Source organism: Mesorhizobium sp. WSM4904 (genome assembly GCF_029674545.1).
Taxonomy (GTDB): domain Bacteria; phylum Pseudomonadota; class Alphaproteobacteria; order Rhizobiales; family Rhizobiaceae; genus Mesorhizobium.
On record NZ_CP121354.1, the window covers coordinates 3,008,386 to 3,063,060 of the forward strand.

The following is a 54,675-nucleotide window of genomic DNA, read 5'->3' on the forward strand; positions in this document are numbered from 1 at the left end:
CAACGCCGCCACATCCATTTTAGTAGGTCCTAGTCACTTCTGGCGCCGGCCAAACGTTTAATCTGAAATCATGCCGCTCTGGGCGAGCCGTCAGTAGCGCTTCTGAGTATTGCGTTCGGGCAACTGAATAGCCGGCGGCGTCAATCCATTCGATGCCGTCGTCGCGGACTACAGGGCGCACATCATAGGACCCGCGCCGACCGTCCGTTGCCGTGAGCCGGGCTGCGCTTCCCCGTACGGCCTCTGCAGCATCTCCTTGCCTCACGAGCGTCCTTTGCCATTCAAGGAACCGTTGCGGATCGATCAGCGTCTCAGCGCCACGATCGTAGCCTTCTTGTGCGAGCCATGCTTCGAATGCCAAACGTCTCGCCGCCGCCTCCTCGCGGGTCTGCGCTATCCCTTGTGCGAGAGCGAATGCGACGAAGGGATCGAGCGTGCCCCAGCGCAGAAGTTCGCGGAACCAAAAACCTACCCACGGCAAGCGGGTCGTCGCTCGCCATGTATCGAGAGTGGGCGTTTCTAGACCGGCCGCATTCTCGCCCCAGGCTCGTGCCACCGCTGCACCAACTGCAACTCCCAGCTTAAACTCGATGTTGTCAGCGACAAAGCGTTGCCAGGAGCGTAAGCGCTCGGCCTCCGGGGCTTGAGAGCTGGGTAGCTGCATCCACCAGCCCATGATGCCGCGCCAATTCGCAAGCGAAGCTTGATCGTTGACGGTGTCTCGCACGCGGAAGCCAATCCCGGGCTCCGCCCGGACGCGCTCTCCGAGACGGATGAAAAGTGCGAATTTTTGTTCTGTTGGCCACGCGCCATACTCGACTGCTCCTTGCAGCTCGGCGATCAGCTGAGGTGCCACAAGTTCGAAGCGCCGTCCGATATAAGGCGTGAAGCCGTACTGGTACAGCCGTTGACGCTGCTCCGTGTTTGGGTAGAGCCGCTCAACAAAGGCCCGTCCCCGCCTCACGAAGCTTCGTTCCAACCAAGCCTCTTCGGCAGCGGCAACGCGGGCGAATGTTCGTTGCCACAGGTCCTGCAACAGCGCCTCGGTTCGCGCCCCATCCAAAACCTGCTGGTCCGCCCGAGCGAGTTCTTCGATCGCGCTGAGCAGGAACCCGTCCAGCTCGTCAAGACTGTCGCCGAGCTGATCCGCCGGAATGCGCGATGCGACGCCGAGATTGGCGCCGGCGCCTTCAGGCAGTGTCGCTTCCAGCCAGGAGAGAAACTGTTCTTCCGTTCGAAGTCCGGATTGCGCCGCAGCCTTTTGCCAGATGGAGCGCAGGAGTACGACAAGCGGACTGTGCACAGGACCGGCCGCTTGCTCCGCCTGAAGTCGGCCGAGCAGATTGTTATAGTCGGCCTCTGCTCGCCGGATTTGACGCGATTGCTCTCTGCGCTGGCCGCGCGCGGTGGTCGAGACAGCTTCCGGGAGCGCCACCAGCGTCATGCCCTCGATCGACTCCGCTGCGCCCGGCCGACCCGCACGGCCCGCCAAGTTGCGGAACTCAGCAGTCGACATTGGCACTACGATCGGCTGACGAGCTTGGGCGTCGTAGCTGCGACGCTCCAGGCTGGTCAGGAATATGATGTCGAATGGCAGATTTACTCCTTCCGTCAGCGTTGCCGTGGCGATCGTGACCGGACAGATCCTGCGATCGATAAGGTCGGTCATCAGCCGCCGCAGGCGCTGTGGCATCTGACCATGACTCGTCGCGATGCCGCGATCGAGCAGGCGGAGTTCGAACGACTGCTGGCCACAATAATCGATGCAAGCTGCACGGGCTTCCTCAAAGCGCGCCTGCCCCTCGGCGTCGATCGGCGGGACGAAGGGCGGGACAGTTTGCCATCCGGGAAGGTCAAACGCCTCGACATAGCGTTTCATCAAGCGCTCCGGCGATTGAGCGACCGAAATCAAAACGCGCCGGTTTCCCTCAAGCAGGTGCAGCGCCGTCCACAAAACATACAACTCGTTGTAGTGCGGCAAGCTGTTCCGAATACCGGCTGCAGGAAGCGGCATGGCTGGGAGGCGTAGCGGAAGGTAGACTGGCGCGTCTCGTCCTCGGACATAGAGCGGCTGACCATTCACGATATCGAGGACGGCTTCAGGCGCGCGTCGTGGATTTACCCGCAGGCCGCCAATCAGCTGCCGGCTGCTGCGATAACCCAAGCCAACCGGCATGGCGTCTGCACGCCCCTCTATCCATCGAGCAACGGGACCCGCCGCGCCGCCAGCGACCGCGGTCAAGGCTATTCGCGCCATTCCCGGCTTCACCGAGAATAGTCGCGATACCATTGCCTCCAGTCGCATCGCTCGGCTGGTGTGGGCGGCGAGCGCCTCCTGCGCGTTGGCGTCATTCTCGCTGACGACCTGATGTGCCTCGTCAAGGATGAGCAGTCGCAGCCGCTGGACCAGCAGGTGACCCACATAGCGCATCAACGCCTCGGCCTTCTCGACCGTGGCGATCAGTACCACTGGACGGTCAGCGGTGAGCCAGTAGTCGGTGATCCCCCAGTCGGCACCGCCGTAGAGCCCTGTCACAATCAGGTCGCTACCCAACTCTGCCGTCAGCTTTGCTTCCACCTCGCTCGCCAGCGCACGTGAGGGAACTAGGTAAAGCGCAAGTGGTGCGGCCCCTGGTTGTGTGTCAACCAAAAGGAGTTCCTTCACGAGGGCCAGATTGGCAACCAGAGTCTTGCCTGAACCGGTCGGAGTGCAGAGTGCAAAGCTGTTGCTCGTGATGAGGCGTTCGAGACCTTGAATCTGCGACGTCCACAACACACCTCGACCGCGAGCATACTGCTCACGCGCGAACCTCCACATCCGCGCTTGCAGTCCCGGTACGTTTGCCGTCAGTCGCGAGACGCGGCCATGAAGGCTGTTGTCGGAATACCGCTTTGCGGTCGCCTCGATCAGATTGATCAGTATCCATAATTCGTCGCTGGCGAGGCGTGTCGCCAATGCGCTCAGGCCCGACAGTTTGTTCGCCGCATGCTCGATCCGGGAACTATTGCCTCTGCGGAGACTGTCGCCAATCAGACCGACAGCGCGCACCAATTCGACCACGACATACCAGCCAATCTTGCTCGCGGGGGGCGCGGGTGCGCCCGCGTCCCGATCGTCTGGCGCGCGAGCAACCTCGACGCCGTCCTCGGCCGGTTCGTCGCTCTCAATGTCCGCCTCGTCCTCCGCTACAAGGAGCGGGCCCGAGCCGTCCCGCCCCGTAAGCGCGGGGTTGTCTCTCCAGAATGCGGCAGAACGCTCGAGCAGACGGTCAAAGTCGGTACTCAAAAACGCAGCGAAGATTTCTGCAACACCCCGACCGTACCCCCCCTGACGCAGCAGACTTGTCGCCATCGCGGGCAGGCCAGCCAACTGATAGGCGCCGGCAGCAAGCAACCCGACGGGCACGTCGCGGGTGACTGAGTCAGACGATCGTGCCAGCCATTCGAGTAACTCGGCGGCACGTCGGTAGCATCCGAGCGCGTCCACTGAGCCTTGTCCCTCTATCTCCCGGAAGATCCCTGCGGCATGTAGCAGCCGACGAGCATCGTCGAACTGCTCATGTGACTCGCTCTGGGCCCACCCGATAGTTGGCACGTGCCAAGAGTTCTGCAGACTTCGAACGAACAGACGCGCCTGTGCCGGCGTCAGCTCGTTTTCGGCGGCCCGGCCAAGGCGGATATTCATCGCCAGTTCGCGACGCTGTTCGTCGAGCCGAGCCATCATCGATTATTCCATAGAGACCGATAGATTTGCTCGATGAGCTCGACGCCGCCCTCAAGCACCAGCTCGACGACCTGCAGTGGCCGCCCAGCGGTATATTCCGGCGGCGGCGCCGCCACCGGAAGATAGGCTTGGCCCGCGCCTCTCCGCGCTGCCCGATTGCCGGCGACGAAGACCAGATCGGTTCGAGGAAGAGGTGCTGCCCCGATCAGCAGGGCCCGATCGAGAGACACGATCGCTTCTGCATACTCATCGCGCGCCTTTTCGCAAAGTAGTCGGTGCATTTGCTCAAGGCCTTGTGGCGCCGGGAGGCCACGGTTCATTTCATTCCAAACGCCGTCGTTGCTTCGCACTCTCGCCCCTGCCGGGCCAGTCCAGCTGCCAAGCATCATGTCGTTCATGGCACTCGGCGTGAGCGCAGCGCGCCACTTCGCCTCCCCGGCAATGAACCGTACGACCTCACCACTGACCGGATCAATTCCAAGCGCAATGAAGTCATTCCCATGACGTCCGGAAACCTCGCGAACGCGAGCCGGGTCGCGAGCCAGATCAAATATGTAGGCCTCCACTTCGGCATGGTACCGGAACAGGAAGATAGGAATCGTCCATTGGTGGCCGCCGATGAACCGATAAGCTTGGGTCATCAGACCGGCCATTACCTCACCGAACAGTCCTTTTTTCGCGGTCGCTGGGAGGCAGCTCGGATACTGTGCATCCGCGCCTGGGCCATCCGCGTCTGGATGGAGGTCGATTCTGGCGGCACGATGAAAGACTTCCCGGGCGTCGAGGTGAGCGGACTCGAAATACGGGCGCAACTCCTCGACGACAGTGTTGTCATTTGCGACCGCCTGTTCGAACAGCAGGTGTCCATAGTTTCCGTTCATCTGCGCGGCCCCTCGGAGCCAGCGATTAAGAAGAGGCATTGGCGGCGGGTAATTATGCAGCATCGGATATTCGTCCGCCCAGCCCGATCGTCGTAATCTCGATCCGCCCCAAATCAAGCACGTCACTGACGGTCACGGCTGCACCTGATACCGGCCATCTCGTATGCGCTCGCATCCCTAAGATCATTCCCTCCAGTCAGGCGCAGGATCTCGGCGACATAGTCTTTTGTCAGCAGGGTTTCCACGCCGGCCTTGACGGCATCATCGAGGTAAGAGATGCCGTCGGTCCCATCGCTCAGCCCTCTGGCGCTGGCTACGGCCATCTCGGCAAGGCTCGTCGCTGTCGGATGGAGAATGGTCGCGCCGATTCGGGTATAGATTACCGTCGCGATGCCTTCGAAATTCGTTAGGCTCTCGATGATGATACTGTTGGGCGTCGGCTGCTTTGGTGGCGCATAGCTTTTGGTCGATCCAACTTCGTGTAGTTCCCTTCGGTAAAGGCGGTCGGCCGCCTCTTTGGCATCGAGCTCGACCACGAGTATCTCGGCTTTTACCGGGCAGCCGAGTTCGCTAGGGACCAGCGTTGGCGCCCCTTTTCTTGTTCGACTCTGCCGCGCGAACTCCACGGGAAATGGCGTTTGACTGGCAATGCGCGAGGTGATGAAAGGCTCGATTTCGTCACCAGGATCGCCGATCAGCGATCCATACGCCAATATGCCGACCGTCCCGAGCATGCTTTCGGTACCTCCTGACCGCCCGCCGTCCTTGATCAACGGCAATCTGCCGTCTATATTTATGGCAAGTTGCCATTTGCAGCAAGGAGGCTGTCATGTCGATCGCTATCGTCGAGGAAGTCGCACGAAAGCTCGGCGGCCAGAGCGTGCTTGGCCGGGTCGTGCGTTCGCAAGCCGACCTGGCCTTGGCCGTGCGCAATAGGCTACCGCTCTCTGCCCTTCGGGGGCTTAGCCAGGCCGGAATGTCCGAGCAGGAAATTGAGACATTTGTGATCCCGCAGCGCACCCGCCGTCACCGCGCGGACAAGCAGCAGCCATTGACCGTGGATGAGTCGGATCGCGCTGTCCGGCTCTTGCGAGTCCAATCTCTGGCCGAGCAGACCTTCGCTGATCAGGAGAAAGCGAACCGCTGGCTTCGTCGGCCGCTCCTCGAACTCGGCGGTGAGACGCCGCTCGTGGTGGCGCAAACCGAAGCCGGCGCGCGTGTCATCGAGACCATCCTCGGCAAGATCGCTTGGGGCGCCGCTGCCTGATGTTCCTCTGGCGTTTGTCGGGCAAACAGTATGCTCAGGCACTCGACGGCGGCTATGGTCTTCACTTTGACGGACGCTGGAACACTGTCGGCCATGCGGTCACTTACTGCGCGACGTCTCCTGCACTCTGCGTTCTCGAGAAGCTCGTTCATGTCGAGGACCCGGCGCTCCTGCCGGAACTTGTCATGGTCACGTATGAGCTGCCAGATTCGGTAGCGATAAAGGACATTAGACTCCCGGATTTGCCGCCGAACTGGCGTCGTCACGAGGCCTGGAGTCAAGACAGGGGAGACGAATGGCATGGGGGACGCTCCACCCTGTTGTTACGCGTACCTTCGGCCATTGTGCCGGTAGCTAATTCACCGGACGTAAATGTGTTAATAAATCACAGCCATCCGGCTGCGGCCGACGTCCGAATCGTTGGCCAGGAACCCTTCTCACTCGATCCCCGACTGTTTTGAAGGCGTTGACGCACAAGACACGACTTGATCCTCCCATTTGCGAGCCTTCGTCGTGATAGTGATGGAAATCGGCGGGCACTTCTTGTTTTTCTCCCTCATCTGAGGCAGAAAAAGCGGAACTTTGGGCGATTCGAGGATTCGATGACGACACCTTCCCCGCTAGTTCTGTCGCAGCCCGATCAGGTGATTGGGCGTCTTCAGGGGCTCGGCCTGACGGAAGAAAACCTACTGCACGCTGCGCGCCGCTGGCATGTAGCCTGGAGTGGATTCACGGCGAACCACCCGCCGTTCGGAATCGGCATCGCAGCTTGGATGGAGGCGGTGGCGGCATTGCGCGAGACGACTATGCCCTTGGGCTGGGTGCGATCAGATGAGCGCAACTATGCACTTGTGATCAGCCCCGACGGCGCGATGGCAATCAGTGTTGCCACCGGCGACGCCGGAACCGGCCGGCCTGATACCAGCCCGAGCAACAAGGCCCCCAAAGGCGTCAGCACAGCTGATGCGATCTCGGTCAATCAAATCCAGTTGGAACTCGATTTGCCGGTGCCGGAACTTCCGTCATCAGATGACGATGGACCGCTGACCTGGTTCTTACTCCTCCACCGTGCACACGACGAAATTCGCTGCGAATTGTCCTTGCCTCTCGAGATGTCGCCCGATGGCAGGATCAGTCGCTGGAAAGAGCGGTTGATCCTGTCTTCGATCCCGCTCGATGGAGATATTATCGAGGTTATCGCACCGGAGGGGCCCGATCTGGATATCGACGTGAAGCGAAAGGCATGAGCACCATCGAGATTTTTAACTCGTCTCGATTGACATGGGCGCGGCGCCGCCGTGGCTTAACGAAAACGAAGCTCGCCGTCTCACTGGGCGTCGATCTGCGGTCAGTCTCCGCGTATGAGACCGGGGAATTCGCTCCGGAAGCGGACAAGCTGACCCGAATCGCGCGCGTGCTTAAGTTTCCCGAGAACTTCTTTTTCGGCGACGATCTCGAGGAGCCCGCATTCGATACCGCCAGCTTCCGATCGATGTCGAAGATGACCGCCTCACAGCGGGACACAGCGCTCGGGAGCGGCGCGATTGCGTTGCTACTCAACGAATGGATCGAAGGGCGTTTCGATCTTCCTCACGCCGATGTTCCCGATCTTGGGCGTGACGGCAGTCCTGAGGGCGCCGCAGAAGCTGTGCGGCGAGCTTGGGGCCTCGGCGAACTGCCGATCAAGAACATGGTTCACCTTTTGGAAGCGAAGGGCGTGCGGGTCTACTCGCTCGCCATCGACGCCGTTGAGGTCGATGCATTTTCTATGTGGCGGCAGGATCGTCCGTTCGTGTTCCTCAACACTTTGAAGTCCGCTGAGCATGGGCGTTTCGACGCGGCGCATGAGCTTGGACATCTCGTACTGCACCGCCATGCTGCGCCGAATGGTCAAGAGGCGGAGCAGGACGCCAATTCCTTCGCCTCGGCATTCCTAATGCCGGCAGCGAGCGTTCGTGCACACGCGCCTCGTTTCCCGACCATCGACAATCTTATCCGACTGAAGAAAATCTGGGGCGTTTCGCTCGCTGCCATCACATATCGTCTGCACAAGCTTGGTTTGCTGACAGATTGGCATTACCGCAAACTCTACATTGAGATCGCCTCGCGCGGATATCGCAAGACCGAGCCTGCCGAAGGGCCGCGGGAGGTCTCGCAAATCCTTCAAAAGGTCTTCGCAGCGTTGCGGGAAGACGGAATCGGGAAGCACGATATTGCTTGCGCCCTGAATGTGCATGCCGAGGACGTCGATGAGCTCGTCTTCGGTCTCGCCCTTACCGGTCTCAACGGATCCGGCCGTCCTCCCACGCCGAAACGTCGGCCGGAGTTAACGGTCGTATCTTCGCGGGAGTAAGTCGATGCTGGGCTTTCCTGAGGCGCAGGCCATCGAAGATCTTGCAGACCTCCTCTATGACTTCTTGCCGGGAAGCGGAAACAATCGCACGGCGTTTCCACTGGCAGCCGCGCAGGCCGGCGTCGGCGACTTGTGGGTTCCCGGCAGCAAGCGTCCGGCGATCGTTCAACTCCTCACCGCTACTCTAGAGCGACGCCGTCACCTGTTCACGAAGCTGATCATGTCGATTGTGCGCCAAGCGATGACCTATCGCCGTGGCAAAGGCAATCCGTTGACCCGTGCCGAGATCGAACGGCTGAATAGCGTGCTCCCGGGCGTCTCGTTCAAAATTCCCGAACTGCTGGATCGCGCGTTCCTTGAGAGTCTGAGCGGCACATCAGAGGTACGGCGCGAGCCGCAATCGGGCCCCCTCAGCGTAGAGCGGAGCAAGGTGCTCGCTTCACTCCTAATCGAAATCGGTCGTCTAAATCCCCAAGAGCGCGGCCTGCGTTTCGAGGGCTTCCTTAGTGAACTCTTCGGCGCCTTCGAGTTGGCGCCGCGCGGCTCGTTCCGGCTCGTTGGCGAGCAAATTGACGGGAGTTTTCGACTGGATGGGCAAACCTACCTTGTCGAGGCAAAGTGGCACGGACCGCAGATCGGCTTCGCCGACCTGATGACATTCTCTGGCAAGGTTGGAGGAAAAGCATCCTGGTCGCGCGGCCTGTTTGTGAGCAATTCCGGCTTTACCGCGGAGGGGCTTGAAGCGTTTGCGCGCGGCCGCCAGACCAATCTGATCTGCGTTGATGGCCTCGATCTTTATGAAGTGCTGGATGGCCGCGTGAGCCTAACCGAGGTATTGCGCCACAAGGACCGGCGTGCAGCAGAAACCAACCGGGCCTTCGTGCCGGTGCGCGACCTGAACCTAAGGCGAGCCTAGATGAGAAGGGCGAAAGGCTCCGCTCGTCACATGTTCCCTTCATCGAGACCTCATCATCATTGGCATTTTTCCGGGTGGATGCCCTATATTGAGGGGTAGTTGGCGTGGTCGGACGGTCAGCCGGCCACCGAACAAGAATACCTGCACCGAGGATATTCGGAGCAGCCCAGAAATTCGCCGAACCTGCCCCTCTTTCTAACGAGGTGGCCGCCACAGTTTTCTGTCGGGCATGAGGGCTTTGGCGCCTTGCTGCGATATTTCTGTTTCTTGAATTCCCAAGGATGGATGTTGTCCTTGAAGGCCCATATGCCTCGCTTTGCGCGTCTGGCCTCTTCGAGGGCATCGAGGTAACGCTGATCGGGTCCGTATCGCTCCAGAACCCAAGCCCAGCCATTGACGACCATCTCTAGCTCGATGTTTCTCGTCACGCGGAAGGGCGCCCCAAACGTTGTTATGACATGAGGGCGTGACGACGGTGTTCTGAACTCGCCGGCGGCGTAATCCAGCGTCAGATAGGGAACGCAGACGACACGGCCGTACGTGTCTACTGGCCGCCCGGTATTCATCTTCATCAAGATAGCAAGTTCGACCCACTTGCCGCCGATCAGGTCGGTGAGGAAATCCTTGGCTTCGCGGCCGCCGGGCTGTTCCATCTCCGGAGCATCGATGAATCCGAATCTTGCGGTTACCTCGATCTCGGCTTGATCCTTAGGGTTTCCTGTCACCTCGGAAACCCTGACCCGAGTTAGAAACCCGTCGCCGTCGAACACCTTCAGCACCGGAACCCTGACTGTGTCCGTTTGTGGATCCTCAGGCACAATGATGATGGGATCTACTTCTTGAGCCATTGTGTCGGCGGCAAAGGAAAACGAGACTATACCGTCCCCGTTCTTCGTTTCGGAAGAGCTAAATTAGGCCAAAATTCTGGATCCGGAGCGGGCGTTCTCGTCACCCTGGGGGCTCATCGAGCATTATCGGGCCAGAAGGGCCTATCCCTTAACAGTGCTCGCCGGAGCCGCAGAACGGACCTAGGGATATTGAAACGGACATGTTCGCTTTTTGTGCTTCGAAAGTCGCATAAAGGGCAGTCTGGAACTGGCGGAAAGACGGTTTCCTCGACCGGGATCTGTCAGCTTGCGACGGCGCTGCGCAGCAGCATGAGCTCGCCGATGTTTTCGATGATGATATAGCCGACCAAACGGCCCTTGCCATCCACCACACCGACGGCAGGTGCGGCTCCACTCTTCAGGTGTTCGAGCGCCCTGATGAGCTTATCATGGTCGCGCACCACCGGGATATTTGCCGCCATTGCCTCGATCACAGGAGTCTGACCGCCGTGCTGCTGCAGGCCGGTGACGAGCCCCTCCCGCGTCAGCACACCGCGCAGCACGCCGGCAGCATCGACGATCGGGAACTCGTGTTGCGTCGTGCGCAACAGGCCCTGTGCTGCCTCGTCGAGGGTCGCGGTCGCCGGCAGGCTTTCGAACCGGCTGATCATGACGTCGCGGACGTTAACGGCACGCGCCGCTGCCTCGAGCCCCATCGCCTGCGTTTCCGCAGTGGCGGCGAGGTAGACGAAGATGGCAACGAATATGAGCAGCACGTTGCCGGCGACGAGACCGATGAAGCCGAAGGCGAAGGCGGCGAACTGACCAACGGTCCCCGCAATCTCCGTCGCGCGCTGGCGGTTGTAGCGCGTGGCGAGCAAGGCCCGCAGCACACGTCCGCCATCCATCGGAAAGGCCGGAATGAGGTTGAACAGGACCAGCCATATGTTGACGGCAGCGAGGCGAGCCACGAACGCGACATGCGGGTTATCCATTGACATCAGCGCGTCGATACCGACGGCGGTCCCGAGCGCGACGACGAGGAAAGCGGCAATGACGACATTGACCAACGGGCCGGCGAGCGCCACGACGATCTCTTCCGACGGCTTCTCGGGTAGGCGCTCCAGCTCCGCGACGCCGCCGATCGGCAAGAGCGTGATCTTTGGAGTTCGGATGCCGTAGCGACTAGCGGCAGCGGCATGGCCGAGCTCATGCAATACCACGCAGGCGAACACGGCGCCGATGAAGCAGACGCCCTCGATCGCAGCCGACGTTCCACCCTCCTGGAAATAGGCGATACCGATCCAGGCAAGCAGCAGCAGGAAGGTCAGGTGGATGCGGATCTCGGTGCCGCCGACACGGAGGATCGGGTAGGACCACTGCATGGTGTGACTCCGTGGGGTCGGGAAGTGCCGGAGAAATAAGTACGAGCTATTCGCCGCGAAGGCTAGATTGTGAACTGCCTCCACTTAGAGCAGTATTGCAGTCTGCGTTACGGTGCCGTATATACAGTTGCAGCACAGGAGCGAGATATGGCCACCACAGTCCCGAGAAAGGAAACACCTGTCTCGATGCGATTCCGCGACGATGATCTGACGATCATCGATCGTGGCGCGGAACTGCTCGGCTTGTCGCGCACCGAATTCATGCGCCGCGCCGCATTGCACGAGGCGCAGGCGGCGATCCTCAACGAGACCGTCATCCGCCTCTCGCCCGACGCCTATGACGCCTTCATGCAGGCAATTTCCGCCCCGGCGGCCGCTCCGCCGCCGAAGGTGGCCGAACGGCTGCGACGGGCAGCACCCTGGAAACGCTAGGTGGCGCTTTCCGGCATTGAACTGCTCGGCAACACGCATCGGCTTGACGCTTTCGACTGCGGCAAGCCGGCGCTGAACGCGTGGCTCTCCGGCTTTGCCCGTACCAACCAGCAGCGAGGTTTCACCCGCGTTCTGGTCGTTCACGAGGACGGGGACGTTGTCGGGTATTATGGTCTTGCGCCAGGCGTGATCCAGCCGAACAGCGCGCCTCGGGCGATCCGCACCGGGCGGCCACCTGACCCCATCCCCTGCCTCCTGATTGGACAGCTTGCCGTCGATCATCGCTATGCTGGGCAGGGCATCGGCAGCGGCCTCGTGAAGGATGCCCTGCAGCGCTGCATCGCCGGGGCCGATATCGTCGGCGGCCGCGCAGTCGTTGTCCGGGCGATTGACGCCGAAGCGGAGCGCTACTGGCAGAGCTGGGGCTTCATCGCTTCGCGTGACAACCCATCCGTGCTTATGCGGTCAATCCAGGACGTGCGCCTCTGGATGGCGGACAAAGGGCCACTAGATTCGCGTCAATCGGTTCTTTAAGGCTCGAGTGAATCGCCCTCGCCGTCTCCAGTGTACCGCACGGAACGCATGGACAAGCCGGTTCCGACCACTCGGCGCAGCCAGCTTACCGATGCCGGTATGCCCGACAGACACCTGTGGTTCGCCCGCGCGTTAGCAAGAACGAGTCGACGAAAGATCGCGCGTCTAGCTGCACCGGAGCAAAAAGGTCTTTGCCGACGTCATTTCAGGGTGCGTTCGGCTCGGCCGCGGGGCAGGGCAGAAAAGAGCTGTCGCCCGTGGCTCTCGGCTGATGTGCTTTCCAGCCGATCACCCCAGCGTCGTGCTTCTTCGGCAAGAAGGTACGCAAGACCTGATCGGCGTGTTGCGCGCGCAGGATCTGATCGCCGCCGGGCCGCGCAGTCCGCAGCCGGGCGCGCCCTACACCTATGTGACGACGAGAACTTGTCTATCGCAGTTCGGGCTCGACACGCCGCGCCAGCTGCCGGACTCGAGGCGCTCGAAGACGCCGGCCTGCTGTCGAAGTAGAAGCATTTGGCCGGGGATACATCGGCTTGGTCGGGGAGGGCGACGGCGAAGACGGCGATCGAACGAGAGGCGTCGTTCAGGATGAGGCGCTCTGAACTGTTCGAAAAAGGGGTCACTACGACAACCAACTTAGGGCCACGCAACGGATCCAGCGTCAATGTCCTCTTCCATTGGGCTCGATCGTACGTGAGGAGTATTCCAGTTACCGCTGGCAGGCGCGATGCTTGATACATTTTCCAAACGGAGAAAGCACATGACGCCTACGAAACTACTCGTCGGCCAGATTGCTCTCGTATTTGCCATTGTCATTCTTGGCATGTGGACCGCGACCCAATGGTGCGCCCACACGCTGGACTATCAAGAGCAACTTGGAGCGCCATGGTTCGTGGCGGCTGGCTGGCCGATTTACAAGCCATGGCGACTGTTCGAATGGTGGTTCCATTTCGACGCCTACGCGCCCGAGGTCTTTGACCAGGCAGGTGCGCTTGCCGGTGCCAGCGGGTTCTTGGGCTGTGCGGCCGCAATCGCCGGTTCGCTCTGGCGCGCACGACAGTGCGGGCTGGTCACCACTTATGGCTCTTCACGGTGGGCCAAGACGCAGGAGATTGCGAAGGCAGGGCTATTTCGACCGACCGGCGTTTTCCTCGGCAAGCTGGAGGACCGATATCTGCGCCATAGTGGCCCGGAACACGTCATGGCCTTTGCCCCGACACGCTCAGGCAAGGGCGTTGGCTTGGTTGTCCCAACGCTCCTTTCCTGGACTGGTTCAGCTGTCATTCATGACATCAAAGGCGAGAATTGGCAGCTGACCTCCGGGTGGCGATCGAAGTTCTCATACTGTCTTTTGTTCAATCCGACCGATCCAAGGTCGGCGCGCTATAATCCATTGCTGGAAGTCCGCAAGGGCTCGGACGAGGTTCGCGATGTCCAGAACATCGCCGACATCTTGGTCGATCCGGAAGGTGCCCTGGAAAGGCGAAATCATTGGGAAAAGACTAGTCATTCACTCTTGGTCGGCGCCATCCTCCATGTGCTCTACGCCGAGGAGGAAAAGACGCTCGCACGCGTCGCCAACTTTCTGTCGGATCCGCAACGTTCTTTTGCCGCAACGCTGCAGCGCATGATGACGACGAACCATCTTGGAGCCGCAAACAAGCCTCTGGTCCATCCCGTCGTGGCTTCCGCGGCGCGTGAGGTGCTGAACAAGTCTGAGAACGAGCGTTCGGGTGTTCTCTCGACCGCTATGTCGTTTCTCGGTCTCTATCGCGATCCAACCGTGGCCGCGGCAACGTCGGTCTGCGACTGGCGTATTGCTGACCTCATGGATGCCCAGCGACCTGTGTCGCTCTACCTGGTTGTGCCGCCGTCAGACATCTCGCGCACCAAACCGCTGGTGCGACTGGTGCTGAATCAAATCGGCCGGCGGCTCACTGAGCGCCTCGAGGGCGATCCAAAGAAGAGCCGCAGGCATCAACTGCTCATGATGCTCGACGAATTTCCGGCGCTCGGTCGGCTGGACTTTTTCGAGACTGCGCTCGCCTTCATGGCGGGATACGGCATTCGCGCCTACCTGATCGCGCAATCTTTGAATCAGATATCCAAAGCTTATGGCGAGAACAACGCCATTCTCGACAACTGCCACGTGCGCATTGCCTTCTCATCCAATGACGAGCGCACGGCCAAACGTATCTCTGATGCGCTTGGCACTGCCACGGAACTCAGATCCATGCGCAACTATGCCGGCCATCGGCTGGCGCCCTGGCTTTCGCATGTCATGGTCAGCCGCCAGGAGACCGCTCGCCCGCTGCTGACGCCCGGCGAGGTGATGCAGCTGCCGCCATCAGACGAACTGGTGTTGGTTTCTGGGTTGCCGCCGATCCGTGCGAAGAAGCTGCGCTATTACGAGGATCAGAATTTCACCGAGCGAGTACTGCCTTCGCCGGTCCTGCACGACGGTTCCTACTGCGACTGCCCTGCCGCGCGTCCGGACGATTGGACTGGACAGCTGCGCAGCGTTGACTGCCGTCTAGCTGTCGACGACGAAAGTGTCGGAGCGGCAACTGACGACGAGGGCGGCGTTCAGCAGCAGCGTCATCCTGGTTTGCCGGAAGAACAGGCCGTCGTCGCCCACGAGCCCGACCAGGAAGATCTGTTCAAGCCCGTCGACGATGATAGCGAAGCACTCGCCGACAAGCGTGTCATAGACCGAATTTCCACCGCGACACGTGCCTACGGCATCAATGAGGGCAGGGGCGACGACAAGGACATCGTCCCCGGCTTCTGAGGCCTGCTCTGAGGCAGAGCGCAGCTCAGCGTAGATAACGGCGATAAGCGATTTCGGGCGTCTGACCGATGCTTGTTCCAGTCGCCGGCGCAACGCCGGCCTGTCGAGAACAAGCCGCATGAAGTCCCATCGCATTCGCCATCAGTTTCTGCTCGGACCCGAGTTGAGCGAGAAGCTGGACAATCTCAGCCGCGATCCATCGACCACGAAATCCGCCGTTGTGGCGAAGGCGGTAGAAGCCTTCATCGAGCGGCAGGGCGAGACTGAGCTCGATCGGCGCTACGGCGTCAGGCTCGATCGTCTTTCGCGCGACCTCGCCCACGTCAGGCGTGATGGCGAGATGATCCTGGAGAGCCTGGCGCTTTTCATCCGCTTTTCGATCACGCTTCATGCCCACACGCCGGTCCCGGACAGGGCGACACAGGCTGTTGCCCAGGAGCGGTTCGACAAATTCGTCGAGCAGGTCGGCCGGCAGATCGCTTCGGGTAAGCGCTCGCTTGGCAAAGACAAAGGCATGGGAGGCGAAGCATGAGCTCTCATCCCGAAGCCGACCATCGCCGTCGCAGTATGCTGCGCACCGCCATGGGGCCGGCGATCACCGAGGCGCTGGCCGATCCATTGGTCATCGAAGTGATGGTCAATCCGGACGGCGCGCTTCGGCTCGACCGGCTGGGAGAAGGTCGCGTTGAAACCGGCGTGCACATGCACCCGTCGGAAGCGGAACGGATCATCCGCCTGGTCGCCTCTCATGTACGTGCGGAGGCACACGCGGATAATCCGATCGTCAGCGCCGAGCTGCCATCGGGCGAACGCTTCGAGGGTCTGCTGCCGCCGGTGGTGTTGGGGCCATGCTTCGCGATCCGTAAGCCAGCGGCAAAACTCTACACGCTGGCCAACTATGTCGCCGACCGCATCATGTTGCCACTCCAGGCCGATGCGCTGAAGAAGGCTGTGCGCGAGCGGCGCAACATTCTGGTCGCTGGCGGAACGTCGTCGGGCAAGACGACACTTGCCAACGCACTGCTGGCCGAAGTCGCCGAATGCGACGAGCGGGTGATCTTGATCGAGGACACGCGCGAACTGCGATGCGCGGCGCAGGACTGCGTTGCCCTGAGAACCAGGCGGGGTTCGGTCACACTGGCCGATCTCGTGCGCTCGACGCTCCGGCTCCGGCCCGACCGCATCATCGTCGGCGAAGTGAGGGGCGCGGAAGCCCTCGACATGCTGAAGGCCTGGAACACCGGGCACCCTGGCGGCATCGCCACCGTTCACGCCAATTCAGCGCGCTCCGCTCTCTACCGCATCGAGCAACTCGCCCAGGAAGCCGTTGCCACCGTTCCGCGTCGGCTCATCGCCGATGCTGTCGACCTGGTCGTCTTCATCGCCGGGCGCGGATCCTCGCGCCGCATTGATGCGATCGCCGAGGTTACCGGTCTCGACGGCAGTGGCGACTACGCCATCACCCCGCTCACGATTCCGCAACTCCAGCAGCTTTGAAAGGTCATTTCATGCGCAAGAAGCTTCGCTTTCTTTCGTCCACCGCGCTCGCGTTTCTTCTTGTCGCGCCGGCTTACGCGGCAGGCTCCGGCATGCCCTGGGAACAGCCGCTGCAGCAGATCCTGGAATCGGTGCAGGGGCCGGTCGCCAAGATCGTCGCAGTGATCATCATCATCACCACCGGTTTGACGCTTGCCTTCGGGGACACTGCAGGCGGGTTTCGCCGGCTGATCCAGATCGTCTTCGGCCTGTCGATCGCCTTTGCGGCATCGAGCTTCTTTCTCTCTTTCTTCTCCTTCGGCGGCGGAGCGCTCGTCTGATGGTCGCGGGCGAGCAGCACGTCGAGGGCTTCGAAGTTCCCGTCCACCGGGCACTGACCGAGCCGATCTTATTAGGCGGTGCGCCGAGAGCGGTGGCGATCCTCAACGGCACGGTGGCCGCGGCAATCGGGCTTGGCTTGCAGCAGTGGATCGCCGGACTGGTGCTTTGGATCGCCGGCCACACGCTCGCAGTCTTTGCCGCAAGACGCGATCCTGACTTCGCCGCCGTGCTTGTCCGTCATCTTCGTCTGAAGGGATGGCTTGCATGCTGAACCTTTCAGAATATCGCGGCAAGGCCGACCGGCTTGCCGATCATCTGCCTTGGGCAGCACTCGTCGCGCCCGGCATCGTGCTCAACAAAGACGGCAGCTTTCAGCGGACGTTGCGGTTCCGCGGTCCGGATCTCGAAAGCGCGACGGAAGCCGAGCTCGTGGGCATCTGCGCCCGGGCCAACAACGCGCTTAGACGCCTTGGCTCCGGCTGGGCACTCTTCTTCGAAGCGGAGCGCGTCGAAGCGCTTGGCTATCCGCAATCACGTTTTCCCGATGCCGCCTCATGGCTGGTCGACGAAGAACGGCGTGCGGCCTTCGAGGGCAAGGTTGCGCATTTTGAGAGTCGCTATCACCTGACCTTGCTGTTCATGCCGCCGCCGGACAGCCAGGCGCGGGCGGAAAGCGCGCTTGTCGACTCTCATCATTCGGACGGCGAGCGAAACTGGCGCCAGGAGCTGGCGCGGTTCGGTGACGAGACCGACCGTGTCCTGGATCTTCTGTCGGGCTTCATGCCTGAAGTGCGCGTGCTCGACGATGCCGAGACGCTGACTTATCTGCACGGCACAATTTCAACCCGCCGCTATTCCGTCGCCGTTCCAGAAACGCCGATCTATCTCGACGGCGTCCTGGTCGATGCTCCACTTACCGGCGGCTTGGAGCCGATGCTGGGTGAGCAGCATCTGCGTACCCTTACCATCCTCGGCTTCCCGAACCTCACCCGGCCCGGGCTACTCGACGCGCTCAATCATCTGGATTTTGCCTATCGCTGGGTGACGCGTTTCATTCCGCTCGACAAGACGGAAGCCACGAAGACGCTGACTCGGTTGAGGCGCCAATGGTTTGCCAAGCGCAAATCGATCGTCGCGATCCTGCGCGAAGTCGTGACCAACGAGCCGGTTCCGTTGGTCGACAGCGATGCCGACAACAAGGCGCTCGATGCCGACGAAGCACTTCAGGCATTGGGCGGGGATCATGTCGGCTTCGGCTATCTCACCACGACCGTGACGGTATGGGACGAGGATCGCCAAGCCGCCGCGGAGAAACTTCGCGCTGTCGAGCGCATCGTCAACGGGCTCGGCTTCACCACGATCCGTGAGAGCGTCAACGCGGTGGAGGCATGGCTCGGCTCATTGCCCGGCCATGTCTATGCCAATGTTCGCCAGCCGCTCGTTCACACATTGAACCTTGCCCATCTCATGCCGCTGTCCTCAGTGTGGGCCGGCCCGGCGGAGAACGAACATCTGGCCAAAGTCACCCGCGCCGAAGCCCCGCCGCTTCTCTTCGCTGAAACCGGTGGATCGACACCATTCCGGCTCTCCACGCACGTCGAAGATGTCGGCCACATGCTGATCGTGGGACCGACCGGCGCCGGCAAGTCGGTGCTGCTTGCGCTGATCGCCTTGCAGTTCCGGCGCTATGCCGGCGCGCAGGTCTACGTCTTCGACAAGGGCAATTCGGCGCGCGCGGCGACATTCGCCATGGGTGGAGAGCACCACGCGCTCGGCGCGGACGGTGCGCTTGCTTTCCAGCCGCTGCGCAACATCGACGATCAGGCGGCCCGCGGTTGGGCGGCCGAATGGATCGCAGGTCTCATCGCCCATGAGAATGTCACCGTCACGCCTGAGGTGAAGGAGGCGATTTGGTCGGCACTCACCAGCCTAGCTACTGCGCCGGCCCAGGAACGCACGCTGACTGGTCTGTCGGTCCTGCTCCAGTCCAATGCGCTGAAATCCGCGTTGATGCCCTACACGCTCGACGGTCCGTTCGGCCGGCTGCTCGATGCCGATGACGATCGGCTGGCCTTGTCGGATGTGCAGTGCTTCGAGACCGAGGAGCTGATGCACAGCCGGGGCGCTGTACTGCCGGTTCTCACCTATCTTTTCCATCGCCTCGAGGAGCGTTTCGACGGCCGGCCGACCCTGCTCATGCTCGACGAGGCGTGGGTCTATCTCGACAACCCGCTCTTTGCCGCCCGGATCCGCGAATGGCTGAAGGTGCTGCGCAAGAAGAACGTCTCCGTCATCTTCGCCACACAGTCGCTTGCCGATATCGCGGGCTCTTCGATTGCATCGGCAATTATCGAGAGTTGCCCGCAACGCATTTTTCTTCCCAATGATCGTGCGGTGGAGCCGCAGGCGAGAGCGGCCTATGAGCGCTTCGGTCTCAATGAGCGGCAGATCGAACTGATCGCCCACGCCACGCCGAAGCGGCAATACTATTTGCAATCGCGCCGCGGCAACCGTCTGTTCGAGCTCGCGCTCGGTCCCATCACTCTGGCGCTTTGCGCCGCCTCCGATCCGGCCACGCAGACCCTGGTCGACAGTGTGCTGTCCGAGCACGGGCAGGACAGCTTTGCCTCTCATTTCCTGAATGCGCGCAGCCTCGATTGGGCCGCCGAGCTTCTCCAGCAGTTTCCTCAACCAGACACGGAGCAATCGTCATGATGGGACGCCGCCTTTTCACCAGCCTCGTCACTGTTTCCCTGATCGCCAAACCGATGGCCGACTACGTTCGGCCGGCTTACGCCCTGATCGTGTTCGATCCGTCGAACTATACGCAGAACGTGTTATCGGCGGCACGCGCGTTGGAGCAGATCAACAACCAGATCCAGTCGCTTCAGAACCAGGCGACCATGCTTCAGAACATGGCGCGCAACCTTCAGAATCTGGATTTTTCTTCGGTCGGACAGCTCACCGGTTCGCTCCAGCGCATCGATGGGTTGATGGAACAGGCAAGTGGCCTGAGCTTTGACCTCAATAAGCTTCAGAACCAATGGCGTCAGCAATATCCGGAAAGCTACGACGCTACGATCAAGGCCAGCGATGTGGCGAGCGCCGCCCGCGAGCGCTGGCAGAGCGCCATGCAGGCGTTCCGCCAGACCATGGGGGTTCAGTCGCAGATCACCGAGAATGTGCGCGGCGATGGCGATCTGCTTGCCGATCTCGTCAACCGCAGTCAAGGGGCGGCCGGTGCGCTCGAGGCAAGCCAGGCCACCAATCAGCTGATCGCCCTTTCGACCAAGCAGCAAATGCAGATCCAGACGCTGCTCGCGACGCAGTTTCGAGCCGAGGCCGAGGATGCTGCCCGCAAGGCGCAGTCCGAGGAAGCCGCTCGCCAGACGACAAAGCGCTTCCTCGGCACCGGCACGGCCTATCCCGGCAATTGACCATCAACTCTTCACGACGAGGAAGGCGGCGACATGAATGACCTCGGCGTCATCGATCTCTTCATGGCGACTTTTACCCGCTATATCGACAGCGGGTTCGGTCTGCTCTCCGGCGATGTGGCCTTCCTCACTACCACCCTGATCGGCATCGACATCACGCTTGCCGGTCTGGCCTGGGCGCTTGCAGGCGAGCCCAACATTTTCGGCCGGCTCATCCGCAAGGTGCTCTATGTCGGCGTCTTCGCCTTCATCCTGAACAACTTCAAGAATCTCGCCGATATCATCTATCGGTCCTTTACCGACCTAGGCATCGACGCGTCCTCCGGCAATCTCTCGGCCGACAATCTCCTGCATCCAGGCCGTATTGCCGCAACCGGCTTTGAAGGCGCCTGGCCGCTGCTCGATCAGGCGAGCCAGCTTCTCGGCTTCCCGGAAATCTTTGGCAACGCGCTCACCATCTTCGTACTGCTCGTGGCTTGGTTCCTGGTCATCATCGCGTTCTTCATTCTGTCGATCCAGCTCTTCATCACCATCCTCGAGTTCAAGCTCACCACGCTGGCGGGTTTCACTCTGGTCCCCTTCGCGCTCTGGAACCGGTCAGCATTTCTGGCCGAGCGCGTGCTCGGCAACGTGATTTCCTCGGGCATCAAGGTAATGGTCCTTGCCGTCATTGTCGGCATCGGCTCCACGCTGTTTGGCGAATTCGCATCCGCGCTGCAAGGCAAGGAACCGGACTTGGCCGCGGCCATGTCACAGGTGCTGGGAGCACTGGCATTGCTCGGGCTCGGTATTTTTGGTCCCGGCATCGCTTCGGGTCTTGTCTCCGGCGCTCCGCAGCTTGGCACAGGCGCCGCGCTCGGGACCACGGCGGCAGCCGCGGGATCAGCGCTCGTTGCCGGAGGCGCGGCGTTTGCCGGGGCGCGCATGGCAACCGGCGGCGGTCTCGCTGCAGTCCGTGCCGGCACAACCATGGGATCGGCCGCTTCCACGGCGTGGCAGTTGGGACGGGTAACCTCGCCTGACTCCGGCCTGTCAGGTGTGGCTGCTGGAATGCAGGGGTTGGCAGGAGCCGTCACCGGCGCCGCGATGCGCACAGCTCGATCTGCCACAGGAGCGTTCGGACGCAGCGCGGATGCCGGTCGCGAAGCCGCGTGGACTGCCACGGGCGGTGCACCGACTGCATCAATGAGCGGAAGCCCTGCCGGTGCTGGCCCCAATGTCGCGCCGACCTGGGCAAGGCGCCTGCGGTCCGAGCAGACAGCTCGCGCCCATCGCCACGCCGCCATGCAGGCCGTCCGTGACGGCGACAGGCCTGGAGGCAGCGCCAACCCCTCTCTCAACGACAAGGACGACTAGATGCTGTTCAAGCGACCCGTTCAACGTTACGGCAAGACACCCGAGCCGGTCACGCCGTATCAGAAGGCCGGCCAGCTCTGGGACGAGCGCATCGGCTCGTCTCGAGTACAGGCGCGCAACTGGCGGCTGATGGCTCTTGGCTGTCTGGCCTTGGCGACAGGACTCTCCGGCGGACTTTTGTGGCAGTCGATGCAAAGCCGTGTCGTGCCTTATGTTGTCGAGGTCGACCGGTTCGGCGAGGCCCGCGCCGTCGCGCCGGCAATCCGAGACTACGAACCCACCGATGCCCAGATCGCCTGGCATCTCGGCCGCTTCATCCAGAATGTCCGTTCGATCTCCACCGATCCGGTGCTGGTGCGGCAGAATTGGCTGGCGGCTTACGATTTCGCCACCGATCGCGCAGCGCTCTTTCTCAACGAATACGCCAAGGCGAACGACCCCTTCGGCCAGATCGGCACACGCAGCGTGTCGGTTCAGGTGACCAGCGTGGTCAGGGCTTCCGACAGTTCGTTCCAGGTCAAATGGACCGAGCAGGTCTTTGAGCGCGGCAGCCTGGCCAGCACGACGCGCTGGACCGCGATCCTCACCATCGTGATCCGCCCGCCAAGCAATACAGACCAGCTGCGCAACAATCCGCTCGGCGTCTTCGTCAACGCCATCGACTGGTCGCGCGAGCTCGACAGCGCAGCACCTGCATCCGTTTCCCCGAAGGAGCCCGCCAATGACAAATAAAGCCTCATCGCTCCGTACCGCGCTGGTCCTGTCCGCGTCAGCAGCCCTTGTCTCCGCCTGTGCTTCGAAACCGGTGCCGCCGCCTCAGATTTCCTATGACGATGCGGACTTCAAGCCGGCCGCAGTCGAGAAGCCGCCGGAGAAGCCGGTCAGGATCGTCGAGGTGCCAAAACCCTTGCCGTTACCCGGCCAGTTGCAACCCGATCCGGGCAAGGTCGCCGAGGACAAACGCTCCCCTGAAGAACGCGTCGCCGACGCCAACAAGGCGGCGACACAGCAACCGACCAAATACGGCTATGTCAATGCGGTGCAGGTCTATCCCTTCACCGATGGCGCGCTCTATCAGCTCTATGCCGCGCCGGAGCGCGTCACCGATATCGCTCTACAGCCGGGGGAGAAACTGACGGCCGTGTCGGCCGGCGACACTGTGCGCTGGGTCATTGGCGACACCGTCAGCGGCACCGGTGACAATCAGCGCACCCATGTGTTGGTAAAACCCTTTGCGCCGGGGCTTATTACCAACCTTGTCATCACGACGGACCGGCGCACCTACCACCTGCAGCTCCAAAGCACCGAGAAGATCGCAATGGCGGCGATCTCCTGGACCTACAGCGAGGATCAGATCGTCGCGGTTCGCCAACGCAACGCTCAAGCCGAGGAGACCATGCCGGTCGCGTCGAATGTGGCGCTCGAGAACATTCACTTCCGCTACGCGATTACCGGCGATACACCGCCCTGGAGACCGACGCGCGCTTTCGACGATGGCAGCAAAGTCTATATCGAATTCCCGCGCCGCATCGATCAGGGTGAGGCACCGCCGCTCTTTATCGTCGGTGCTGACGGGAACAACCAGCTCGTCAACTACCGGATGCGCGGCAACTTCTATATCGTCGATCGCCTGTTCGCCGCGGCAGAGCTTCGGTTAGGCACTAAGCAGCAGCAGGTGGTGCGCATCACGCGGGCAGACGGCCGACAACCATCGCCCCGTATGTCACACTTTCCGCGTCTTGGCAGGTGAGGGGGAGGGCTCATGACCGATACTCACCGCTCTAATACTTCGCCGAAGCTGGATCCTGAGCAACTGCAGCTGCGCGCTTCTCCGAGACGCGCCGTACGCTTCAGGGGCGGCGTGATTATTGCTATCGCCGCTGTTGGATCCAGCGCCATATTCGGCGTCGCCATGGTGGCACTTCGAGGGCCAGCTTGGCGCATCAACGGCCAGATGGAAGACCGCTATAACACCGAGCGCAAGCCAACCGCCGAAGGAATCGACGCGCTTCCCAAGGACTATTCTGGGGTTACGCCGAAGGCTCCGGTCCTTGGGCCACCACTGCCGGGCGACCTCGGCCGTCCCATCCTCGAGCGCCAGCGACAGCTCGGCATCGCGCCGGGACAGGATAACTCCGCCGAGGAGCAGCGCCTTGCCCAGCAGGCGATTTCGGCGCGTGAATCGCAAGTCCTCTTCCGCATCGACAATCGACCTACCCAGACAGATCTCGCTGGTAAGGGGCGAGGTGCCCAGCAGTCGTTTGAGCCGCTTCCACAGTCCGATGCGACACGCGGATCGCCTTCGGTTGCACCAGCCGAGGGCGACCAAAACAACCAACAGCGCAAACTCGATTTTATCGACCAAAAGGACGCGGGCGGGATCTACAATCCACACGCGCTGCAGACACCTGTTTCGCGATATCAGCTCATGGCCGGTAGCGTAATCGCCGCGAGCCTCATTACGGGTATCAACTCCGATTTGCCCGGCCTTGTCGTCGCACAGGTCACCGAGAATGTGCACGACACGGTCACCGGCAGCACCTTGCTCATTCCACAAGGGTCACGGCTGATCGGTACCTATGACAGCGTGGTCGCTTTTGGGCAAAAACGGGCACTGCTGGTCTGGCAACGCATTGTGATGCCGGACGGCTCGTCGATCAAAATCGACAATCTACCCGCGACAGACACTGCCGGCTATGCGGGGCTGGAGGACAAGGTGGATTTGCACACCTGGCAGCTGATCAAGGGAGTGGCGGTAGCTACGTTGCTGGGCGTCGGCACTGAGTTGAGTTTCGGGAGGAACGAAAGCGATCTGGTCAAGGCGATCCGGCAATCCACTCAGCAGAACGTCAGTCAAGCTGGCCAGCGCATCACGGACAAGAACCTCAACATTCAGCCCACCATCACGGTCCGCCCTGGTTGGCCGCTGCGGGTGATTTTGTACAGAGACGTCTTGCTCAGGCCATACACGGGTTGAAGAGGAATAATCATGGCCAGCCTAAAGCTAGGAAAGCTTCCCGACAGGACACCTTCGAAGATCACCATCACCGTTAGCGCGGCCTTGAGCCAAGCTCTCAACGACTACGCGGCGCTTTACCGCCAGACCTACGGCCAGTCGGAAACGGTGGCTGAACTCATCCCATTCATGCTGTCGGAGTTCCTCCAAAGCGACCGAGCTTTTGCCAAGGCCCGAAAGGAAGGTGTGCCTGGTGTCGCGTTTGAGAAACCGCGACGGCAATCAGCTTCAACAGCAGACAATGCGTAGCGCGGGATGTTCCGAGAAGGACAGGCTCTTGAACCTGGGCGCCGCCTTCAGCCTCTTTGATCGGCCGCCAAGTTTCGCGGTGGGCTTTTTGACCGGAGCGGCCTTCCTTCCCAACGATTTTGCCAGCGCTGAGCGGACAGCCCAATCGTCTGGGGCGACCATGGGATAATCCTTCGCCAACCCATTTCGCCCGGTGTTTATCGGGCGTCATTCCGCGCCGGGTTGCCAGATGGCGCTTAAGGGACTTGTATTTCCGAAGGGCCGCACGTTTTCCAGTGCGTTGAACGTAGCGCTTGAGGCAATCATCGCCGCATTTGCAAACTCGGAGAGCGACTGAAGGGACCCGGTGCTGCAGATGGCTACTTTCTTCTTCGCCTATTGCCGCGCATGCAACTCGGCGGCTAGCGCTTCAAGCGCTTCCATGTCGGGCGCGTAGTTGGCCGCATGCGCTGGGTACCGCTGCATCTGCTGGCGATAGAAGTTCAGCCACTTCGGCAAGTCAGCGATCGGAAATGTTCCTCGCCATATGTCTTTCTCGAGCGTGAAGGTGCCCGCCGCCGAATCGAAAGTCGCTACCGTCTTCATGGGCGCATTAAAGTGGTCTCGAAACAAAAGGCGCGGCCGATCGTTAGCGATCTGCAACGATGGGTCCACCATGCCATCCACCTCGATAGAGAAAACCAAATACGATCCGACAAGCAGGATCTTGTCCGTCTGGTTCGTGGCCAGCGGCAAGCGTTACGATTTCGAGGAGGTGCCGCCGGAGACCTACGCGGCGTTACGGTCGGCGTTTGTCAAAGGTCGCTATTTCAACGACCATATTCGCAATCACTTCCGCTATCGCCAAGTTCCTGACTAGCTGTCCAGTTGAAGCGGCTCGTGTTCGTCCTGCTCGTGCCACATGTCTTTCAACCACTTGGCCGCACGTCTCATACCACAGAAGTTCGAATCTTCGTCAGCGGCCGGCTGGCGGTGCACCGTCACCTCTGGACGAGGGCCGAGCTTAGAAAGCTTCGTCATCCTCGAAGACGGTGCGTAGATTTCAGGCTGCGCGGCTTCGGTCGCATGTATCGGGTTTTCAGGGCGCCAGGGCTCGTCGTCAATTCGACCGCCACAAGCACCGCCGCCAACGCTTTCTACATCGAGTAGCGCACAAAAGAATGACATTTAGAGGGGAGAAGGGCGTCCCAGACCACCAGTCTCCCCTCCCGTCAAAAGGCTGGCGATCAGTAATCGCCGTTATAGTAGCGGTCGTCGCAGGGCGCGGTGTAAATCCGGCCGTAGCGGTCCTGGTAGCGGCAGAGCTGCTCGCCGCGGCGCTTCGGAGTGGTCGCGCTGCCGACGACGGCGCCGAGCAGCGCGCCGCTCGCAGCGCCGATCACCGTACTCTTGGTGTTGCCGCCGATGGCCTGGCCGACCAGCGCGCCGCCGGCGCCGCCGATCAGCGCGCCCGTGGTGGCCCTCTGCTGACCCTCGGTTTGTGTCTCGCATCCGGCAAGGGCTGCGGTCATCAGCACCGCCACGAAAACCTTCTTGATCATCATCTCCAGAACTCCTTTGAAGCCCCAAAGACCAAAAGAAACAGGGGCGTACCCGGCCGCAGTGGTCTCGCATTGCGGCGGAACGGCGGCAAAGCCCGCTCACGAAGTGAGTCATGGTTTCCCGGCTGTTGAAGAGCATGGTCGCCAAAACGGAAAGACGGCGCTTACCCGAGGAACGATTGCCCGGCCTGCTTCACTCTTAGCGGGACCAAGATCGGGACCCCTGAACACTGTTCTCCAGCCGTCACCGTGCTGAGCGATGAAGGCTCGGGAATTGTTTCCCCATCCTCAACAAGGCCCTCGACATGGAACGCCAGCGCCTGCGCAGCGAGCTCACGCACCTCGCCCAGGCTTGCACCGGCAGTGACGACGCCCGGAAAGTCGGGAAAAGACACTCCAAAGTCGCTGTCGCCGTCTCTATGAACTAGCCCGACGTAGTGCCGCATACCCTTTTCCTCTGTGCGCTTGGCGCTAGTTTGAGACATCGATAAGACGACGGAAAGCGATGGACAAGGTTGCATCGGTTCGCAGTGCTCCCTCGGGCAGGCGCATGGTGCGCGCAGCCCAGTATCTGCGCATGTCGACCGAGCACCAGACTTACTCGATCGACAACCAGAAGGATGCCATCCGCGACTATGCCGATATCATGGGCTACGACATCGTCGCCACCTATGAGGACGTCGGTCGCAGTGGTCTAAAGCTGGGAGGGCGTCCGGGCCTTCAGCAGTTGCTGGCCGATGTCGAGAGCGGGACAGCCGATTTCGAGACGGTCGTTGTATATGATGTCAGCCGCTGGGGACGCTTCCAGAATATCGATGAGAGCGCCGCTTATGAGTACCGGTGCCAGATGGCCGGGGTGCGGATCGAATTTTGCGCCGAGCAGTTTGCAAACGACGGAAGCATCGGATCCGATGTGCTCAAGGCTATCAAGCGCAGCATGGCGGCCGAGCATAGCCGCATGCTGTCGCAGAAAGTGTTCCTGGGTCAGGTAAGGCTGATCCGGATGGGATTTCGCCAAGGCGCAAAGGCTGGGCTCGGCCTACGACGCTTACTTATCGACCAACAGGGGCACCCAAAAGGCATTCTTTCATCCCACGAATACAAGAGCCTGCAGACGGATCGAATCGTTCTGGTGCCCGGCCCGCCCGGCGAGATCGCAACCGTGCGATGGATCTTCGATCACTTTGTCAAAACACGAAAGACAGAGCTTCAGATCGCAAGACTGCTCAACAAACGCAGCGTGCTGACCGACCGCGGGCGCCCATGGACACGGGAGTCTATGCACTCGCTGCTGACCAACGAAAACTACATCGGCAACAGCGTTTGGAACAGGAGCTCGACCAGGCTCAAAGGCTGTCATGTCAGCAATCCCCCGGAACAGTGGGTGCGGGCGGAAAACGTCTTGGAGCCGATCGTGGACCGCAAGGTGTTCAGCCAAGCGCAGGCTATCCTCAAGACCATCTATCGCCACATGACAAACGAGGAGATGTTGGCCGCCCTCAAGGCGCTCCTGGCCCGTCGCGGCGCCTTGTCCGCCTCGATTGTCGACGCCGCACCCGATTGCCCGCCGTCCACGCGCTATCACTCGCGTTTCGGAAGCATCGTCAAAGCCTATGAACTGATCGGATACCAGCCACCCAAGAGTTGCCGCTTCATCCATGTGAACCGGCGCCTGGAAACGATGAGGCAGGGGGCGATCCAGGATCTGATGGCGGCGTTTGAAAAGTGTGGCGCGTTTGCGACCTATGATACGGAGACGGACCTGTTGCGGATCAACCATGAGATCACTGTGGCGATCGCGGTAGGACGCTGCAGGGTTTCCGGCCTTGGCTATCCGCGCTGGTTCTCGAGGGCTGATCATCAGCCAACGCCGGACATTTTTGTCCTGATCCGGATGAATCCCGGCGACCTCACCATTCGAGACTACCTGATTGCTCCCGCATGTGAGATCGCTGGCAAACGGGAATTGCATGCTGACAACGGGGCGCGGCTGGATTCATATCTCTTTCCCACGCTCGAGCCGCTTGTTGCGTTGGCGGAGCGGGTATCCGTCGAGGGCGCACTATGAACGTTAAGCGCCTGAGCCGGGAAGCCGCCTACGAGGCGCTCCTGCACAGTGACCGCAGAAACGCGAGGCGTTTTGCCCTCGACCAGCAAGCGCCAAGGATGCGTCGTTTCGGCCCCAGGCTCCTCAAGACCTATGTCGCGGAATGCAAACGAAAGCGTGCCTTCATAGAAGAATCAGAAGAACTGGAAAAACGCCTGGAATGTATCGCCGCGGCGGTTCTTTTGATTACGGGCGACTGGCAGTTCCGCGCCCTGCTTGCATCCGAGGGCCTTGCGACGATGCCAAAATCATTGGCACAGAGGGTTCAAGGCTTGCCGCCCGCACAACGCTCGCTTCAGCCCGCCTCTGTACCGAGCGCCCCCCTGCTCCCCGCCGGCGAGGTTTGCCCGGAAGTCCGGAATCTGCTGCGGGACTGCACTGGACCGGCAAAGCTTTTCGCCTTGCTCGGGCTGGTCGTTCCGGTCAGGCAAGTGGAGATTGCCCGGCTGATGATTGCCATGAAGCGGGTCAGGTTCAACTACGTGAAAATGCTCGTCGCTCTTACGCCACGGTCCCTTCTGGCCAAGGATGCCGATCCGCGAAAGGAGATTGCCGGCCTTTCCGAAGATCAAATGGCAGAGATGGAGCCCGAGTTGGCCAAGCTTTGCTTGGCGTATCTAAGCGCCGTGGAACGACGCGGGCCAGCGAGCCTGGAGCTGGTCGCGGCCAGCCGCTATTTTGACCGGTTGATGGATAGTTCCAAGGTTGTGCGTTATTTGGCCCATAATTTTCCCGGCCATTTTGAAGAGTTTCACAGCTTGTCCGTACCCGTCCTGGAATAAGTGGAATCATCCATTTGCTATCAATATCAGCTTTAGATGGATTGCCGCTTCGGCGAGGTGGGCCGGCGGAATGTCCGATTTTCGTCCTCGTGTCTCCAAGCAGAGCGACCGATTACGCCCCATCCCGGTCGTTGAGTTATGGGGAATACACGTTCGCGCGGGGCAGACTGAGCGGGACTGGGAAATGTTTTCCCGGCCTGTTGAGCAGGGCTGCGGCCAGCGTCGAGTAGGTTGTCGCTCGGGGTGGAGGACATGTCTGAGCGGACATGCCGCCGAGACCATCGGCGGGCAGAACGGGAAGACTAGTTAGCGCCGTGCCCACAACTATGGCAAAAAGTTTGCAGTATCTCGGCACGTCTTCATCTGTTACTTTGACTATTTATAGAGTCTCTGGGAACTGATCTTGGTTGATCGCCTTCACTATACGCCAATCCGATGGGCATGCCTGTTGCGAAAATCGCGCACTATTTGATCGAACGACTGGCCCCGACCTCCGGACCGCGTATTTTCGTTGCGACAGCTATGGCCATGCCCTATGGCTCGAGCAAAGCGCCGCCGTATTGCGCCCAAAGGTGTTCGCAGTCCCAGATCCTCAAGCTTGGCGTTCCTGGTTCCCCATACAGGACCATCGCACCGCGAACGTCGTAACCAAGCACCGACGCATTGGCGACAAATTGGATGGCGCGCCCTAGGCTGATAGCGCAGATCCGGGTTTCAATTTTGCTGGCGAGGTCGATCACTCCGAAGATTTCCGCGTCGGCGCCTCTGCCGGCCAAAACAGCCATGGAGATCGCATCGTCCCGAGCTAGCAACATCGCGAGAGTCCCTCAAAGCGGCGCTTTCTAACTTCGATGTGCGAAATTGGTTCCGCGTGCCCGAAAGAATCTGAGATCAACCATCCAGTTCAAGCGGCTCATGGTCCGGCCGCTCATGCCAAATGACCTGGCGGAGATCGCGCCGGTCGACCGGCTGGCCGCATTTCCTGCAATCGTAGAAATGCTCCTGCTCGCGGGGAGGGTCGCCCCCGTGTCGTCGCCCGAGGATGGGTGGCCCAAGGTCCGAAAGCTTCGTCACCCGCGCAACTTCCTAGCCTCGCGCTCGAGCGTCTTGCGGTCGTTGCCGTGCTCGCCGATCAGTTCCCGAACTTGCTCGGGCGTGATCCGGTGCTGCTTGGCGAAATACCTCACCTCGTAGTCCTCATCTGCCGACACGCGGTCGCGGTCGCGGAAATCACGTTTGCTCTTGTCGTCCGTCATGGCGCTGTTCCTCCTGGCAGGGAAACCCATCACCGGGCACGAACGTTCCAATCTGCTTTTTCAGCAATCGCTAACGGAACGCCTGCGGCTGTGCGATATTTGAATCAAATTCGAGTATCGCGTGGGGTTTCGATGCGTAAGCCCGCCGGCGGCGTCCGGTTATCCTTCATTCGTCCGATGGAGCCCGATCTGGTCGAGCAGCCGCCCAAGGGCGAGGGATGGAGCCACGAGGTCAAATTCGACGGCTACCGCACCCAGCTCATCAAGGATGCTGACGGCATCCGCCTCTACACCAAGACCGGGATTGACTGGACGGCCAAATATCTCCCGCTTGCCACGGAGGCGAGTTCGATCGAGGCACAAAGCTTCATCATCGAATGCGAGACGATCGTGACCAACGAAGCTGGGCTGTCCGACTTCCATGCGCTGCGCGCGGCGATCACCAGACGCCCGCAGGATCTCTATCTCGTCGCGTTCGATCTCCTTCACCTTAACGGCCACGACCTGCGCGACATGGGGCTGAAAGACCGCCGGGAGATTCTGCAGGCGCTCATTCCCTCTGGCGGCCATATCCAATTCAGCGAGGCGCTGCCAGGCACCGGCGATGCCGTCTATCACCTCGCGTGCGAAGCCGGGCTGGAGGGCATCGTTTCGAAGCGGCTGGACAGCGTCTATCGCAGCGGTTCGACGATGAATTGGCGCAAGATCAAATGCTACGTCGAGAAGGAGATGGAGATCATCGGGGTCAAGCGAGAGACCGGGAAGCCGGCGATGGTGTTGATGGCTGACAACGGCCGCTACATGGGCGGTGCCTTCGTCACTTTCAAAGCCGACAAGCGGCAGGCATTATGGGAGCGCGTGCAGGGTAAGACCGGGGCACCGCCACCAAAGGGCCTGACGAAAGAAAGAGCTGAATGGCTGAGGCCCGGTCTAGTCGGCCGGGTCAAGTTTCTGAAGGGTGAGGAGAAACTTCGCCACGCCTCACTCAAGGATTTTCGGGAAGAAAGCTAGGCAGCTGCTGGCCGCCAAATGTTCCTGTTGATCAGAACGACGACAGGGATGGGAACATGGCGGCCAAGGCGCGCAGCCTTGCGCGAGCGGCTTCAGCCCTTTTCGCGGTAGCCGGCGGTAACCTCGTCTTTGTGCGCGGCGAAGGCTGCCAGAACCTCGTCTTTCTCGGGCTTGGGAATCTTGAAGTGGTCCAGGGTTCGTCCGAGCTCCGCTGCGACCTCATCGAACTCCGCGGGCGAGATTTTCAAGCGGCGGTGGGCTTCCTCAAGGCCGAGTGGTGTCGAGCCCGGCCTGGTGGCCACAAACTTAAAAGGACCGCCCGAAACGTCGCAGACCCAAAGCGTGCGCATGAACTTGAGGCCGGGCAGCCGTTCAAGGTTCTTGGTATGCCATTCCCGCAGCTGGGGGTTCTTGGCCTTCTGGCCGACAATGGGATTCTTCACCACGGCGTCACTGAAGTGGTCCACCACAGCAGCTATGGCGAACACGCCACCCAGCCGCTCATATAGACTTTTCTCAGGCTTCGTTGGCTTTGTCTGCGCGAGTGCATCGTGAGCCGGCAATACAGCCATAGACGCGGCGGCCGCCGCCAACACAGCGACAACGCCTCGTCTTGTGAAGGGGGTCGAAACAGCTGTTTTCATTTCTGATCTCCTGCAGCTACGCCACAGCAAGCCGCAGCCTGTCTGGCGCCTTCAATGAAGTCGCTTCGGACATGTGATGCTCTTTATCCACCCAGGAGAGTCTGGTGCAGCCAACGGCTTCGTCAATATGAGCATTCGCTAACGTAAGAAAAACGGGGCTACGGCGAATTCTGAAATAAAAGGCCGAAGGCCGCTACCTCATCAAAACTGCTTACCGGCGCGGATCATCGCCCGAGCAATGGCAAGCTCTGCCTCAACCTTGGCGTTTTCCTTCTGGGTCATGTTGTCGGCGGCGATCAGGCGCCGCAGGGCGCGAATAACTTCGCCGCGCTGCCAGCCCGCATCCAACATGCAATCAACAATGGCTTGGAACCCCGGCTCCATTGCTTCCTGACAGTCAATCTCGCGGTCCGGGTAGGCACTGGCGCGCCTAGGAGGGCTTATCATAGGAATTTCTCTCCCTCGCCGCGGTGTTCAAAGCAAAACCAGTGCGACGGCTGGCGCGGTCGGGCAAAACCCCAGCCGGCATCCTTGCCGCATCCGGCGTGCTCGCAGGCATGCCCGAGAGGGCCATGCTCGCGCGGCTGGATCGGTTCGCCGGGTCGCGTCGGTTCATCGCTCATAGCAGCTTGATCGGTTCGATGAGCCCGGCATGGTCATTCGGTTTCTTGTCGATGGCCGCAGCATTCACCTCTCGACCGACACGATAGAACTGCAATTGCCCGTCGATGTCGTGGTTCAGAATGTCCCTCAGATCGCCTGCCGGCGTCTTGGGGTCGAGCCAGGCATCGTAATAGGCGGGATCGAGAATGAGCGGCTGGCGATCGTGGATCTGATCGACCGGTGCCGCGGATGGCTCGATGATGATCGTGCAGCTCGTCACGTCAAGGTTCGAATTGTAGGCCCACAGGCCGGCGAACGAGAAAGGCGCGTGGCCCGGCTGGAAAATGAGCCAGGGGTCTTTCTTGCCGTCGGCGGGCGAGATCGTCCATTCGTAATAGCCGTCGGCCGGGACAAGGCAACGCTTCGACTTGAAGGCGTCCCGAAAGGCCGGCTTCGTGTCGACGCTCTCGATGCGGGCATTGAACATCGCCGCCTTCGGCATCTCTTTGGCCCAGAAGGGTACCAGCCACCATCGCCCGGTGCGTACCTTGTGGTTGCCGTCGTCGGCCGCCGTGATGAACGGCACCTCGTCGGTCGGCGCGATGTTGTAGCGCGGTGCGTCGTTGCGCCCGACGTCGGCGGGAGCCGTCAGCCGGTAGAGGCGGTGGATCTCCGACCACGGCAGATAACGGGTGTAGCGTCCGCACATTCCCTCTACCTCAGTTCCGCAGGATTTCCGGCACGCTGAGCGGCCCGATCTCCAGAATTCGCTCATAGGCGCCCTGGCGGCGCCACACGCCGCGTGCACGCCCGTTTTCCCTGTCACGCTTCGGATCGAATACGATGCCACCGAAGTGGTCAAGGAAAGCCCTGGCGGCCTCGCGATCGGCGAAGCAATGCAGCCGCCATTGTTCCTGCTTGCCGCCCTCCCAAACCGCGATCACCGCTCTTGTCCTGCATGTCAGCCCTCGCTCCTGAAGGAAACGCCTGATCAGCGAGAAGTTGCGATCGGTGCAGATGTCGTCGGGCAGGGCAACTTGGTGCGGCATGTCACGATCGATGATCGAAGGCGCCGGGATGCCACGGCTTCGCCTCACCATGCCGGAGGCAGAAAACTATCAGCTTGAAGACGCATGGCCGCCAGCGTGAGGGCAATCGCGGTATTGGCTGGCGGCTTCTCCATGTGCAGATAGCCATCAGCACAACGCCACGCGGCGACGCTCAAGTCATCGTCGTCATCTTCGTAGCGGTCCAGTTGGATAATGCGGGCATCACAAGGATCCTGGTCGACCTCGATCTTCCAGCCCTGAAGGGATTTCTCGGTGATGGCCGCAACCTCAGCCAGGTTGCTCGTGAGATACGGAAGGCCCAAAGCAGCGGCCTCTTCGGGCGTCCCCGGCTCATTGACCCAACCCATGACATAGCAGATGTCGATGTCGAGCTGCCGGTCAGGACCGGTGGCTGTTTCGAGGCGCTGAATGATCTCCCGGTAGCGCCGCTGCCTGTCCGGCCAAGTCGCCAGATTGGCCATCTTCACCCTCGGCTCGACCGCGCCGATTCCCAAAACTCCATGGGCTCGGACGACCTTATCCGCGGGCCAACCAGCACAACATGCTTCGCACGCGGCCCGCTCGGCCTTCAACCAAACACTGGCCGTCGCATCCTGATCCTCAGTGGGTTCCGCATCTTCAGGAAAACCCTTCATATCCCACAGTTCAACCGCGAACATGCCGCTCGCCGCGTCCTCGTAGGAAATTCCAGAGTCCTCAAAAACCGCCCCCGCAGCGGCTACCCCGCGGGCAAGTTCTTCAAACGTTGCGTTCTCGATCACCAATCGAAGTGGCATTTCCGCCTCCTGTGGCTATCCTGCCATCAGTGAACAAAAAGAGAACGCGGGAGTCAAGAGACCTCTTGACGACACAGGAATATGTTCCTCACTTCAAGGAATGCCGGAACAACCCGAAAAGTGGCCGAGAGGCGTCGCCTGGACCCTGACGCATGCCCATGATGCCGGGCAAGTGGCGGGCATCCGCTGCGCCCGCTGCAACATCACGCGCTACTACAAGCCGCTCGAGCTGCGGGAGGTGATCGGCAACGTTACGATCGATGAGGTGCGGGACAAGGTGCGCTGCCAGCAGTGCGGCAGCCGGGAGTGGATGAGCGCGCAGCTATTCCACCCGACAGGAGAGCAGTCGCACACGATCCGCCTCCGGCGCCTGGTGGAGATCAGATGGGAGAAGCGGGTGGTCTGGCGAGATGAATAGGTGAACTGCGGGAGCGGCCCGGCGCACTGGCGGGTAGGCCAGCACGAGCCGGGTCTAACAGGCGGGGGCTCGGAAACAAACACGGCACCGGCTGATGATAAATATACGCTCCTGCCGCAATGAACGGCACGCATCTATAAGGCGGATCCAAGAGTAGCCGCACGCGCCGCTGCGGAACACCGGTCTCTAATTCCCGCGTGGTCTGGATCTTGGTCCTGGCAAGCTTTCACACGGATTTGCAGCCAGTCTGGCGGTTCGCGGGTCCCTTAGCCACAGAGACTTCTTTTTTCTTTCCAGTATATGATTGCGATCGAAATCGACGGCCGCTTGGCCTTTCGTCGCGGCGATCACATAGTCGGCTCTGTTCGTTCGATAGTCTTCTTGGACAGACATCGCTTTCCTCCCGGTCCGCGGCCTTCCCTCCATAGGCCCGGACCGAGACACTAGCTGCCGATGCATCGCAGGAGTCTACAAATTGAGGATTGTATTAAAATGATACACTTACCCCCGCGCCCATCGGAGCTTGTAGGACCGCTGCGGCTCTGTGCTATCGTGGAGAACGCTTTTACTCCTGCTCTTCGCCAGCTTGGTCCCAGGCTTGCGGCCAAGGCCCATCGACTTCGCCAGTGTCGACCGCTGCGCTGCGTAATTCGGCGCCACCTGGCGGCGTGTCCGGCGTCGTCCAAGGCGATGCTGTAAATGACGGTCGCACCCCTACGAGCCCGGTTACGCTGCCCCCACTCCAGACATTGGGGGGCGGCAATATTTACAACGGGACTGATGGAGGTGGCGGCGTCGATACTGGTTCGGGCACCATATACAACAGTCCAAACTAGGCTGATGGCGGGCCCAAGGCGTTAGAGATGTAGCCACTTGGCCGCCCAGTTTTCCTAAGCGAAATAAACGCAAAATGCCGTCAACCTCGGAGCCTTTGTCCCGCTGAAATTGCTGAAATATAAAGCTGGGGAGTGGAACAGCCCACTCCCCAGCCTTAGAGAATGTCGCCAAATTTGGACAGCACTTCGCTCGTTGGAGCCGAGTGGCAATCCCGAGCTATTTGCTGCAGACCGCGCCTGTCTGGGCTTCAAGAGCTCGCTCTCACTGACAGAGCAACCTTCTCCGGCCGCCTCGGGATAGATCGTTCTGTAGATCGGAACGCGGGCCCCATTTCATGATCAGCAGCTTCGCGCCCCGATCTCGGCCGTACAGATCAGCGTTGCCGTTCCCTGAAGCTGCCGTAGCAGGCTAGCGGGTGCAGAGGTCGTGCCGGTACCAGGTGAGGACGTACGATCCGGTTGTCGCAGCGAAAGCTACCGCCTGTGTTTCTGAATCCTGCTGATGCGAGATCAAGCCATGTCAAACCGTCAGGGACGATGCGACTAAGCGCGCCGTCCCCTGGAGCTTGATGTCTAGGCCGCCCGCAGGCCCACCATCGGACGCAGGTTCTGGTTCATGCGGAACAGGTTTTGCGGGTCATAGCGCTGCTTGATGTCCAGCAGCCGCCGATAGTTGCCGCCATAGGCCGCTTCGACCCTGTCGACCTCGTCCTCTGGCATGAAGTTCACATAAGCCGTGCCAGCGGCGTAGGGTCGTGCTTGCTCGTAGATACTGCGAGCCCAGTCGATGCACGCCTGGTCCATTGCCGGTTCGCGCCAGCGGGCATGGACGTTCATGACGAAATGCGAGCTGCGCTGCGGAAACGCGGTGGCGTCCGCCGTGACCCGGCCCGCCGCCCCACCGACATGGCCGAAGAATATTTCGCATTCCGGACCCGGAAGCCTGGCAATCGCCGCCGTGGTGACCTCGATCGCGCTGTCGGAGAGCTCGGTGAAGTCGTGGCTTTTCCAGTAGTTGCGGGCGCCCGGCGCAAGCAGCGGGTCGAAGGCTTGCTGCCAGCCGGTGAACGGATTGGAACCGACGACGTCGGCGATCGGCGTGCCGATGGCGCGAAGCCCCTGCGTCGCCTTTTCGCCGGCCAGGGTATCGCCGCAATAGCACATAGCCAGCACCAGCACATCCTTGCCGTGCCATTCGGCCGACAGGAAGGGAAGCGGCGGCGCCTGCCGCATGACCACCCAGCAAGTCAGTTCGTCGGGGGCCGCTTCCAGCGCCTCGCGATACTCCCGCAGCACCTTCCGCGCATCGGCGAAAGGATGGACGACAAGCCCCGACAGCACTTGCGGCCCGAACTGATGGAGTTGGAACTCGAATGCCGTGACGACGCCGAAATTGCCGCCGCCGCCGCGCAGCGCCCAGAACAGGTCGGGGTTCTCGCTCTGGCTAGCGCGCAGCAACTTGCCGTCGGCGGTGACCACGTCGGCGGAAACCAGATTGTCGATCGTCAGCCCGAATTTGCGGGTGATCCAGCCGAAGCCGCCACCCAGCGTCAGGCCGGCAATACCCGTGGTCGAGTTGATGCCGGTCGGCAGGGCCAATCCGAAGGCCTGTGTTTCCCTGTCGACATCGACGAGCGTGGCGCCGGGTCCGACCCAGGCCCGCCGTGCCCCGACATCGACCCGCACCGACTTCATCGGCGACAGGTCGATCATCAGGCCGCTATCGCAGACGGCGCTGCCGGCGATGTTGTGGCCACCGCCGCGCACGGAGACGAGGAGCTTGTTTTCCCGTGCGAAGTTCACGGCGGCAATGACGTCCGAGGCGCCGACGCAGCAAACGATCAGCGCAGGCCGCCGGTCGATCATGCTATTCCAGATGCTGCGTATGTCGTCGTAGGCGGCGTCGCCTTCCCGCAGCACCGTGCCACGTATTTGTGCCGAAAAGGCTTCAAGCGTTGCGGCCTCGACGGTCGTCGTGCCGCCTTCAAGGGTGGCAAAGCTCATGGCATTCATGATTTCCTCCCGATCTTGTTGGTGAGCCTCTCTCCTGAATTTAGTGTGCGCTTATATTAGACATCAGGCAAGTTGCGACCCCATCTCGTCCGTAGAGATCAGCTGCCGCGTCCTGAAAGCAGACATCGCAAGCGAGGACTCCGGAGGTCGCGGTTGCGCTACTCGGCAGCCGTCTCCGATGGCTCCTCTGCCGGCCCCGAAGGCCTGGCCTCGGCATGGGGCTTGCGCCGTGAAAACAGCGACCTGAGCATGACGTAGAACACCGGCGTCAGGAACAGGCCGACGAAGGTGACGCCGAGCATGCCGGAGAACACCGCTGTGCCGAGCGACTGGCGCATTTCTGCGCCCGGGCCTGTTGCGATCATCAGCGGCACGACGCCGAGGATGAACGAGAAGGCGGTCATCAGGATCGGCCGCAGCCTGAGGCGGCAGGCTTCGACGGCAGCCTCGGCGGCCGACAGGCCGCGTTCCTGCGCTTGCCGTGCGAATTCGACGATCAGGATCGCGTTCTTGGCGGCAAGCCCGATCACTACGATGAGGCCGATCTGCACGAGGATGTTGTTGTCCAGCCCTCGGAAAGTCACGCCCAGCAACGCCGCGAGCACGCCGAGCGGCACCACCAGCACAATGGCGAACGGCAGCACCCAGCTTTCATATTGCGCCGCCAGCGCCAGGAACACGAACAGCACCGACAGTCCGAAGATATAGACAGCGGCATTGCCGGTGTTGCGCTCCTGATAGGCGAGCTCGGTCCATTCATAGGAGGTACCGGCCGGCAGCGTCTTTGCCGTGATCCCCTCCATCAATGCCAGCGCGTCGCCCGTGGAAACGCCGGGCGCGGCGTTGCCCTGCAACGGCACCGAGACGTACATGTTGTAGCGCTGGACCAGCGCCGGACCGGTGACATCGCGGATCTCGATCAACGTGCCGAGCGGAACCAGCGCGCCGGTCGCCGAGCGCACCTTCAGTTTCAAGATGTCGGCGCGATCGAGGCGGAACGCCTGATCGGCCTGCGCCCGCACCTGGTAGACGCGCCCGAAAGCGTTGAAGTCGTTGACATAGGCGGTGCCCAAATTGATCGACAGCGTCTCGAAGATGTTGGGGATCGGCACGTTCAGGATGCGCGCCTTGTCGCGATCGATCGCCAGGAAGAATTGCGGGCTCGAGGCGGAGAACGTGGTGAACACGCCCGTCAGCCCCGGCGTCTTGTTGGCTTTGCCGGCGATTTCGTAGGCAAGCGCCAAGATCTGCCGCATGTCGGCGCTGTTGCGCTCCTGGATCTGCAGCTTGAAGCCTCCCGCATTGCCGACGCCGCGGACTGGCGGCGGTGGCAGTGCGATAATGAAGGCTTCCTTGATGCTTTGCAGGCTGCCGAACAGATTGCCGATGACCTTGGTCGCCGACTGGCCGGCCTTCAGCCGCTCGTCAAACGGCTTGAACCTGGCAAAGATCACACCCGCGTTGCTGGCGTTGGTGAAGGTCGCGCCGGAGAAGCCGGCGAAGGCGACTGCGTAGTCGACGCCAGGCGTTTTCTGGATGATCTGCGACGCCTGCTGGATGACCGCATCGGTTCTCGACAGCGAGGCGCCGTCCGGCAACTGGACGACGACGATCGCATATCCCTGGTCGAGCGACGGAATGAAACCGCGCGGCACCGTCTGCACCATGTAGACGGTGGCGTAGATGAGGGCCGCGAAAACGGCCAGCATGGCGCCGATCGCTATCCGCGAGCCGACCAGCGCGTGGATGATGCTCGAATACCAATGCGCGACCCTGTCGAAGCCGCGATTGAAGCCGTCGGCGAGCGCCCGTCCGAACCGCGCCAGGAAAAAGCGCGGCGGCGCCGCCGCAGCGTGGTGCGGCTTGAACAGCAGTGCGGCCAGCGCCGGCGAAAGCGTCAGCGAATTGAATGCCGAGATCGCCGTTGACACAGCGATGGTGATCGCAAACTGCAGGTAGAACTGCCCAGAAATGCCGGGGATGAAGGCTGTCGGTACGAACACGGCTATCAACACCAGCGAGATCGCGATGACCGCCGTTCCGACTTCGTCCATGGTCAGGTGCGACGCCGGATTGGGCGCCAGCCCACTGGCGATATTGCGCTCGACGTTCTCGACCACGACGATCGCATCGTCGACGACGATGCCGATCGCCAGAACGAGGCCGAACAGCGTCAGCATGTTGAGTGAGAAGCCGGCGGCGTAAAGCACCGCCAGCGCGCCGATCAGCGACACGGGGATCGCCACGATCGGCACGATCGCCATGCGCCCCGATTGCAGGAAGACGATGATGACGATGATGACCAGCAACATCGCCTCGAGGATCGTCTTGTAGACCTCCTGGATCGACTCGGCGACGAACTCGGTCGATCGAATATCTGAAGAACCCGCCGTCGCGCGAGAAGCTCGTAGAACTGATCAAGGCGATGGGCTTCACCGCCGCCCCAGTTGCTGCGCGAGAAGGGCACGCCCTACGCGGAACTCGATCTCGCTAAGGCGAGACAGGGCGCGTGCGGTTATCGATGCGTCGGGCACATGGCAAACGCCGAACCCACTCGGGGGCGCCGGCGGCATCCCGGCCGAAGGCGAAACGGAATTCGCAAGCCAGATTGCCTACGGCATACCGGATGTGCTCGGAAAGGACCGCGATCTGTATGCGGGTCGCACCAAGGTGAGGGATGGCTGCATGAAGTGAAGTTCGACGGCTACCGCTCTCAGATCGTGATAGATGACGCTGACGTTCGCATCTTCACCCGACGCGGGCTCGACTGGACAGCCAGGTATCGCGCCCTAGTCGAGACAGCCAGAGGGCTCAACGGTCAAAGCGCGATCATCGATGCCGAAATCATCGTCCTGAATGAAGCAGGCGTTTCGGACTTCGGCGTGTTGCGCAAAGCGATCACCCAGCGTCAGGACGACCTCTATTTCGTGGCCTTCGACCTCCTCCATCTCAACGGCCATGATCTCCGGGACATGGCTCTAGAAGACCGGCGAGAAGTGCTGCAGGCATCGATCCCTGCAGGCGAGCGGATCCAGTTCAGCGAACAGCGCTTCGAGGCACAGGCGCGGCGGTCTTCTACCTGATGGACAAGGCAGGCCTTGAAGGTGTCGTCTCGACAGAGCAAGTATCGCTCAGGACCGTCGACAAACTGGCTGAAGGCGAAGTGCTACACTGTCGACGAACATGACCTTATCGGCGTCGAGCGCGAGCCAGGCAAGCCGGCCTTCGCGCTGATGGCCGAGCGCGGCACCGGGCGTTATGTCGGCTCGGCTTTCATCAATGCCGGAAGAGCGGTGCGCGAGCGGCTCTGGCAGTGCGTTCAAGAGCATGCCGGGCCGGCGCCGAAGGGGATGGGCGGCCGGCGACGCAATGGGTCAAACCGGGGCTGATCGGCCGCGTGAAGCATCTGCGCGGCGAGGAGGACTTGCGCCACGCCTCGCTGCATGATTTTCGGGAAGATGGAATCTAGGAGAGATCCACGTCAGGCGCCCTGGCGAAAAGCGATGACAAAGCGCGGATGAAATCGGAGAGGAAGTGGGGAGCGACGGCGAGGGTCGATTGCATCGATATAGGAACCGGATGCGGACACTCGGGTTATGAATTGGAAGGGACCGCCCATTAGGAGATGATGATGACCCGGCTTTTATTCGCAGCAGCCATGATGGCCCTGTCTACCGGTCTTGCCTTCGGGCAAACGAATAGCACCACTTCCAGTGGTTCTTCCACAACAAGCACTACAATGCCGAGCGACCAGAACACGGACACGACAACGACCAAGTCGACCAATCCCAACTCGGCCAAGGATTGCGCCCCTGGACAACAGACCGGCAGCGCGAAACAGGCAGCGCCCGGGCAACAAGATACCGACACCAAAGCCGCTGCGCCGGGCCAGATGAAAACGACAACCGAAGGCTGCTAGATTCAGAAAGTGGACCTTGGCCCGCTGGCTCGACCAGCGGGTTTTTCTTTAGGCCTTGTCCACCAGCGGGGCCTTCCGCTTCGGTGGCACATAGGATGTCACTAGCCTGAGGGTATCCATGTTCACCGTCACAGGAACACCCAGGTTCACAGTCACCCAATCCCCTTCGATATGCGTGACGTCGCCTGTCAATTCTATGTGCTGGCCTTTCTTCACCGTCGATGTCCGGTCGACGACCGAGTGCGGAAACCCATAAGACGGGATCGAGACGCTGACGCGATCCTCAGTCACACGTCGGCGCACGGTCGCTGTGATGGCGACTTCATCGCCGACCTTGATGCCCTTCGCCATGGGTGAGAGTCTGGCGCGGCTGGCGGCTTCGTCAAGCGCTCGCTAATATGGACCGGTCTGAGTTTGAAATCTGGCAGCGCCCAAACGGAAAACCCGTCGCAGCTAATGAGCGTAAGCGACGGGCTTTCGGTTGTCACTGAGGCGGCTACAGTCCTGTGATCGACCACCTAACGGTTAATTCGAAAGCGGCGGAATCGTTCCGCGCCTCCTTGGATGGCTCGCTGAAGGAATTGTTTGGCGCATTCCTCCCAATCGATAGGTGTTTGCTCCTGCTCGCGAACAGACTTCTTGAAAGCCTCGCGCAGCTCGTCAAGGTCGAATGCCGAAAGCCGTTTTGCCTTGCTCGTCATAACGGGGTTCATACGGCCCAAAGTCCTAAGCCTTCAAGAAAGCGGGCCTGACTTCTTTTGGGTGTATCTCGATGTGTAAGGTGTGCGGGGGGCGGCCCGGCACCTGGGCGGGGTAGGCCAGAACAGTGCCGGCCTAACCGGTGGGGTCCGGGGGACGGGCACCGGCTGAGGACATTTCATTGCTAATATACGATACGTGCGAATGAAGATCCGGCTATTAGCTCCTTGGACGAACCGCGTGCTGGCTGGACCCTATTCGGGGCAATGGTCTGTTTTCTTACGGAGGATTCGCTAGGTAGCTGCGGCGAGTGTAAAATGCCTCTGTCGTCCGCGCCCAGCCGAGGCAAGCAGGCGCTCATCACGCCTTCGCCCCGGTGAGGAATGAAAGCGTCATGGCTTCCAAAAGATACAGCGGCATATACATGCCCGCCGATATCGACATCCTTCAAAGGGTATTCGACCAACTGTGCAAAGAGCGCCGTCTGGCCCTGAAAGATTCGGAGCAGAGGGAGCGCCTTGCCCGCGAAGTCATCGATGCTTTCGAGAACGGCCTCACCGACGAAACGGAGTTGTGGCGGGCGCTTTCAAAGCTGCGTTCGGCTCGGGCGGGGTGAGCTAGAGGCGAGCGCGAGCACTACGGCGCCGGTGGCCGCGATGTAGAGCGGAACGAAGCTCATGAATGGAGACTCAGGTGAGAACCGGCGACCGATGCATATCATGTGTTGGGGAACAACTGAACGCTTCGGCCGCCGGCCCTCGGCGGGGGCGTTGCCCTTTCAGGCAACGCTGATAGGTGGGGCCTGCAATTGGTCTTCGAGCAATTCGAAGCCATCGCCATGGTAAACAGGCGATTACTATCCACAGGGCTCGCTACTGCGTCTTAGGGCTCTCGGGCCAGGGCAGCAGCCGACGTCTAAAAACCTGTAGCTCGTCGTCGCAGCACATCGAGTAGGCGAGTGCTTGAGTTTGGGCGCTCGCCGTCGGCTGCGTCGTGCCTGATTCACCTGGCACAACCAAGACTTCGCTTTTTATCCCAATTCCAGGTCATTAGGCTGTGCGTCACAACGTTACAAAATATACCGTAAGTTATTGATTTTATTGAAATCGGTTAGAGTTCAATCAACTGACATCCTCCGGGCCCACCATTATCTTTATTATCAATGGTAGGGTGGTTCGCCACGAGGTTCGCCAAGCATCGGCTTGCGCGTCACCAGACGCACGACTCGATCCATCCCCTGCACCGCCAGCCGAACCTGCGAGGTTTCTCATCACCTCGACGAGGTGCTTGCCGTAGGGGATGAGTTGACGATTCTCAAAGACGGGCAATTCGTCGGCACGTATCGCACGAGCGAGATCGCGTCGGGTGAAATTCATCGTCGCATGGTGGGGCGCGAGCTTGCGAAAAGCATTTATCCGCCGCGACCGGCGAGAGATGACAAGGCGCGAGGGCCCGTCGTTCTCGAAGTCAGTGACGCTGCCGTTGGCCGCGAGCTCAATAATGTCAGCCTGGATGTTGGTGCCAGCGAAATCCTCGGCCTTGCCAGATTGAAAGGCGCCAGTGCCGAAGCGCTGTTTGCGGCCATTTGCGGCGACTTGCCTTTGCGCCATGGCTCCATGAAGCTCGCGGGCGGTTCATACGCGCCGTCGAGCCCGACTTTCGCTTGGCGGCGGGGTGTTGCTCATCTGCCGGGCGATCGCAAAAATGAAGGGCTGATTGCCGAGTTCAGCGTACTCGAGAATCTGGTGATGGCCCGCCCCCCGCATCATGGGCCGGTCTTCGATCGCGCCGCTGCAACCACCATCGCGGGCGATCTCATCGCCCAGATCGGCATCAAGGCGCAAAGCGTCCTGTCGTTCGCTCTCCGGAGGTAATCTGCAAAAGGTGGTGATCGGCAAATGCCTAGCCGTCCAGCCATGCCTGCTCCTGCTCAACAACCCTACGCGCGGCGTCGATATCGGCGCCGCGCGGAAATTTACCGCATCATAAGGCAGAAGGCGGCGCAGGGCCTCGCCATAATCCTGTCCTCGGAAGACATGCCTGAACTGATCGGAATGTCAAACCGGCTGCTGGTGCTTCGACCAGCGCCATCGCCGCCTTTTATGGCGCTGCCGGCGCGCTGATGGTCGTGCTGCTGTGGGTCTATTACTCTGCCCGTGGAACGAGGTTCGCGCATCGGAACGGGCGCCGCGACCAGAAGATATCGCGTTGTGCTGCAATCCGATCCTTCTCGTTCAAAGACAAGCCAACAAACAGTGTAGCCGCCCAGAATCAAAAAGGCCGCTGGCCGGACGTCATCGTGCCGACCTTGGTGAGCGCTTCTTGAAGCTGCAATGTCGCCATGCCTGCTAAACGCTGAGGGCAATGCGGGTTCCCGCCAAATCGGCTGGCGACGCGAGGTGCAGTGCCTCCTACGCGTCGCCAAGTCAGGGTAGGCCTACTTGTTAAGTCCGTTGGCCATGTCCAGGTGGTGCTGCAGATGCGGCAATGTCGTCCCTGCCCATGCCTTCAGATCGGCCTGTTCGCCACCCTCGCTGTAGCGCTTGAAGAGATCGACCGCATCCTTGTGCGCATCGACCTGATCGGAATGGTACCGCTTGGTGAAGTCATTGCCCTGCAGCGCCTTCAAATCGTTGAGGGTCGACTGCTGCTTGTCGGTCATGGCCGTCGGAAGCGTGGCCTTCACCTTTCCGCTGGTCACGAGGCCCTTCAGATCGGCGGTGGTTTTCTCGTGGTCGGCGACCATCTGCTTGGCAAAGGCCTTCGTCGCTTCGTCGGACCGTTCAAGCGCCAGCTTGCTGGACTCAATCTCGAACATGTCGCTGGCGGCTGCTTCGGTAACGAAGTCCTGCGTCGACGGTGCAACACCCAGAACCGAATTCACGCCGGTCTTTTCCGTGGTCGAGGTTGATTGGGCCAAGGCCGGCGACGCAAGCATAACCGTCGCGACCGTCAGAGCGAACGTTTTCATTGATTTGTCTCCGTTGTAATTTCCGAACCGAAGACAGGCTTGTTTGTTCCCGTGACCTCTGGTTTGCGATACGAAGGTTCCCCGTATCCAAGTCTAACGCAGAACGCCGCCTATCATTCTGACGTTGAAGGGCTTCGGCGCCGCGCCGAGTCCGCTTCGCCGCCGCTCGTGTTCAGCTCCATGATCATGTCCTGACTGTTTTTTTGCGCACGGTGTCCAAACGACCGAGGAAGAAGCTGACCGTTTCATCGTCGATCAGCCCGTTGATGGAAATATTGGACTGGAACAGGAGCTTGTCTCGGTCCAGGCTGGTCCATCCCGCTCGTGTGAAATGCTGTGAACATGGAAGGTCATGGAATCTCGCGGGAATGTTCGGGCTCCCAACCGTCCATCGATCCATTCGTTCGTCGTGGTCTCGGATTAGCGGGAACCTCGGTGCCAGGGTCGGGTTATCTCGCTGCAAGGAGATGCCCATGAATGCGACGAAGAAATTCCTGCGCAGCTGGCTGGAGGAGAATGTCGGCACCCTGCCCGCCGACACCGAGGTCAGTGTTCCGATGCTGGCGCGGCAGTTCGAGCAGGACGCCGATGCCGCCGGCTACCGCCGCGAAGTGCGGGAGCAGGAGGTGGGCAACATCGAAGACGTCGTCCGACGCGCGCTCGATAAAAGCGGCGCCGAGAATGCGGAGACCGAATCGAATTCTGATGAGGAGAATTCACTGGCACCGGTTATCGATGCCTTGGAAGCTGCCGAGCCCGACCATGAGGCGCCGGACGACGCCGAGGGCCTGCGGTAACGGTCAGCAGTGGCGGAACAAAGAGCGACGTCAGGAGTTTGGCACCCGATTCATCCACGGCAGCCATGCAGCCCTTCGGTCCAACAGAGAAGCATACGATGAATAAGTCCCCCGGAAAGAGCGATCCTGTCGCGTCGGAATCCAGCAGCGGTCGGGCAAACCGGCAAGCCGAGACATTGCCGGAGCAAGACCCCGCGGAAGGCTCGAGCGAGACGGTGGATCGCGAGTTGGAACGGCAAAAGCGCTCGCCTCGGGCTGAAGATCGAAAGTCCGGACGACAGGCGCTGCGGGATCAGGTCGAGGAAGAGACCGAACTGCCTCAGAAGGGGTCGGCCTGATCGCGAGCAGCGACGCGACTGCTCTCGTGACAAGGTCCAGGCGGAACCTGCTCCTGTTGCTTGCAGCGGCAACGGCTGGGCTGGCGCTCTACAACAATCTCCTCGCGAGACAGGCATTGGCTGGACGTCCGCTCGGGCGCTTCATCCACCTCCGCGGAACCACGCTGCATTTCCTGGAAGCGGGCAATGGGCAACCGGTGCTGCTCCTGCACGGCAACGGCGCTTCGGCGGAGGACTTCACAACAAGCGGCATCTTCGACAAAGCCGCTGCCAGGTATCGTGTGCTTGCCTTTGACAGGCCCGGCTTCGGCCTGAGCCCACGCCCGGTAGGCAGACCTTGGACAGCCGGCGCCCAGGCCGATCTCATCCAGGCCGCTGCCGAAAAACTCGGCATCGGGAGCTATGTGGTTGTCGGGCACTCATGGGGAGCCACCGTGGCGCTCGAGATGGCGCGACGGCATCCCCGATCCGTCGCCGGTGTTGTCGTTGTCGCTGGCTACCATTATCCGCCGCCAAGGCTGGCACTTGCCATCTCGGCGCTGCCGGCCATCCCGCTGATAGGTACGGTTTTGCGTCACGCCCTACTGCCTTCGTTGGTCAGGCTGAACTGGCGCTGGGCGATGGAGAAGATATTCCACCCGGCAACCGTCGCGACGCCTTTCGCAGCAACGACAAGGGGGCTCGCGAGCCGCCCCTCGCAACTGCGGTCCATCTCTGCGGAGTCGTTCCTGATGCTTGCCTCAGCACTGTTCCCACATCGTCAATATGCCGACATCGCCATTCCTGTTGGGATAATTGCCGGCGCCCGCGATCAGCTGTTCGATGCCAAGGCCGAGGCGCTACGGCTGCAGGCCGAGATAGACCACTCGCTGGTCGATATCGTCCGGGATGCTGGACATATGGTGCATCAAAGCAAGCCGCAGGCGGTTCTGACGATGATCGACAAGATTGCCGCTTTCGCGAGCTTTGCCGGCCCGGTCTCTGGGAATCTATTCAACTCTCCGGTCCCTAAGACACGCCCGCGTCGACAGCACGAGGAACGTTCCGATACGACGCTCCGGGGCTGCTTTGTCCAGACGAGGAGGTTGCCCCTTTGAGAGCAAAGCCCGAGGGGAAATGAGAACTCGCTAAAAAGCTGCTCGTCCAGGGGAACATCGCGGCGGGCGGGAGGTTCGGATTAGATCGAGGAGGTGCACCATGAACAGTGTCATCTATCTGATAGGTCTGATTGTCGTTGTGCTAGCAGTGCTTTCCTTCCTCGGCTTTCACTAGGAGGCACCATGCAGCGCGAGAATGATCGGGGCCGCGAGACCGCCGACTTTTCCGAGGCGAAGGACGAAGTTTCCGACCGAATCCGGCAAGAAACCCAAAGCGCCGGCGAAGCTCTTCACGATGCTCGCGACGAGGTCGCCCGCAGGGCGGAGGCTTATGCCGCGGAAGCTCGGCAGGCTGCCGCCGAAAAGGCGGAGCAGACGCAGCGCGATATCGGATCGAGCCTGGCCGCTTTCGGCGGCGCCCTGCGCGCCGCGAGCGACCACTTGGCCAACAGTGACCAGAGTGCGGTCTCCAATTTCATGCAGGAGGCCGCAAGCGGGCTGGAACGGCTGTCCTCCTCGTGGAAAGAGAAGTCGTTCGGACAGGTGCTTGAAGACGTTCAGTCCTTTGGCCGCCGAAATCCTGGAGCGCTTCTTGCCGGTTCGGTCCTGGCGGGATTGGCACTTGGCCGCTTCGTAAAGGCTTCGCCGCCCGGCACGCGCCACCCGACGCAGGACGCGGCCAAACCTGAACATTCCGGACAAACCGGCATCGGAACGAGCGCGCGCCGGGATAACGCTCCAGCAAATTGGGGTTCCGATGGCGGCATACCCGGCAAAGCAGCGGAGCTGAAGAAATGAGCACTCAGGATAATCCAAGTCTCGGCATATTGGTCGCCGATCTGGCGCAACAGGTCAGCACGCTCGTGCAAACGGAGGCGAGGCTCCTAAGAGCGGAGATCTCGGAGAATGCGACCAGGGCTGGCGCAGGCGCCGTCGAGGTGCTGGGCGGCGCGATATGCCTGCTCGCAGCGCTGCTGGTTTTGTTGCAGGCACTCGTCATCGCCCTGGCCCGCCTTGGTCTGGGCGCCGGGTGGTCCGCTTTGCTCATCGGCGTCGTCGTGGCCGTGCTTGGGGTGATCCTGTTGCGGACCGGCACGGCGAGCATGGCGCTTTCCGAGCTCGCGCCGGACCGCACACAGGAACAGCTCAAGCGTGACGTGAAAGTGATCAAGGAACAAGCGAGATGACCGAGAGATCCGCAGCCGAGATCGAACGCGAGGCGGAAGCTACGCGCGCAAGGGTGGTGGCGACCGCCGACTCCATTCGCGACAAAATGACCCCCGGGCAGCTCTTCGACGAATTTACTGGGCTTTTCAGAGGCAGCGCGGGCTCCGACATGCTTCACAACCTGAAGGCCCAGGTGCGGGACAATCCGTTGCCGCTGACTGTGATCGGCGCGGGCCTGGCCTGGCTGATGTTGGGCAGCGGCGCTTCCGCCACCTCAGCTGATACCGATGATGCGACGCGGCGCGGTCCTGGCCCCGATCATCGATCATTCGGCGCTGGAATCGGTTCGACCGCCTCGGATGCCGCGGACTCTGTTGCCGAAGCGGCCAGCGGAGCGGCCGGAACTGTCGCGGGAATGTCAACCGAAGCTGCCGGCACAATGTCGAACGTGGCAAGCAGCGCAGCCGACACACTGGCGAGTTCGGCGGCGGCTGCGGCCGACATGGCAACGAGTGCCGGCCGCTCGGCGCATGGTATGCTTCAGGACCAGCCTCTCGCTGCAGCCGCCATCGGCCTCGCCATCGGCGCTGCGATCGGCGCCATGCTGCCCCACACTGAGGTCGAGGATGAGCGATTGGGTGCCTATCGCGAGAGGCTTCGGGACAGTGCCGAAGACACTTTGAAAGAAGGCCTCGACGCTGCAAAGCAAGTCGCGGCCGAAGCCTACCAGACGGCGAGCGACGAAGCCGGACGGCAGGCCTCGAGCGAGGGAACGCTGGCCGACAAGGTCGGCGGCGTCGTCAAAGCCGCGGCCGACAAGACCGACGAATCGGTGCGAGAACAATTCTCCGGTTCCGACCTGTCCTCGTCCCGGAAATCTTGATGCTTTTTAACACGTCCAAGGAACAATGCGCGCCACCCTCGGTTTGGGCAGCGTCAACGATGGAGACACTGCAATGGCTGAATCGCGCGAATGGCTTGTTCAATGGCTGAGGGACGCTCACGCAATGGAGGAACAGGCCGAGACGATGCTGTCGGGCCAATTGAGTCGGATAGACAGTTACCCTGAACTCAGCGAGCGAATCCGTAGCCATCTGGAAGAAACGAAAGAGCAGTCCAGACGGCTGAAGACCTGCCTGGATGGCCTCGACGAAGGATCGTCCGTGCTGAAGGACGCAGGCGGCAAGCTGACCGCCACCGCGCAGTCTATCAGCGGCGTCTTCGCCGGTGACGAAGTCATGAAAGGCTCTCTGGCGAGCTACACGTTCGAGCATATGGAAATCGCGTCCTACACGATCCTCATCGCTGCGGCCAATGCAGTGGGCGAAGCCGAGATTGCCCGCGTGTGCGAACAGAACCTGCGCGAAGAGGAAGCCATGGCCGAGTGGCTGAAGGACCACCTTCCGCAGGTCACCCAGACGTTCCTGACGCGTGCGGAAGCAGACAGCGACAGCGCCAAGCGCTGAGACGGCGATTAGAGCGGTTCACTGTTTCACGGAAACGGCGAACCGCCTCATCTTCTTGTTTTGACCTAGTTCCGGACGGAACCGCGGGCGAGCGGCCTGCCTGTCTGCCTATTCGTCATTCTCATCCTGGAACCGCGGTGATCTTGCACGCGGCTTGCGATCTCGGTCCCTTGCGGATCATCTCAGCCCGTAGAGGTAGGCCGCGACATCGCGCGCCTGCTGCTCGGTGATCCTTGTCGACGGCATGGCGGTGTGCGGATTGATTTCCCGTGCCGAGCGGATCCAGCGGATCAGGTTCTCCGGATTGTTCGCCAGCACACCCCCGATGTAGATGCGCCCGGCAAGGCTGCCGTCGAGCCGCGGCCCGACCTGACCTTGCGCCCCCGGCACGCCGGCAATTGTATGGCAGCCGGAGCAGCCATTCGCGGTCATGATCGGAATGGCGCGATCCCCCACGCCGCCGGTTGCGACATCGGACTCGTGCCGAACACGCTCGCGCCGGTCAATCCACAGGCTTCCCGCCGCGACCCCGATGGCCAGAAGCACGACACCGACGATCACGCCACTGAGCAGCTTAGCCAGGTCGGAGCGCATGGGCCGCCTCCCTGGTTCCGCTGTTGCTTATCCAGAGGCCGGCGAGCAGCAAAGCGGCTCCGCCGTAGATCAGCCCGGCCGGCACCCACATCACAAGCCCGGCGAGTTGCTGATCCTCGAGCGGGCTCAGGCGCCAGAGCGCGGCGCCGGAGGCATTTTCCGGGTACCAGAGTCTTGGCGAGACCAGCAGCAGGACGCCAAGCAAGCCGGTGTGCAGGGAGGTGAAGAACAGATGCATGACGGAGATGCCATAGGTCTGCTGTCGGCCGGAGCGCGGCAGAAGCACCCACCAGAACAGCAAGCCAGTGCCGAGGAAGCTCGCATGCTGCGCATAATGCAGCACACCCTGCTGCAGCGCTGCCTCGAACAGCACCGGGATATGCCAGATCCAGATCGCTATTCCATGGAGGATCGTCGCGCTGAGCGGACGAGCGGCGAAGGCCCAGAGCGCCTGCAGCACCTTGCCATGGGTGAGCTTTCCCGTCTCTCGACGGAGTGTGGTTGGCAATGCCCACATCAAGGCCGCGCCGGGACTGGCGGCGACAAGAAGCGGCGCCGCCACGGCCATCAGCAATTCATGCTCGACCATATGGGCAGAAAACACCCGCTCGCCGAGCGCATGGATGGGGCTGACCAGCGCAACGGTCAGCACGCTCCAGCCGGCCGCGAACAACAGAGCTTGCTGCAGCCGCTCGTGACGGCCTCGGCCGCTGCGACGCCACAGACGACCTGCGCCGATCCCATAGATCATAGCGATCGCCAGCAAGGGAAGGGTGATGGGTAGCGCCAACGTCCATCCGGCTTCCGGCGCACCGGCGCCGTAGCAGATAGAGGTCGAGAAGAACACTTCGAGGCTCATCGCAGGCACTCGTCGAGGATGAGCGCCGCGCTGCCCTGCATGACGATGACGAGGGCGAACAGCAGCGCCGCGAGCATCCCGAGATCGGCGACGAAACGCTCGGTGCCGCGTGTGCGCTCGGGCTTGAAGGCGGCGCCGCCCTGCCGCTTCGCCCGCCATGACAGCGCGCCGCCGAGCAGCGAAAACACCGCGAGCAACAGCGCCAACGGGAGCACCACCTGCACCTGGCGATTGCACTGCCAGTGCACGAGCGCGTAGTTCAGCTGCGTCGAAATTGCCCAGGCCAAAGGCCCCGACAACAAACCTCCCCAGGACGTGCCAAGCCGCAGCGCGCGCATCTCAGCCCCACCTCGGTAGCCAGTATATGAGCAGGTAGATCGGGATCCAGGTGAGGACCACGAAATCCCAGTAGAAGACATTGTCGCCGACATCGCCGAAGCGCCGGCCGCTATAGCCATGGTGCGTAAACATCAGCACTGTCAGAACGATCGTATCGCCGACATCGGTGATCAGATGCGTGGTGTGGAGCCCGAGCAGCACCCAGAGCATCGAGCCGTAGGCGTTCGTGTCCCAATAGATGTTCAGCGCCGGAAACTCGAACCAGCGCACGATGAGCGGTGCAACGCCGAGCAGCGACATCACCACCATGCCGATCCGCACCGGCCCGATCGCACATTCCTTGGCGTAGCGGTTGAGCATATGGTTCGGCACCAGGCTGACGATGAGAAGCAGCGTCACGATCGTTCCCGGCCAATGGTTGGGCTGCGGGGCGCTTAGCCGCCAGTTGGGCCACAACGTCGCGAGATAGAGATGGGCCCCGGCGGCCAGCGCAAAGCCCGTGCCTTCCAGCGCCATGAAGCCAAGCGTGCCCCACCAGGTGGGGCTGCGCGGACCATGTCCAAAGGTCGGCAGGCCGGAAATATCCATGGCAGGGCGCTGGTTCATTCCTCGTCCTCCGGATCGCCTTTCGGCCAGAACCAGCCAATCAGGGTAACGGCGATCGGCGCGGCGCCCCAGACAATCGCCCAGGGTGTGAAGATTGAGTAGAGGAAGGTGCCGCCCACGGCGATGGCCGCCAGCAGCGGCCAGATCGACGGCGTCGCCGATTTTTCGCGGATGTCGGGATGGGCCTCCGCCACTGTCGAGATGATCAGTTCGCGAGCATCGACGCGAAGCCCGGTCGCGACGGGAAGCGGCTCGCGTTCGGCCCAGAGCGGCTCGACATTCGTCACGACCGGAATGCGCGCGAAATTATAGCTGGGCGGCGGCGAGGACGTCGCCCATTCCAGCGTGCCGGCGTCCCAGGGATTGTCGCCGGCTGGCGCACCCTTCAACACGCTGTGGACGAGGTTGAAGGCAAACAGCACGAAGCTCAGGAAGAAGAGCACCGCGCCGGCGCTGATGAAGAGATTGATGTTCCCCCAGCCGAGCTCGGCCGGATAGGTGTAGACCCTGCGCGGCATGCCCCAGAGACCGACGATGTGCATGGGGAAGAAAGCCGCGTTGAAGCCGATCAGGGCGAGCCAGAAATGCCAGCGCCCGAGGCGCTCGCTCATCATGCGGCCGGTGATCTTGGGGAACCAGAAATAAGCCGCGCCGAGCAGCGGAAAGACCGCGCCGCCGATCAGCACGTAATGGAAGTGAGCGACGACGAAATAAGTATCGTGCACCTGAAGGTCGAGCGGCACGGAGGCCAGCATGACGCCGGTGAGGCCGCCGATGACGAAGATGAAGAAGAAGCCGAGGACGAACAGCAGCGGCGTGCGGATCACCGGCCTGCCGTCCCAGAGAGTCGCCAGCCAGCAGAAGATCTGAATACCGTTGGGGATGGCGATCATCATGCTGGACGCGGTGAAGACGCTGGCGCCGAGCTTCGGCAGTCCGGTCGCGAACATGTGGTGGACCCAGAGGCCGAACGATAGGAAACCGACGGCGATCAGCGACAGGACCAGACCGAGATGGCCGAACACCGGGCGCCGGGCGAAGGCCGGAATGATGGCGGAGACCATGCCCGTAGCCGGCAGGAAGATGATGTAGACTTCAGGATGACCGAAGAACCAGAACAGGTGCTGGAACAGCAGCGCGTCGCCGCCTTCGGCCGGGTTGAAGATGTGCGTGCCGACGAGCCGGTCGAGGATCAGGAAGGTCGAGGTGATCATCACGGCCGGCATGGCGAAGACGACGACAAAGGACGTGACCAGAAGCGACCAGACATAGAGCGGGATCTTGTCGAGTGACATGCCAGGCGCGCGCTGCTTGAATACGGTGACGATGGTCGCGACGGCGACAGCCAGCGAGGACACCTCGGTGTAGGTGATCATCTGCGCCCAGACGTCGGCGCGCTTGCCGGGCCCGTATTCCGGGCCGGACAGCGGCACATAGGCGAACCAGCCGACATCCGGCGCCATCGAGAGGGCGAAGGATACCCAGGCGAAAAGCCCGCCTGAGACATAGACCCAGTAGCTGAAGGCATTGAGGCGGGGGAAGGCGATGTTGCGGGTGCCGACCATCAACGGAACCAGATAGATCCCGGTCGCCTGCACGATGGGCACGGCGAACAGGAACATCATGGTGACGCCGTGCATCGTGAACAGCTGGTTGTAGAGATCCGGGCCAATCAGGCCGCGTTGCGGGCCCGACAGCTGAATGCGCATGGCGACGGCATTGAGCCCGCCCAAACACAGGAACAGGAAGGCGGTGATCAGGTATCTTCGTGCGATGACCT

General features: G+C 61.3%; 57 protein-coding genes and 7 pseudogenes (1 of these 64 only partly in view). 38 read left to right on the forward strand and 26 right to left on the reverse strand.

Features of this window, described 5'->3' with window-relative positions; genetic code table 11:
- Positions 1–19: 19 nt before the first annotated feature.
- From QAZ47_RS14420 to QAZ47_RS14430, 3 genes are all read right to left on the reverse strand, one after another.
- A complete protein-coding gene (locus QAZ47_RS14420) occupies positions 20–3,724 on the reverse strand; it encodes a DEAD/DEAH box helicase (protein WP_278207417.1) in 3,705 nt (1,234 codons plus the stop codon).
- Complete coding sequence (locus QAZ47_RS14425) at positions 3,721–4,605, reverse strand: aminotransferase (protein WP_347566944.1); 885 nt, start codon at positions 4,603–4,605, stop codon at positions 3,721–3,723. The genes QAZ47_RS14420 and QAZ47_RS14425 overlap by 4 nt, the downstream gene beginning before the upstream one ends.
- 122 nt (positions 4,606–4,727) lie before the next feature.
- On the reverse strand, positions 4,728–5,339 hold the full coding sequence (locus QAZ47_RS14430; protein WP_278207419.1) for a hypothetical protein: 612 nt from the start codon (positions 5,337–5,339) through the stop codon (positions 4,728–4,730).
- 95 nt (positions 5,340–5,434) lie between these two features.
- On the opposite strand from QAZ47_RS14430, the gene QAZ47_RS14435 reads away from it, so the two are divergent.
- The 5 genes from QAZ47_RS14435 (at position 5,435) to QAZ47_RS14455 (ending at position 9,141) form a co-directional block, all read left to right on the forward strand.
- Positions 5,435–5,872 (forward strand): antitoxin Xre/MbcA/ParS toxin-binding domain-containing protein, encoded by a 438-nt coding sequence (locus QAZ47_RS14435; protein WP_278207420.1) that lies wholly within the window; start codon positions 5,435–5,437, stop codon positions 5,870–5,872.
- On the forward strand, positions 5,872–6,333 hold the full coding sequence (locus QAZ47_RS14440; RefSeq protein ID WP_278207421.1) for an RES family NAD+ phosphorylase: 462 nt from the start codon (positions 5,872–5,874) through the stop codon (positions 6,331–6,333). Before QAZ47_RS14435 ends, QAZ47_RS14440 begins: the two co-directional genes overlap by 1 nt.
- A 141-nt stretch (positions 6,334–6,474) precedes the next feature.
- The gene (locus QAZ47_RS14445) at positions 6,475–7,119 is read left to right on the forward strand and encodes a hypothetical protein (RefSeq protein ID WP_278207422.1); all 645 of its coding nucleotides are present in this window, start codon (positions 6,475–6,477) and stop codon (positions 7,117–7,119) included.
- Positions 7,116–8,225 carry an XRE family transcriptional regulator gene (locus QAZ47_RS14450; protein WP_278207423.1) on the forward strand — a complete coding sequence of 370 codons (1,110 nt, stop codon included), beginning with the start codon at positions 7,116–7,118 and terminating at the stop codon, positions 8,223–8,225. The genes QAZ47_RS14445 and QAZ47_RS14450 overlap by 4 nt, the downstream gene beginning before the upstream one ends.
- A 4-nt stretch (positions 8,226–8,229) precedes the next feature.
- Positions 8,230–9,141, forward strand: a complete 912-nt coding sequence (locus QAZ47_RS14455; RefSeq protein ID WP_278207425.1) for a restriction endonuclease — start codon at positions 8,230–8,232, stop codon at positions 9,139–9,141.
- 116 nt (positions 9,142–9,257) lie between these two features.
- On the opposite strand, the gene QAZ47_RS14460 is transcribed toward QAZ47_RS14455, so the two are convergent.
- Together QAZ47_RS14460 and QAZ47_RS14465 are read right to left on the reverse strand one after the other, a co-directional pair.
- Entirely contained in the window at positions 9,258–9,989 is a 732-nt protein-coding gene (locus tag QAZ47_RS14460) for a topoisomerase DNA-binding C4 zinc finger domain-containing protein (RefSeq protein ID WP_278207426.1), read from the reverse strand.
- A gap of 281 nt (positions 9,990–10,270) precedes the next feature.
- Positions 10,271–11,353, reverse strand: coding sequence for a site-2 protease family protein (locus QAZ47_RS14465; RefSeq protein WP_278207427.1), 1,083 nt, complete (start codon positions 11,351–11,353; stop codon positions 10,271–10,273).
- A gap of 147 nt (positions 11,354–11,500) precedes the next feature.
- Here QAZ47_RS14465 and QAZ47_RS14470 point away from each other — a divergent pair, with 147 nt between their 5' ends.
- From QAZ47_RS14470 to QAZ47_RS14540, 15 genes and pseudogenes are all read left to right on the forward strand, one after another.
- Positions 11,501–11,785: a DUF1778 domain-containing protein gene (locus QAZ47_RS14470; protein WP_278207429.1), complete on the forward strand. Its 285-nt coding sequence runs from the start codon at positions 11,501–11,503 to the stop codon at positions 11,783–11,785.
- Positions 11,786–12,319, forward strand: a complete 534-nt coding sequence (locus tag QAZ47_RS14475) for a GNAT family N-acetyltransferase (RefSeq protein ID WP_278207430.1) — start codon at positions 11,786–11,788, stop codon at positions 12,317–12,319.
- 172 nt (positions 12,320–12,491) lie between these two features.
- A pseudogene (locus QAZ47_RS14480) lies at positions 12,492–12,826 on the forward strand (segregation and condensation protein B); the annotation flags it as partial.
- A gap of 253 nt (positions 12,827–13,079) precedes the next feature.
- Entirely contained in the window at positions 13,080–15,110 is a 2,031-nt protein-coding gene (locus tag QAZ47_RS14485; protein WP_278207432.1) for a conjugal transfer protein TraG, read from the forward strand.
- A 118-nt stretch (positions 15,111–15,228) separates the two neighbouring features.
- A complete protein-coding gene (locus QAZ47_RS14490) occupies positions 15,229–15,642 on the forward strand; it encodes a CopG family transcriptional regulator (RefSeq protein WP_278207433.1) in 414 nt (137 codons plus the stop codon).
- The gene (gene trbB, locus QAZ47_RS14495) at positions 15,639–16,607 is read left to right on the forward strand and encodes a P-type conjugative transfer ATPase TrbB (RefSeq protein ID WP_278207434.1); all 969 of its coding nucleotides are present in this window, start codon (positions 15,639–15,641) and stop codon (positions 16,605–16,607) included. Before QAZ47_RS14490 ends, trbB begins: the two co-directional genes overlap by 4 nt.
- A gap of 11 nt (positions 16,608–16,618) precedes the next feature.
- On the forward strand, positions 16,619–16,927 hold the full coding sequence (locus QAZ47_RS14500; RefSeq protein WP_278207436.1) for a TrbC/VirB2 family protein: 309 nt from the start codon (positions 16,619–16,621) through the stop codon (positions 16,925–16,927).
- Positions 16,927–17,199 (forward strand): VirB3 family type IV secretion system protein, encoded by a 273-nt coding sequence (locus QAZ47_RS14505; protein ID WP_278207438.1) that lies wholly within the window; start codon positions 16,927–16,929, stop codon positions 17,197–17,199. The genes QAZ47_RS14500 and QAZ47_RS14505 overlap by 1 nt, the downstream gene beginning before the upstream one ends.
- Complete coding sequence (gene trbE / locus QAZ47_RS14510; RefSeq protein ID WP_278207440.1) at positions 17,193–19,643, forward strand: conjugal transfer protein TrbE; 2,451 nt, start codon at positions 17,193–17,195, stop codon at positions 19,641–19,643. The genes QAZ47_RS14505 and trbE overlap by 7 nt, the downstream gene beginning before the upstream one ends.
- Complete coding sequence (gene trbJ / locus QAZ47_RS14515) at positions 19,640–20,365, forward strand: P-type conjugative transfer protein TrbJ (RefSeq protein ID WP_278207441.1); 726 nt, start codon at positions 19,640–19,642, stop codon at positions 20,363–20,365. Before trbE ends, trbJ begins: the two co-directional genes overlap by 4 nt.
- 33 nt (positions 20,366–20,398) lie before the next feature.
- Positions 20,399–21,721, forward strand: a complete 1,323-nt coding sequence (trbL, locus tag QAZ47_RS14520; protein ID WP_278207443.1) for a P-type conjugative transfer protein TrbL — start codon at positions 20,399–20,401, stop codon at positions 21,719–21,721.
- Positions 21,722–22,453 (forward strand): conjugal transfer protein TrbF, encoded by a 732-nt coding sequence (gene trbF, locus QAZ47_RS14525; protein WP_278207445.1) that lies wholly within the window; start codon positions 21,722–21,724, stop codon positions 22,451–22,453. It begins immediately after the preceding gene.
- Entirely contained in the window at positions 22,443–23,471 is a 1,029-nt protein-coding gene (gene trbG, locus QAZ47_RS14530; RefSeq protein WP_278207446.1) for a P-type conjugative transfer protein TrbG, read from the forward strand. Before trbF ends, trbG begins: the two co-directional genes overlap by 11 nt.
- Before the next feature lie 12 nt (positions 23,472–23,483).
- The gene (locus tag QAZ47_RS14535) at positions 23,484–24,698 is read left to right on the forward strand and encodes a TrbI/VirB10 family protein (protein ID WP_278074753.1); all 1,215 of its coding nucleotides are present in this window, start codon (positions 23,484–23,486) and stop codon (positions 24,696–24,698) included.
- A 12-nt stretch (positions 24,699–24,710) separates the two neighbouring features.
- Positions 24,711–24,986 carry a DUF2274 domain-containing protein gene (locus QAZ47_RS14540; protein ID WP_278074752.1) on the forward strand — a complete coding sequence of 92 codons (276 nt, stop codon included), beginning with the start codon at positions 24,711–24,713 and terminating at the stop codon, positions 24,984–24,986.
- On the opposite strand, the pseudogene QAZ47_RS14545 reads toward QAZ47_RS14540, so the two are convergent.
- A pseudogene (locus QAZ47_RS14545) lies at positions 24,966–25,239 on the reverse strand (MucR family transcriptional regulator); the annotation flags it as partial. The gene QAZ47_RS14540 and the pseudogene QAZ47_RS14545 sit on opposite strands and share 21 nt — an antisense overlap.
- 122 nt (positions 25,240–25,361) lie before the next feature.
- Positions 25,362–25,721: a hypothetical protein gene (locus QAZ47_RS14550; protein WP_278208018.1), complete on the reverse strand. Its 360-nt coding sequence runs from the start codon at positions 25,719–25,721 to the stop codon at positions 25,362–25,364.
- Between QAZ47_RS14550 and QAZ47_RS14555 the strand changes: the two genes are divergently transcribed.
- Entirely contained in the window at positions 25,642–25,845 is a 204-nt protein-coding gene (locus tag QAZ47_RS14555) for a KTSC domain-containing protein (protein ID WP_278207448.1), read from the forward strand. The genes QAZ47_RS14550 and QAZ47_RS14555 overlap by 80 nt on opposite strands.
- Positions 25,846–26,212: 367 nt before the next feature.
- Here QAZ47_RS14555 and QAZ47_RS14560 read toward each other — a convergent pair whose 3' ends face one another.
- On the reverse strand, positions 26,213–26,530 hold the full coding sequence (locus QAZ47_RS14560; protein WP_278074750.1) for a YMGG-like glycine zipper-containing protein: 318 nt from the start codon (positions 26,528–26,530) through the stop codon (positions 26,213–26,215).
- A 251-nt stretch (positions 26,531–26,781) separates the two neighbouring features.
- Positions 26,782–26,973, reverse strand: a pseudogene (locus tag QAZ47_RS14565) (type II toxin-antitoxin system HicB family antitoxin); the annotation flags it as partial.
- A gap of 59 nt (positions 26,974–27,032) precedes the next feature.
- Here QAZ47_RS14565 and QAZ47_RS14570 point away from each other — a divergent pair.
- Positions 27,033–28,595 carry a recombinase family protein gene (locus QAZ47_RS14570; RefSeq protein ID WP_278207450.1) on the forward strand — a complete coding sequence of 521 codons (1,563 nt, stop codon included), beginning with the start codon at positions 27,033–27,035 and terminating at the stop codon, positions 28,593–28,595.
- A complete protein-coding gene (locus tag QAZ47_RS14575) occupies positions 28,592–29,416 on the forward strand; it encodes a plasmid partitioning protein RepB C-terminal domain-containing protein (protein ID WP_278207451.1) in 825 nt (274 codons plus the stop codon). Before QAZ47_RS14570 ends, QAZ47_RS14575 begins: the two co-directional genes overlap by 4 nt.
- 533 nt (positions 29,417–29,949) lie before the next feature.
- On the opposite strand, the gene QAZ47_RS14580 is transcribed toward QAZ47_RS14575, so the two are convergent.
- The gene (locus QAZ47_RS14580; RefSeq protein WP_278074747.1) at positions 29,950–30,201 is read right to left on the reverse strand and encodes a hypothetical protein; all 252 of its coding nucleotides are present in this window, start codon (positions 30,199–30,201) and stop codon (positions 29,950–29,952) included.
- Positions 30,202–30,486: 285 nt separating this feature from the next.
- Positions 30,487–30,672, reverse strand: coding sequence for a DUF3606 domain-containing protein (locus tag QAZ47_RS14585; RefSeq protein WP_278074746.1), 186 nt, complete (start codon positions 30,670–30,672; stop codon positions 30,487–30,489).
- A 132-nt stretch (positions 30,673–30,804) separates the two neighbouring features.
- Here QAZ47_RS14585 and QAZ47_RS14590 point away from each other — a divergent pair, with 132 nt between their 5' ends.
- A complete protein-coding gene (locus tag QAZ47_RS14590) occupies positions 30,805–31,683 on the forward strand; it encodes an ATP-dependent DNA ligase (RefSeq protein WP_278207452.1) in 879 nt (292 codons plus the stop codon).
- A gap of 92 nt (positions 31,684–31,775) precedes the next feature.
- Here the strand turns inward: QAZ47_RS14590 and QAZ47_RS14595 are convergent, their stop codons facing one another.
- The 5 genes from QAZ47_RS14595 to QAZ47_RS14620 form a co-directional block, all read right to left on the reverse strand.
- The gene (locus QAZ47_RS14595) at positions 31,776–32,327 is read right to left on the reverse strand and encodes a group 1 truncated hemoglobin (protein ID WP_278207454.1); all 552 of its coding nucleotides are present in this window, start codon (positions 32,325–32,327) and stop codon (positions 31,776–31,778) included.
- A gap of 201 nt (positions 32,328–32,528) precedes the next feature.
- Complete coding sequence (locus tag QAZ47_RS14600) at positions 32,529–32,711, reverse strand: hypothetical protein (RefSeq protein ID WP_278207455.1); 183 nt, start codon at positions 32,709–32,711, stop codon at positions 32,529–32,531.
- Between the two features lie 235 nt (positions 32,712–32,946).
- Positions 32,947–33,639 carry an SOS response-associated peptidase gene (locus QAZ47_RS14610; protein ID WP_278207457.1) on the reverse strand — a complete coding sequence of 231 codons (693 nt, stop codon included), beginning with the start codon at positions 33,637–33,639 and terminating at the stop codon, positions 32,947–32,949.
- Between the two features lie 10 nt (positions 33,640–33,649).
- On the reverse strand, positions 33,650–33,979 hold the full coding sequence (locus QAZ47_RS14615; RefSeq protein ID WP_278207458.1) for a hypothetical protein: 330 nt from the start codon (positions 33,977–33,979) through the stop codon (positions 33,650–33,652).
- A gap of 44 nt (positions 33,980–34,023) precedes the next feature.
- A complete protein-coding gene (locus QAZ47_RS14620) occupies positions 34,024–34,776 on the reverse strand; it encodes a hypothetical protein (RefSeq protein ID WP_278207459.1) in 753 nt (250 codons plus the stop codon).
- Positions 34,777–34,948: 172 nt separating this feature from the next.
- Here QAZ47_RS14620 and QAZ47_RS14625 point away from each other — a divergent pair, with 172 nt between their 5' ends.
- Positions 34,949–35,194 carry a hypothetical protein gene (locus QAZ47_RS14625; RefSeq protein ID WP_278207460.1) on the forward strand — a complete coding sequence of 82 codons (246 nt, stop codon included), beginning with the start codon at positions 34,949–34,951 and terminating at the stop codon, positions 35,192–35,194.
- Positions 35,195–36,603: 1,409 nt separating this feature from the next.
- Here QAZ47_RS14625 and QAZ47_RS14630 read toward each other — a convergent pair.
- Positions 36,604–38,043 carry an FAD-binding oxidoreductase gene (locus tag QAZ47_RS14630; protein WP_278207461.1) on the reverse strand — a complete coding sequence of 480 codons (1,440 nt, stop codon included), beginning with the start codon at positions 38,041–38,043 and terminating at the stop codon, positions 36,604–36,606.
- A gap of 158 nt (positions 38,044–38,201) precedes the next feature.
- Positions 38,202–40,409: pseudogene (locus QAZ47_RS14635) on the reverse strand (efflux RND transporter permease subunit); the annotation flags it as partial.
- A gap of 2 nt (positions 40,410–40,411) precedes the next feature.
- On the opposite strand from QAZ47_RS14635, the pseudogene QAZ47_RS14640 reads away from it, so the two are divergent.
- The 4 genes and pseudogenes from QAZ47_RS14640 to QAZ47_RS14655 form a co-directional block, all read left to right on the forward strand.
- Positions 40,412–40,535 (forward strand): annotated as a pseudogene (locus QAZ47_RS14640) (arsenate reductase); the annotation flags it as partial.
- Between the two features lies 1 nt (position 40,536).
- Positions 40,537–40,716, forward strand: a pseudogene (locus tag QAZ47_RS14645) (flavoprotein); the annotation flags it as partial.
- Between the two features lie 8 nt (positions 40,717–40,724).
- Positions 40,725–41,512 (forward strand): annotated as a pseudogene (locus QAZ47_RS14650) (ATP-dependent DNA ligase).
- 162 nt (positions 41,513–41,674) lie between these two features.
- Complete coding sequence (locus QAZ47_RS14655) at positions 41,675–41,962, forward strand: hypothetical protein (protein ID WP_278207463.1); 288 nt, start codon at positions 41,675–41,677, stop codon at positions 41,960–41,962.
- Between the two features lie 48 nt (positions 41,963–42,010).
- Here QAZ47_RS14655 and QAZ47_RS14660 read toward each other — a convergent pair whose 3' ends face one another.
- Positions 42,011–42,313, reverse strand: coding sequence for a hypothetical protein (locus QAZ47_RS14660; protein ID WP_278074737.1), 303 nt, complete (start codon positions 42,311–42,313; stop codon positions 42,011–42,013).
- Between the two features lie 167 nt (positions 42,314–42,480).
- Positions 42,481–42,663, reverse strand: coding sequence for a hypothetical protein (locus QAZ47_RS14665; protein WP_278207464.1), 183 nt, complete (start codon positions 42,661–42,663; stop codon positions 42,481–42,483).
- A 392-nt stretch (positions 42,664–43,055) separates the two neighbouring features.
- On the opposite strand from QAZ47_RS14665, the gene QAZ47_RS14670 reads away from it, so the two are divergent.
- The 3 genes from QAZ47_RS14670 (at position 43,056) to QAZ47_RS14680 (ending at position 44,987) form a co-directional block, all read left to right on the forward strand.
- Positions 43,056–43,277 carry an RNA-binding protein gene (locus tag QAZ47_RS14670; protein WP_278074735.1) on the forward strand — a complete coding sequence of 74 codons (222 nt, stop codon included), beginning with the start codon at positions 43,056–43,058 and terminating at the stop codon, positions 43,275–43,277.
- A gap of 688 nt (positions 43,278–43,965) precedes the next feature.
- Complete coding sequence (locus tag QAZ47_RS14675) at positions 43,966–44,535, forward strand: hypothetical protein (protein WP_278233627.1); 570 nt, start codon at positions 43,966–43,968, stop codon at positions 44,533–44,535.
- 248 nt (positions 44,536–44,783) lie between these two features.
- Entirely contained in the window at positions 44,784–44,987 is a 204-nt protein-coding gene (locus QAZ47_RS14680) for a hypothetical protein (RefSeq protein WP_278207467.1), read from the forward strand.
- A 111-nt stretch (positions 44,988–45,098) separates the two neighbouring features.
- On the opposite strand, the gene QAZ47_RS14685 is transcribed toward QAZ47_RS14680, so the two are convergent.
- Positions 45,099–45,632 (reverse strand): DUF4142 domain-containing protein, encoded by a 534-nt coding sequence (locus QAZ47_RS14685; protein ID WP_278074730.1) that lies wholly within the window; start codon positions 45,630–45,632, stop codon positions 45,099–45,101.
- Between the two features lie 473 nt (positions 45,633–46,105).
- Here QAZ47_RS14685 and QAZ47_RS14690 point away from each other — a divergent pair, with 473 nt between their 5' ends.
- The 6 genes from QAZ47_RS14690 (at position 46,106) to QAZ47_RS14715 (ending at position 50,497) form a co-directional block, all read left to right on the forward strand.
- Positions 46,106–46,429 (forward strand): hypothetical protein, encoded by a 324-nt coding sequence (locus QAZ47_RS14690; protein ID WP_278207468.1) that lies wholly within the window; start codon positions 46,106–46,108, stop codon positions 46,427–46,429.
- A 394-nt stretch (positions 46,430–46,823) separates the two neighbouring features.
- On the forward strand, positions 46,824–47,864 hold the full coding sequence (locus QAZ47_RS14695; protein WP_278207471.1) for an alpha/beta hydrolase: 1,041 nt from the start codon (positions 46,824–46,826) through the stop codon (positions 47,862–47,864).
- Between the two features lie 183 nt (positions 47,865–48,047).
- On the forward strand, positions 48,048–48,662 hold the full coding sequence (locus QAZ47_RS14700) for a hypothetical protein (protein ID WP_278207472.1): 615 nt from the start codon (positions 48,048–48,050) through the stop codon (positions 48,660–48,662).
- On the forward strand, positions 48,659–49,051 hold the full coding sequence (locus QAZ47_RS14705) for a phage holin family protein (protein ID WP_278207473.1): 393 nt from the start codon (positions 48,659–48,661) through the stop codon (positions 49,049–49,051). The genes QAZ47_RS14700 and QAZ47_RS14705 overlap by 4 nt, the downstream gene beginning before the upstream one ends.
- A complete protein-coding gene (locus QAZ47_RS14710) occupies positions 49,048–49,914 on the forward strand; it encodes a DUF3618 domain-containing protein (protein WP_278207475.1) in 867 nt (288 codons plus the stop codon). The genes QAZ47_RS14705 and QAZ47_RS14710 overlap by 4 nt, the downstream gene beginning before the upstream one ends.
- Before the next feature lie 73 nt (positions 49,915–49,987).
- The gene (locus tag QAZ47_RS14715; RefSeq protein ID WP_278207476.1) at positions 49,988–50,497 is read left to right on the forward strand and encodes a DUF892 family protein; all 510 of its coding nucleotides are present in this window, start codon (positions 49,988–49,990) and stop codon (positions 50,495–50,497) included.
- A gap of 177 nt (positions 50,498–50,674) precedes the next feature.
- On the opposite strand, the gene QAZ47_RS14720 is transcribed toward QAZ47_RS14715, so the two are convergent.
- The 5 genes in view from QAZ47_RS14720 to ctaD are tightly spaced (at most 1 nt apart) and all read right to left on the reverse strand, a layout consistent with a single transcriptional unit that may run on beyond the window.
- Positions 50,675–51,091, reverse strand: a complete 417-nt coding sequence (locus QAZ47_RS14720; RefSeq protein ID WP_278207477.1) for a cytochrome c — start codon at positions 51,089–51,091, stop codon at positions 50,675–50,677.
- On the reverse strand, positions 51,072–51,950 hold the full coding sequence (locus QAZ47_RS14725) for a cytochrome c oxidase assembly protein (RefSeq protein ID WP_278207479.1): 879 nt from the start codon (positions 51,948–51,950) through the stop codon (positions 51,072–51,074). The genes QAZ47_RS14720 and QAZ47_RS14725 overlap by 20 nt, the downstream gene beginning before the upstream one ends.
- Complete coding sequence (locus tag QAZ47_RS14730) at positions 51,947–52,288, reverse strand: hypothetical protein (RefSeq protein ID WP_278207480.1); 342 nt, start codon at positions 52,286–52,288, stop codon at positions 51,947–51,949. The genes QAZ47_RS14725 and QAZ47_RS14730 overlap by 4 nt, the downstream gene beginning before the upstream one ends.
- A gap of 1 nt (position 52,289) precedes the next feature.
- Positions 52,290–52,895, reverse strand: coding sequence for a cytochrome c oxidase subunit 3 (locus QAZ47_RS14735; RefSeq protein ID WP_278207481.1), 606 nt, complete (start codon positions 52,893–52,895; stop codon positions 52,290–52,292).
- Positions 52,892–54,675, reverse strand: partial view of a cytochrome c oxidase subunit I gene (gene ctaD, locus QAZ47_RS14740; RefSeq protein WP_278207483.1) — the 3' portion only. It continues 193 nt past the right edge of the window; the window shows 1,784 of its 1,977 coding nt (coding positions 194–1,977); the start codon falls outside the window, past its right edge; it ends in the stop codon at positions 52,892–52,894. Before ctaD ends, QAZ47_RS14735 begins: the two co-directional genes overlap by 4 nt.

Coding starts and splice junctions, on each gene's coding strand:
- QAZ47_RS14425 (WP_347566944.1), bottom strand. CDS start 4,605: ATGAACGGAAACTATGGACACCTGCTGTTCGAACAGGCGGTCGCAAAT.
- QAZ47_RS14660 (WP_278074737.1), bottom strand. CDS start 42,313: ATGGCGAAGGGCATCAAGGTCGGCGATGAAGTCGCCATCACAGCGACC.
- QAZ47_RS14710 (WP_278207475.1), top strand. CDS start 49,048: ATGACCGAGAGATCCGCAGCCGAGATCGAACGCGAGGCGGAAGCTACG.
- QAZ47_RS14430 (WP_278207419.1), bottom strand. CDS start 5,339: ATGCTCGGGACGGTCGGCATATTGGCGTATGGATCGCTGATCGGCGAT.
- QAZ47_RS14555 (WP_278207448.1), top strand. CDS start 25,642: ATGCCATCCACCTCGATAGAGAAAACCAAATACGATCCGACAAGCAGG.
- QAZ47_RS14600 (WP_278207455.1), bottom strand. CDS start 32,711: ATGGAGCCGGGGTTCCAAGCCATTGTTGATTGCATGTTGGATGCGGGC.
- trbF (WP_278207445.1), top strand. CDS start 21,722: ATGCTGTTCAAGCGACCCGTTCAACGTTACGGCAAGACACCCGAGCCG.
- QAZ47_RS14445 (WP_278207422.1), top strand. CDS start 6,475: ATGACGACACCTTCCCCGCTAGTTCTGTCGCAGCCCGATCAGGTGATT.
- QAZ47_RS14465 (WP_278207427.1), bottom strand. CDS start 11,353: ATGCAGTGGTCCTACCCGATCCTCCGTGTCGGCGGCACCGAGATCCGC.
- QAZ47_RS14455 (WP_278207425.1), top strand. CDS start 8,230: ATGCTGGGCTTTCCTGAGGCGCAGGCCATCGAAGATCTTGCAGACCTC.
- QAZ47_RS14420 (WP_278207417.1), bottom strand. CDS start 3,724: ATGATGGCTCGGCTCGACGAACAGCGTCGCGAACTGGCGATGAATATC.
- QAZ47_RS14580 (WP_278074747.1), bottom strand. CDS start 30,201: ATGGCTGTTTTGGCCGGCAGAGGCGCCGACGCGGAAATCTTCGGAGTG.
- QAZ47_RS14595 (WP_278207454.1), bottom strand. CDS start 32,327: ATGAAAACAGCTGTTTCGACCCCCTTCACAAGACGAGGCGTTGTCGCT.
- QAZ47_RS14735 (WP_278207481.1), bottom strand. CDS start 52,895: ATGAACCAGCGCCCTGCCATGGATATTTCCGGCCTGCCGACCTTTGGA.
- QAZ47_RS14620 (WP_278207459.1), bottom strand. CDS start 34,776: ATGCCACTTCGATTGGTGATCGAGAACGCAACGTTTGAAGAACTTGCC.
- QAZ47_RS14585 (WP_278074746.1), bottom strand. CDS start 30,672: ATGACGGACGACAAGAGCAAACGTGATTTCCGCGACCGCGACCGCGTG.
- QAZ47_RS14500 (WP_278207436.1), top strand. CDS start 16,619: ATGCGCAAGAAGCTTCGCTTTCTTTCGTCCACCGCGCTCGCGTTTCTT.
- trbG (WP_278207446.1), top strand. CDS start 22,443: ATGACAAATAAAGCCTCATCGCTCCGTACCGCGCTGGTCCTGTCCGCG.
- QAZ47_RS14725 (WP_278207479.1), bottom strand. CDS start 51,950: ATGAGCCTCGAAGTGTTCTTCTCGACCTCTATCTGCTACGGCGCCGGT.
- QAZ47_RS14505 (WP_278207438.1), top strand. CDS start 16,927: ATGGTCGCGGGCGAGCAGCACGTCGAGGGCTTCGAAGTTCCCGTCCAC.
- QAZ47_RS14670 (WP_278074735.1), top strand. CDS start 43,056: ATGGCTTCCAAAAGATACAGCGGCATATACATGCCCGCCGATATCGAC.
- QAZ47_RS14460 (WP_278207426.1), bottom strand. CDS start 9,989: ATGGCTCAAGAAGTAGATCCCATCATCATTGTGCCTGAGGATCCACAA.
- QAZ47_RS14685 (WP_278074730.1), bottom strand. CDS start 45,632: ATGAAAACGTTCGCTCTGACGGTCGCGACGGTTATGCTTGCGTCGCCG.
- QAZ47_RS14485 (WP_278207432.1), top strand. CDS start 13,080: ATGACGCCTACGAAACTACTCGTCGGCCAGATTGCTCTCGTATTTGCC.
- QAZ47_RS14470 (WP_278207429.1), top strand. CDS start 11,501: ATGGCCACCACAGTCCCGAGAAAGGAAACACCTGTCTCGATGCGATTC.
- QAZ47_RS14490 (WP_278207433.1), top strand. CDS start 15,229: ATGAAGTCCCATCGCATTCGCCATCAGTTTCTGCTCGGACCCGAGTTG.
- QAZ47_RS14655 (WP_278207463.1), top strand. CDS start 41,675: ATGACCCGGCTTTTATTCGCAGCAGCCATGATGGCCCTGTCTACCGGT.
- QAZ47_RS14560 (WP_278074750.1), bottom strand. CDS start 26,530: ATGATGATCAAGAAGGTTTTCGTGGCGGTGCTGATGACCGCAGCCCTT.
- QAZ47_RS14730 (WP_278207480.1), bottom strand. CDS start 52,288: ATGCGCGCGCTGCGGCTTGGCACGTCCTGGGGAGGTTTGTTGTCGGGG.
- QAZ47_RS14535 (WP_278074753.1), top strand. CDS start 23,484: ATGACCGATACTCACCGCTCTAATACTTCGCCGAAGCTGGATCCTGAG.
- QAZ47_RS14575 (WP_278207451.1), top strand. CDS start 28,592: ATGAACGTTAAGCGCCTGAGCCGGGAAGCCGCCTACGAGGCGCTCCTG.
- trbJ (WP_278207441.1), top strand. CDS start 19,640: ATGATGGGACGCCGCCTTTTCACCAGCCTCGTCACTGTTTCCCTGATC.
- QAZ47_RS14540 (WP_278074752.1), top strand. CDS start 24,711: ATGGCCAGCCTAAAGCTAGGAAAGCTTCCCGACAGGACACCTTCGAAG.
- QAZ47_RS14680 (WP_278207467.1), top strand. CDS start 44,784: ATGGTCGTGCTGCTGTGGGTCTATTACTCTGCCCGTGGAACGAGGTTC.
- QAZ47_RS14665 (WP_278207464.1), bottom strand. CDS start 42,663: ATGACGAGCAAGGCAAAACGGCTTTCGGCATTCGACCTTGACGAGCTG.
- trbE (WP_278207440.1), top strand. CDS start 17,193: ATGCTGAACCTTTCAGAATATCGCGGCAAGGCCGACCGGCTTGCCGAT.
- QAZ47_RS14435 (WP_278207420.1), top strand. CDS start 5,435: ATGTCGATCGCTATCGTCGAGGAAGTCGCACGAAAGCTCGGCGGCCAG.
- QAZ47_RS14615 (WP_278207458.1), bottom strand. CDS start 33,979: ATGCCGCACCAAGTTGCCCTGCCCGACGACATCTGCACCGATCGCAAC.
- QAZ47_RS14705 (WP_278207473.1), top strand. CDS start 48,659: ATGAGCACTCAGGATAATCCAAGTCTCGGCATATTGGTCGCCGATCTG.
- QAZ47_RS14570 (WP_278207450.1), top strand. CDS start 27,033: ATGGACAAGGTTGCATCGGTTCGCAGTGCTCCCTCGGGCAGGCGCATG.
- QAZ47_RS14590 (WP_278207452.1), top strand. CDS start 30,805: ATGCGTAAGCCCGCCGGCGGCGTCCGGTTATCCTTCATTCGTCCGATG.
- QAZ47_RS14690 (WP_278207468.1), top strand. CDS start 46,106: ATGAATGCGACGAAGAAATTCCTGCGCAGCTGGCTGGAGGAGAATGTC.
- QAZ47_RS14720 (WP_278207477.1), bottom strand. CDS start 51,091: ATGCGCTCCGACCTGGCTAAGCTGCTCAGTGGCGTGATCGTCGGTGTC.
- trbB (WP_278207434.1), top strand. CDS start 15,639: ATGAGCTCTCATCCCGAAGCCGACCATCGCCGTCGCAGTATGCTGCGC.
- QAZ47_RS14610 (WP_278207457.1), bottom strand. CDS start 33,639: ATGTGCGGACGCTACACCCGTTATCTGCCGTGGTCGGAGATCCACCGC.
- QAZ47_RS14440 (WP_278207421.1), top strand. CDS start 5,872: ATGTTCCTCTGGCGTTTGTCGGGCAAACAGTATGCTCAGGCACTCGAC.
- QAZ47_RS14715 (WP_278207476.1), top strand. CDS start 49,988: ATGGCTGAATCGCGCGAATGGCTTGTTCAATGGCTGAGGGACGCTCAC.
- trbL (WP_278207443.1), top strand. CDS start 20,399: ATGAATGACCTCGGCGTCATCGATCTCTTCATGGCGACTTTTACCCGC.
- QAZ47_RS14630 (WP_278207461.1), bottom strand. CDS start 38,043: ATGAATGCCATGAGCTTTGCCACCCTTGAAGGCGGCACGACGACCGTC.
- QAZ47_RS14450 (WP_278207423.1), top strand. CDS start 7,116: ATGAGCACCATCGAGATTTTTAACTCGTCTCGATTGACATGGGCGCGG.
- QAZ47_RS14700 (WP_278207472.1), top strand. CDS start 48,048: ATGCAGCGCGAGAATGATCGGGGCCGCGAGACCGCCGACTTTTCCGAG.